The organism is Halomonas qinghailakensis (assembly GCF_025820815.1).
Taxonomy (GTDB): Bacteria; Pseudomonadota; Gammaproteobacteria; order Pseudomonadales; family Halomonadaceae; genus Vreelandella; species Vreelandella qaidamensis.
In genome coordinates this window covers 3,164,772-3,222,442 of record NZ_CP096973.1, presented here as the reverse complement: position 1 = coordinate 3,222,442, position 57,671 = coordinate 3,164,772, and the positions used below count along the sequence as shown (strand labels likewise).

51 protein-coding genes and 1 riboswitch (2 of these 52 cut by a window edge) are annotated in these 57,671 nt (G+C 53.2%); of the genes, 25 read left to right on the top strand and 26 right to left on the bottom strand.

Annotation, left to right across the window (positions count from 1 at the left end):
• Both htpG and M0220_RS14615 read right to left on the bottom strand, forming a co-directional pair.
• Positions 1-705 carry the 5' end (the start) of a molecular chaperone HtpG gene (gene htpG, locus M0220_RS14620; RefSeq protein WP_264018076.1) on the bottom strand. Its footprint begins 1,200 nt before the window's first position, so only the first 705 of its 1,905 coding nucleotides appear in the window; the start codon lies at positions 703-705; the stop codon falls past the left edge of the window.
• Between the two features lie 102 nt (positions 706-807).
• Complete coding sequence (locus tag M0220_RS14615; protein ID WP_030072237.1) at positions 808-1,155, bottom strand: YkvA family protein; 348 nt, start codon at positions 1,153-1,155, stop codon at positions 808-810.
• Between the two features lie 127 nt (positions 1,156-1,282).
• Between M0220_RS14615 and M0220_RS14610 the strand changes: the two genes are divergently transcribed.
• Positions 1,283-3,235, top strand: coding sequence for a transglycosylase SLT domain-containing protein (locus M0220_RS14610; RefSeq protein WP_030072235.1), 1,953 nt, complete (start codon positions 1,283-1,285; stop codon positions 3,233-3,235).
• A gap of 32 nt (positions 3,236-3,267) precedes the next feature.
• On the opposite strand, the gene M0220_RS14605 is transcribed toward M0220_RS14610, so the two are convergent.
• On the bottom strand, positions 3,268-3,924 hold the full coding sequence (locus tag M0220_RS14605; RefSeq protein ID WP_030072233.1) for a LysE family translocator: 657 nt from the start codon (positions 3,922-3,924) through the stop codon (positions 3,268-3,270).
• A gap of 136 nt (positions 3,925-4,060) precedes the next feature.
• Here M0220_RS14605 and M0220_RS14600 point away from each other — a divergent pair, with 136 nt between their 5' ends.
• Positions 4,061-4,264 (top strand): cold-shock protein, encoded by a 204-nt coding sequence (locus M0220_RS14600; protein WP_009721950.1) that lies wholly within the window; start codon positions 4,061-4,063, stop codon positions 4,262-4,264.
• A 142-nt stretch (positions 4,265-4,406) separates the two neighbouring features.
• On the top strand, positions 4,407-5,423 hold the full coding sequence (locus tag M0220_RS14595) for an IS30 family transposase (protein WP_264017463.1): 1,017 nt from the start codon (positions 4,407-4,409) through the stop codon (positions 5,421-5,423).
• 32 nt (positions 5,424-5,455) lie between these two features.
• Here M0220_RS14595 and M0220_RS14590 read toward each other — a convergent pair whose 3' ends face one another.
• From M0220_RS14590 to M0220_RS14575, 4 genes are all read right to left on the bottom strand, one after another.
• A complete protein-coding gene (locus tag M0220_RS14590) occupies positions 5,456-6,190 on the bottom strand; it encodes a hypothetical protein (RefSeq protein WP_264018075.1) in 735 nt (244 codons plus the stop codon).
• Between the two features lie 38 nt (positions 6,191-6,228).
• Complete coding sequence (gene yegS, locus M0220_RS14585) at positions 6,229-7,188, bottom strand: lipid kinase YegS (RefSeq protein ID WP_030072228.1); 960 nt, start codon at positions 7,186-7,188, stop codon at positions 6,229-6,231.
• Between the two features lie 39 nt (positions 7,189-7,227).
• Positions 7,228-9,858 (bottom strand): aminopeptidase N, encoded by a 2,631-nt coding sequence (gene pepN / locus M0220_RS14580; protein WP_264018074.1) that lies wholly within the window; start codon positions 9,856-9,858, stop codon positions 7,228-7,230.
• An 84-nt stretch (positions 9,859-9,942) separates the two neighbouring features.
• Positions 9,943-10,428, bottom strand: coding sequence for a YajQ family cyclic di-GMP-binding protein (locus tag M0220_RS14575; RefSeq protein ID WP_030072225.1), 486 nt, complete (start codon positions 10,426-10,428; stop codon positions 9,943-9,945).
• Between the two features lie 223 nt (positions 10,429-10,651).
• Here M0220_RS14575 and cobO point away from each other — a divergent pair, with 223 nt between their 5' ends.
• Positions 10,652-11,251: a cob(I)yrinic acid a,c-diamide adenosyltransferase gene (cobO, locus tag M0220_RS14570; RefSeq protein ID WP_030072223.1), complete on the top strand. Its 600-nt coding sequence runs from the start codon at positions 10,652-10,654 to the stop codon at positions 11,249-11,251.
• A gap of 141 nt (positions 11,252-11,392) precedes the next feature.
• On the opposite strand, the gene M0220_RS14565 is transcribed toward cobO, so the two are convergent.
• The 11 genes from M0220_RS14565 to M0220_RS14515 all read right to left on the bottom strand — a co-directional run bounded on the left by M0220_RS14565 (position 11,393) and on the right by M0220_RS14515 (position 24,564).
• Positions 11,393-12,688, bottom strand: a complete 1,296-nt coding sequence (locus tag M0220_RS14565; RefSeq protein ID WP_030072221.1) for an adenylosuccinate synthase — start codon at positions 12,686-12,688, stop codon at positions 11,393-11,395.
• Entirely contained in the window at positions 12,688-13,881 is a 1,194-nt protein-coding gene (locus M0220_RS14560) for an ATP phosphoribosyltransferase regulatory subunit (RefSeq protein WP_264018073.1), read from the bottom strand. Before M0220_RS14560 ends, M0220_RS14565 begins: the two co-directional genes overlap by 1 nt.
• Before the next feature lie 195 nt (positions 13,882-14,076).
• Positions 14,077-14,961: a protease modulator HflC gene (hflC, locus tag M0220_RS14555; RefSeq protein WP_030072217.1), complete on the bottom strand. Its 885-nt coding sequence runs from the start codon at positions 14,959-14,961 to the stop codon at positions 14,077-14,079.
• Complete coding sequence (gene hflK, locus M0220_RS14550; RefSeq protein ID WP_030072215.1) at positions 14,962-16,221, bottom strand: FtsH protease activity modulator HflK; 1,260 nt, start codon at positions 16,219-16,221, stop codon at positions 14,962-14,964.
• Positions 16,222-16,354: 133 nt separating this feature from the next.
• On the bottom strand, positions 16,355-17,665 hold the full coding sequence (hflX, locus tag M0220_RS14545) for a ribosome rescue GTPase HflX (RefSeq protein WP_030072213.1): 1,311 nt from the start codon (positions 17,663-17,665) through the stop codon (positions 16,355-16,357).
• Positions 17,666-17,701: 36 nt separating this feature from the next.
• Positions 17,702-17,950, bottom strand: coding sequence for an RNA chaperone Hfq (hfq, locus tag M0220_RS14540; RefSeq protein ID WP_030072211.1), 249 nt, complete (start codon positions 17,948-17,950; stop codon positions 17,702-17,704).
• A gap of 151 nt (positions 17,951-18,101) precedes the next feature.
• Complete coding sequence (miaA, locus tag M0220_RS14535; protein ID WP_264018072.1) at positions 18,102-19,040, bottom strand: tRNA (adenosine(37)-N6)-dimethylallyltransferase MiaA; 939 nt, start codon at positions 19,038-19,040, stop codon at positions 18,102-18,104.
• A gap of 57 nt (positions 19,041-19,097) precedes the next feature.
• A complete protein-coding gene (mutL, locus tag M0220_RS14530; protein WP_404813836.1) occupies positions 19,098-21,044 on the bottom strand; it encodes a DNA mismatch repair endonuclease MutL in 1,947 nt (648 codons plus the stop codon).
• Between the two features lie 21 nt (positions 21,045-21,065).
• Positions 21,066-22,514: an N-acetylmuramoyl-L-alanine amidase gene (locus M0220_RS14525; RefSeq protein ID WP_232222379.1), complete on the bottom strand. Its 1,449-nt coding sequence runs from the start codon at positions 22,512-22,514 to the stop codon at positions 21,066-21,068.
• 50 nt (positions 22,515-22,564) lie between these two features.
• Positions 22,565-23,062 carry a tRNA (adenosine(37)-N6)-threonylcarbamoyltransferase complex ATPase subunit type 1 TsaE gene (gene tsaE, locus M0220_RS14520; protein WP_264018071.1) on the bottom strand — a complete coding sequence of 166 codons (498 nt, stop codon included), beginning with the start codon at positions 23,060-23,062 and terminating at the stop codon, positions 22,565-22,567.
• Between the two features lie 11 nt (positions 23,063-23,073).
• Positions 23,074-24,564, bottom strand: a complete 1,491-nt coding sequence (locus M0220_RS14515; RefSeq protein WP_264018070.1) for an NAD(P)H-hydrate dehydratase — start codon at positions 24,562-24,564, stop codon at positions 23,074-23,076.
• 94 nt (positions 24,565-24,658) lie between these two features.
• Between M0220_RS14515 and queG the strand changes: the two genes are divergently transcribed.
• Entirely contained in the window at positions 24,659-25,771 is a 1,113-nt protein-coding gene (queG, locus tag M0220_RS14510) for a tRNA epoxyqueuosine(34) reductase QueG (RefSeq protein ID WP_264018069.1), read from the top strand.
• Positions 25,772-25,802: 31 nt separating this feature from the next.
• On the opposite strand, the gene orn is transcribed toward queG, so the two are convergent.
• Positions 25,803-26,396, bottom strand: a complete 594-nt coding sequence (gene orn, locus M0220_RS14505; protein ID WP_030072197.1) for an oligoribonuclease — start codon at positions 26,394-26,396, stop codon at positions 25,803-25,805.
• Between the two features lie 146 nt (positions 26,397-26,542).
• On the opposite strand from orn, the gene rsgA reads away from it, so the two are divergent.
• From rsgA to asd, 3 genes are all read left to right on the top strand, one after another.
• The gene (gene rsgA, locus M0220_RS14500; protein ID WP_030072195.1) at positions 26,543-27,562 is read left to right on the top strand and encodes a small ribosomal subunit biogenesis GTPase RsgA; all 1,020 of its coding nucleotides are present in this window, start codon (positions 26,543-26,545) and stop codon (positions 27,560-27,562) included.
• Positions 27,563-27,641: 79 nt separating this feature from the next.
• Positions 27,642-28,484, top strand: a complete 843-nt coding sequence (locus M0220_RS14495; protein WP_264018068.1) for a sulfurtransferase — start codon at positions 27,642-27,644, stop codon at positions 28,482-28,484.
• A gap of 10 nt (positions 28,485-28,494) precedes the next feature.
• Positions 28,495-29,328 carry an archaetidylserine decarboxylase gene (asd, locus tag M0220_RS14490; protein ID WP_030072191.1) on the top strand — a complete coding sequence of 278 codons (834 nt, stop codon included), beginning with the start codon at positions 28,495-28,497 and terminating at the stop codon, positions 29,326-29,328.
• 14 nt (positions 29,329-29,342) lie between these two features.
• On the opposite strand, the gene epmA is transcribed toward asd, so the two are convergent.
• A complete protein-coding gene (epmA, locus tag M0220_RS14485; RefSeq protein WP_264018067.1) occupies positions 29,343-30,323 on the bottom strand; it encodes an EF-P lysine aminoacylase EpmA in 981 nt (326 codons plus the stop codon).
• Positions 30,324-30,473: 150 nt separating this feature from the next.
• Positions 30,474-31,040, bottom strand: coding sequence for an elongation factor P (gene efp / locus M0220_RS14480; protein WP_030072187.1), 567 nt, complete (start codon positions 31,038-31,040; stop codon positions 30,474-30,476).
• A 104-nt stretch (positions 31,041-31,144) separates the two neighbouring features.
• On the opposite strand from efp, the gene epmB reads away from it, so the two are divergent.
• The 10 genes from epmB (at position 31,145) to atzF (ending at position 44,089) form a co-directional block, all read left to right on the top strand.
• Entirely contained in the window at positions 31,145-32,167 is a 1,023-nt protein-coding gene (epmB, locus tag M0220_RS14475; protein WP_264018066.1) for an EF-P beta-lysylation protein EpmB, read from the top strand.
• Positions 32,168-32,439: 272 nt separating this feature from the next.
• A riboswitch (guanidine-I (ykkC/yxkD leader) is annotated at positions 32,440-32,576 on the top strand.
• 58 nt (positions 32,577-32,634) lie between these two features.
• Complete coding sequence (locus M0220_RS14470; RefSeq protein ID WP_030072185.1) at positions 32,635-33,723, top strand: putative urea ABC transporter substrate-binding protein; 1,089 nt, start codon at positions 32,635-32,637, stop codon at positions 33,721-33,723.
• Positions 33,724-33,783: 60 nt separating this feature from the next.
• On the top strand, positions 33,784-34,611 hold the full coding sequence (locus M0220_RS14465; protein WP_264018065.1) for an ABC transporter permease: 828 nt from the start codon (positions 33,784-33,786) through the stop codon (positions 34,609-34,611).
• The gene (locus M0220_RS14460; RefSeq protein ID WP_264018064.1) at positions 34,608-35,402 is read left to right on the top strand and encodes an ABC transporter ATP-binding protein; all 795 of its coding nucleotides are present in this window, start codon (positions 34,608-34,610) and stop codon (positions 35,400-35,402) included. The genes M0220_RS14465 and M0220_RS14460 overlap by 4 nt, the downstream gene beginning before the upstream one ends.
• A complete protein-coding gene (locus M0220_RS14455) occupies positions 35,399-36,121 on the top strand; it encodes an urea amidolyase associated protein UAAP1 (RefSeq protein WP_264018063.1) in 723 nt (240 codons plus the stop codon). Before M0220_RS14460 ends, M0220_RS14455 begins: the two co-directional genes overlap by 4 nt.
• Before the next feature lie 13 nt (positions 36,122-36,134).
• Complete coding sequence (locus M0220_RS14450) at positions 36,135-36,773, top strand: urea amidolyase associated protein UAAP2 (RefSeq protein WP_030072177.1); 639 nt, start codon at positions 36,135-36,137, stop codon at positions 36,771-36,773.
• Between the two features lie 77 nt (positions 36,774-36,850).
• A complete protein-coding gene (gene uca / locus M0220_RS14445; protein WP_264018062.1) occupies positions 36,851-40,468 on the top strand; it encodes an urea carboxylase in 3,618 nt (1,205 codons plus the stop codon).
• On the top strand, positions 40,465-41,544 hold the full coding sequence (locus M0220_RS14440; RefSeq protein WP_264018061.1) for an isopenicillin N synthase family dioxygenase: 1,080 nt from the start codon (positions 40,465-40,467) through the stop codon (positions 41,542-41,544). Before uca ends, M0220_RS14440 begins: the two co-directional genes overlap by 4 nt.
• Positions 41,541-42,272, top strand: coding sequence for a hypothetical protein (locus tag M0220_RS14435; RefSeq protein WP_264018060.1), 732 nt, complete (start codon positions 41,541-41,543; stop codon positions 42,270-42,272). Before M0220_RS14440 ends, M0220_RS14435 begins: the two co-directional genes overlap by 4 nt.
• Complete coding sequence (gene atzF / locus M0220_RS14430) at positions 42,269-44,089, top strand: allophanate hydrolase (protein WP_264018059.1); 1,821 nt, start codon at positions 42,269-42,271, stop codon at positions 44,087-44,089. The genes M0220_RS14435 and atzF overlap by 4 nt, the downstream gene beginning before the upstream one ends.
• 46 nt (positions 44,090-44,135) lie before the next feature.
• Here the strand turns inward: atzF and M0220_RS14425 are convergent, their stop codons facing one another.
• The 3 genes from M0220_RS14425 to M0220_RS14415 are packed head-to-tail and all read right to left on the bottom strand — an operon-like array spanning position 44,136 to position 47,974.
• The gene (locus M0220_RS14425; protein WP_264018058.1) at positions 44,136-45,299 is read right to left on the bottom strand and encodes a hypothetical protein; all 1,164 of its coding nucleotides are present in this window, start codon (positions 45,297-45,299) and stop codon (positions 44,136-44,138) included.
• 34 nt (positions 45,300-45,333) lie between these two features.
• Positions 45,334-47,040, bottom strand: a complete 1,707-nt coding sequence (leuA, locus tag M0220_RS14420; protein ID WP_030072167.1) for a 2-isopropylmalate synthase — start codon at positions 47,038-47,040, stop codon at positions 45,334-45,336.
• A gap of 16 nt (positions 47,041-47,056) precedes the next feature.
• Entirely contained in the window at positions 47,057-47,974 is a 918-nt protein-coding gene (locus M0220_RS14415) for an ion transporter (protein ID WP_035536528.1), read from the bottom strand.
• Positions 47,975-48,132: 158 nt separating this feature from the next.
• On the opposite strand from M0220_RS14415, the gene M0220_RS14410 reads away from it, so the two are divergent.
• From M0220_RS14410 to M0220_RS14380, 7 genes are all read left to right on the top strand, one after another.
• Positions 48,133-50,964 carry a monovalent cation/H+ antiporter subunit A gene (locus tag M0220_RS14410; protein ID WP_030072163.1) on the top strand — a complete coding sequence of 944 codons (2,832 nt, stop codon included), beginning with the start codon at positions 48,133-48,135 and terminating at the stop codon, positions 50,962-50,964.
• Positions 50,964-51,296: a Na+/H+ antiporter subunit C gene (locus M0220_RS14405; protein ID WP_030072161.1), complete on the top strand. Its 333-nt coding sequence runs from the start codon at positions 50,964-50,966 to the stop codon at positions 51,294-51,296. Before M0220_RS14410 ends, M0220_RS14405 begins: the two co-directional genes overlap by 1 nt.
• On the top strand, positions 51,293-52,804 hold the full coding sequence (locus M0220_RS14400; RefSeq protein ID WP_264018057.1) for a monovalent cation/H+ antiporter subunit D: 1,512 nt from the start codon (positions 51,293-51,295) through the stop codon (positions 52,802-52,804). The genes M0220_RS14405 and M0220_RS14400 overlap by 4 nt, the downstream gene beginning before the upstream one ends.
• On the top strand, positions 52,801-53,298 hold the full coding sequence (locus tag M0220_RS14395) for a Na+/H+ antiporter subunit E (RefSeq protein WP_030072156.1): 498 nt from the start codon (positions 52,801-52,803) through the stop codon (positions 53,296-53,298). The genes M0220_RS14400 and M0220_RS14395 overlap by 4 nt, the downstream gene beginning before the upstream one ends.
• Positions 53,292-53,561 carry a K+/H+ antiporter subunit F gene (locus tag M0220_RS14390; RefSeq protein WP_030072154.1) on the top strand — a complete coding sequence of 90 codons (270 nt, stop codon included), beginning with the start codon at positions 53,292-53,294 and terminating at the stop codon, positions 53,559-53,561. The genes M0220_RS14395 and M0220_RS14390 overlap by 7 nt, the downstream gene beginning before the upstream one ends.
• A 28-nt stretch (positions 53,562-53,589) precedes the next feature.
• The gene (locus M0220_RS14385; protein ID WP_030072152.1) at positions 53,590-53,976 is read left to right on the top strand and encodes a Na+/H+ antiporter subunit G; all 387 of its coding nucleotides are present in this window, start codon (positions 53,590-53,592) and stop codon (positions 53,974-53,976) included.
• A 143-nt stretch (positions 53,977-54,119) separates the two neighbouring features.
• Entirely contained in the window at positions 54,120-54,953 is an 834-nt protein-coding gene (locus M0220_RS14380) for a DUF6694 family lipoprotein (RefSeq protein WP_030072150.1), read from the top strand.
• A 44-nt stretch (positions 54,954-54,997) separates the two neighbouring features.
• Here M0220_RS14380 and serB read toward each other — a convergent pair whose 3' ends face one another.
• Together serB and parC are read right to left on the bottom strand one after the other, a co-directional pair.
• Positions 54,998-56,203: a phosphoserine phosphatase SerB gene (serB, locus tag M0220_RS14375; RefSeq protein ID WP_264018056.1), complete on the bottom strand. Its 1,206-nt coding sequence runs from the start codon at positions 56,201-56,203 to the stop codon at positions 54,998-55,000.
• Between the two features lie 3 nt (positions 56,204-56,206).
• Positions 56,207-57,671: the 3' portion of a DNA topoisomerase IV subunit A gene (parC, locus tag M0220_RS14370; RefSeq protein WP_264018055.1), read on the bottom strand. 791 nt of this gene lie beyond the right edge of the window; 1,465 of the gene's 2,256 nt are visible here — the last part of the coding sequence; its start codon lies off the right edge, out of view; its stop codon occupies positions 56,207-56,209.

Sequence of the window (57,671 nt, the reverse complement as noted above, 5' to 3'; positions counted from 1 at the left end):
CCAGGTAGTGATTTCACTGCCTTCAATATCGTTGCCTTCGTCGTCTTTTGCCGTTTCGGTTTTAGGCATGCGTACGGGCACTTCGATATGATCGGAATATTTGCGCACGAGGCTTTGCAAGCGATAGTCGTCGGCAAACTCTTTGGCATCATCTTTAAGATGAAGCGTGATCTCAGTACCGTGACGCTCGCATTCAATATCAGCAACAGTGAATTCACCTTCACCTTTAGAACGCCACTCAACCCCTTCTGAGGCGTCAGTGCCCGCTTTGCGAGTGCGTACCGCCACTTCATCAGCAACGATAAATCCAGAGTAGAATCCCACCCCGAATTGGCCGATCAGCTTAGCGTCTTTTTGCTGTTCGCCAGAAAGCTGCTTAAGAAACTCAGCGGTACCTGAACGAGCAATAGTACCAAGATTTGCAATAACGTCATCGCGGTTCATACCAATGCCATTATCACGTAGCGTAATGGTATTAGCCTCACGATCGTGCTCAATTTCAATGCGCAGCTCACTATCACCTTCATAGAGCGCATCGTTATCAAGCGCTGCATAGCGCAACTTGTCACAGGCATCAGCTGAGTTAGAAATCAGCTCGCGTAAAAAAATCTCCCGATTAGAATACAAAGAGTGAATCATTAAATTCAGGAGTTGCTTAACTTCCGTTTGAAAGCCAAGAGTTTCTTCGTGGGTCGCCGTCGTCATGCGCTTAGCCCTCATTCATCACGTTGTGCTTGGCGCTCTTGCCTAACGCTAGGCAAGAGCGAAAAAGGTTGTGAACTCAATATGGGGTTAAGCAGTGAGATTTCAAGAAGGTGAATGAGAAGAAGCGGCTGGTGTTTCTTCTGCATATTTCCAAGCGCGGTAGTCAGACAAATGATCATCAACACGGTTTAGCAACCAGCCCACAATCAACACATCATCAACAACGCCAATCATTACTAGAAAATCGGGAATCAGATCAAAAGGCATGACAAGATAAGCAAGCGCTAGCACCATCAAACCAAATGCAGACCAAGGGATAGGGCGGAAGTCCCCTCGCAGCACGTCACGCGTCATAGGCAAAAAAAGTTTTAGAGCTCGGCCAATGCGTTTTACAGCCCAAACACGAGTTTTGAGCCGACGAAACAACCACCACGTAGACATTCGTGCCATCGTTATTGAATCCTCTAGGTATCGTAATTGTCAGAACATTGTTTACACATTTAGTTCATCATCTATCCAGCAGTACAGTCCTAGCAATATAGCAACTAGACACCATTAGCGAGCAAGAGGGAGTGCCATGCAAGCTTCGCCATTTCGATTAACGTTTCGCAGCCTATGCGCGGCGGTGCTTATCGGTTTACCCACTGCCTCCTGGGCAACCTCAGACGCAGCGATGCGCGAGGCACTTGAAGCTGCACGCCAACAGCAGTGGCAACAAATAGATAATCGCGCCATTGAGGGGCACATCCTCAGTGGCTACATTGACTACCACCGCCTGCGTAACCAGTTGCCTAACGCTGATCCTAGCCAAGTGCTTCAGTTTATCGAGCGCCATGCTGACTCACCGTTATCAGAATGGATGCGTGGCCAAGCGATAGCAAAGTATGGTTATGCGGGCCGTTTTGGCGACTTACTTGCCGTTGCTGACGGCGTTCCTGCGGGTACTGCTCGTCAGTGTTACTACTACACTGCCCTACTGGATAGAGCGCCTACAGAAGCTCGTGAAGCGGGGCTTGAGCTGTGGCGCGTGGGCAGCTCCCAGCCGGATGCCTGCGACCCTCTGTTTAATCGCCTTCGTGCAGAGGGCACCATTGATGCCACGGCAATTTGGGAGCGTAAAATGCTTGCTTGGCAGGCGGGCGAAGAGCGCTTAAGCAGCTATTTAGGCGGGTTACTGAGCGGTCAGTGGCAAACAGCCTTGAATACCGCTGAAACTGTCAAAAACTCATCAAGCGCACTTGCCTCAGCGCCTACCTGCCTTGGCCCTGAATGCGCTGCCACGGGAGCATTTTATAAAGCCGCCATGCAGCGCTACACGCGAGAAAATACACCTGCCGCCTACTCCGCCTGGCAAGCTATTGGGCCACGCCTCAACCTAACCCATAGTGATCGCCAAGCGATCGAAGAAGAACTTGCGTTTTATGCACTCGTGCGTAGCGTTCCAGGCACCCTTTCCTGGGTTGACAGCGTTTTGCCCTCGCTAAACAGCGAACGCGTATTGGAGTTGCGCGTTCGCGACGCGCTGGCCAAAAAACAGTGGACAGATGTCGTCCACTGGATTACCGAAATGCCTGACAGTCAGCAAGAAAGTAGCCGTTGGCAATATTGGCTAGCAAGGGCCAATGAGCAACTAGGCAATCGTGAAGCAGCATTAGCGCGTTACCAGCAAGCAGCCACAGACCGTAGTTTTTATGGTTTTGCGGCTGCTGAAAAGCTCAATCAACCCTACCAGCTCAACTTAGAACGCAACCATTTTGACGAAGCAACCAGAGCACAAACGGCGCGCCTGCCGGCGGTTCAGCGCACCGAAGCGCTCCTACGTATTGGGGAAGATGGGCTAGCCAATAGCGAGTGGCTCTACGCTGCACAAAATGCCACGCCTCATCAGGCCCGAGCACTCGCTGATTACGCCGCTCATCAGCAGTGGCATGCACGCCTCGTGCAAACCACGATTGCGGCGGAAATGTGGGATGCACTGGACTGGCGTTTTCCAGCAGCGTATCGCGACAGCTTCCTGCATTGGGGCCGCATCACCGGCGTTGACCCTTATTTATTGATGGCCATCACTCGTCGTGAAAGTGCTTACAACCCAGTCGCACTCTCGCCTGCGGGTGCACGAGGATTAATGCAGTTAATGCCAGGGACTGCTAGCCAAGTTAGTCGTCAGCTTGGGATTAATGACCCAGGTCCTTACGGCGTTTTAGAACCAGAACTTAATATTCGCTTAGGAAGTACCTACCTGCGTGACAAGTTGGAACGTTATCGAGGTAACCGATTAGCTGCCACCGCTGCTTATAACGCAGGGCCAGGCCGAGTAGATCAATGGCTGGGCAACAACAGCATGGAGTCATTTGACCTATTTGTAGAAAGCATTCCGTTCCGGGAAACCCGAGATTACGTACAGGCAGTGTTGAGCTATCGGGTTATTTTCGAAAGTTTGGCAAATGGTGGCAACAGCGAAGGTGTCTCGCTGCTTAGTGAGAGTGAGCAAGCCGTTCGCTATGACCGGGCACTGCTGGTAAGCCGATAGACTCGCCTATCTTCCACTGATACAGCGCCCAGTTATACCGGGCGCTGCTCTAACGCCAAACGAACGCCAAACACCACCAGCACCACGCCTGTTGCGGCATTGAGCGTTTGTGCAAAACGTGCACTAGCCAACCATTTACTTGCTCCCCCCACCATTAGTACCACGCTAATTTGCCAGATATTGGCAATCACGAAATGAATCCCTGCTAACCATAACGATTTCAGCAGCGCAGGGTCAGTCGGTGAAATAAATTGGGGTAAAAATGCCATATAAAACACAACGGTTTTGGGGTTCAGTATATTGGAAAGCAATCCTTCTTTGATGGGCTGCCAAAACGAAACGGGTGAGCAGCTTGTCATTACGCCCCGAACAGGTAAGGGGGTACCGCGGCGCGCCGCCAGCAGGCTGGAGATGCCTAGCCAAATCAGGTAAGCCGCCCCCACTAGTTTAAGCATATGAAATGCCCAGGCCGATTGCAGCAGTATCAACGAGATACCCAACGCAGAAATAGTCGCGTGGACGAATAACCCACAGCAAATAGCAAGACTGGTTGCAATACCATCTCGAACACCTCCACGAGCAGTATTGCGAATAACTAATAACGTATCGACCCCTGGACTAATGGATAGCAGCGTTATTGCCACCAGAAAAGGGACAAACTGTGCATCAATAAAGCTGATTTCCATCATAAGAATAAGCCCACCAAACGTTTAAAAAATCTTAAGCCCACAGCTAGACGTCTCAATTATTTACTTCTAAAGTGATTTTGGCAGGCATTTACTACGAATGCTCGCTCAATCATTAAGCATGTTAAGGATATGGACGATGGCGACTGGTACTGTCAAGTGGTTTAACGAGACTAAAGGTTACGGCTTCATCTCTCCTGATGACGGCGGTGACGATCTGTTTGCCCACTTCTCCGAAATTCAAGCTGAAGGCTTCAAGACCCTGCAAGACGGTCAAAAAGTCAGCTTTGAAGTAACTCAGGGTAAAAAAGGCCTTCAGGCTTCTAACATTCGTCCGGTCTAATACCAGAGGAATACAACAAGGCCCGCTCAAAAGCGGGCCTTATTTGTCTTTACTGATGATGTCTGTCTTTACTGGTGATATAAGCACACTTGGCCGCAGAAACTGAGTGCAACACCTGAGCATTTCGCTAAGGTGTTGTCCCATGTCTTACCTCGAACTCAGTATTGAAGAACGTGCCAGCATCCAAGTGGGTCAAGCCCAAGGGATGAGCCTTCGGCATATTGCCCAGCTCCTGGGGCGAGCTCCTTCAACCATCTCTCGTGAAATACGCCGTAACCAAATGGCCCAGAACGGTTACTGCGCCCGGTACGCCCAGCGTCAGCGAGAAAAGCGTCGAGAGGTCTGTCGTCCTGCGCGTAAGCTTTTGCCAGGCACCGAACGGTTTGATCTCATCGTGCATATGTTGCGGCGACGCTTGTCTCCCGAACAAATTAGCGGCAAGCTCAAGACGATGAAACTACCTGATTTGCGCGATGCCTACGTCTGCCGAGAGACCATCTACACGGCCATTTATGCCTTGCCTGTTGGCCACCTTCGCAAGGAACTGATTCACTGCTTGCGACAAGGTAAAACCACACGCAAGCCTCGTCGTGGCGAAGTGGATCGACGTGGACAGATCCCTGACATGATCAGCATTCACTTACGTCCGCCCGAGGTCAGTAAGCGTGAAATGCCTGGCCACTGGGAAGGCGATCTGATCAAAGGTAAGAATAACGCGTCCGCGGTAGGCACCTTGGTAGAGCTTAGCAGTGGCTATCTGATCCTCGCAAAAATGGACGACGCCACCGCCACATCCGCCGTAGCAGGTTTTAGTGCCGCCCTGAACCGAATGCCGACCACCGCTCGAAAAAGCATGACCTATGATCAGGGGCGTGAAATGGCACAGCATGCAAAAATCACTCAAGAAACGGGCGTTGCGATTTATTTTTGCGACCCCCACAGCCCCTGGCAACGTGGGGCCAATGAGAATATCAATGGTCTTATCCGTCAATATTTACCGAAAGGAACGGACCTTTCAGCACATAGCCAGGAAGAGCTGGACGCCATTGCCTTTGAGCTGAATATGCGACCTCGAAAACGCTTTGGATTTAAATGTCCGATAGAAGTGATGAGCGAGCTGATGGTCAAGTACCATGAAAGCCCATCAACCATCCAATGAGTGTGTTGCACTCAGAGTCTGCATCCGCCACATTATTCCTGAACGCGCTCAGCTGCTTGCTCCTCACCCGCACTGTTCATACTCTCACTTACCGGCCGTTCACGCTCTAGGGCCTCAAACTGCTCTTCTAAACGCTTTTGCGCTTCTTCAAAACGACGCTCAGTGTCTTCGATCAGCGCATCTACGTCGGTGGCTTCTAAATTATCATCTAACTCAGACGTACCAGGTAAGCTGGACTCCGTTTCCCAACTTGGGGTGGGAGCGTCGCCATCCATTGGTTCCAAGGCCGGTGTTTGCTGCTCTACTTCTTTAAACTGCTCATCTAAGCGACGCTGAGCTTCTTCAAAGCGACGTTCGGTTTCAGCAATAACATCATCGACATCTGAACGTGTGGTTTCACCAGGCATGGCACTGGCTTCATCGAGTGCATCTTCTGGATCAGCTGCAAGCGTATCTTCACCTGCTTCCATATCATCATTATTGGGCGAAACTGAGGTTTCCGATGCATTATTTTCGTCATCTCTCAGTGCCTCCGCTTCTTCTAACTCCTCTGCCGCTTGGCGCGCTTCAATATCATCTTCGGTATCCTCAGTACTAGCCGCGCCATCCGCCGCTTCGCTGCCGTCTTCAGATGATGCCTGTTGAGCATCAACGTCGCTACTAGAGGTGTTCTCTTCATTTACAGCGGTATCTTCCTGGGTGTCGCCGCAGGCGCTTAGCAGAAGCGCGAGACTGGCCAGTAGCGGCATCCAAAAGCGATTTCCCATTGGATTTTCTCCTTAATAGCGATTCATATAATACATAATTAGTGGCGATCATTAGCCGTCAGTAGCAAACACCCTTCTGGCAACAGCACCTTTAGGGCAAGCGGCACTACTTCGACGCAAAAGCGTTCATAACGACGCGCCTCTCCATCTAAGGTTAACGGCCAAGGCTCATCATCTGGCTGGGTCGTTACAGATAGCTGGTTGGCGGTAAAGTAGCGCACAAAGCGCCCTTCAGATGGGAATTGCTGCAGCTCATTTAACAAGGTTGGCAGTTCGGCCGCCGATGAAAAATCCTTGACTAGCAGCACATCGAAACGACCATCGTCGAGCTTGGCTCTTGGCGCTAATACTTGCCCACCACCCGACTGACGCCCATTACCTAGTGCAAGAAGTAAAAGGGAGGCTTCTTGCTGCTGATCACCCCAAGACAACGTGCCGCGATAGCTTCGGTGCCGCCAAGCTTTTAGCGCTCCCATCAAGGAATAGGCACCTCCACCCAACATGCGCTTCAGCGTTTTGGGAGTCGATGACGTTATTTCAGCGCCAAAACCACCGGTCAACATATTGATATAATAGCTGATGGCTTCTTCAGTAGCTGATTGAGCGGTTATTCTGACCACATCTATCGGCGAGGATGACAAACGCCCGGCGGCTTCGAGCGCTGGCCCTGGCTCTAACGGCAAGCCAAGAGAAGTAGCAAAATCATTGGCACTGCCTAACGGCACAATGCCTAGTGCAGGACGGCGATCATGGGCGATCCGCATTAGCCCGTTCACCACTTCATTAACGGTTCCATCGCCGCCACAGGCAATCACCCGCGTAGCGCCCAGCTCGACCGACTGGGCAGCAAAGTCAGCGGCGTCGCCCCCTTCCCAAGTCGAACGTACGGTAATCGGCATCCCTGCCTTACGCTGCTGCTCAACAGCGTCACGCAGCGCCGGGTTACCGGCAGACTTACCGTTAATAATCAGTAAATAGTGCTGCTGTATCTCTGTCACCGGCGCCTTCCCTCTCCATGGTTTATTCACTGGTATATCTTATGCCAGCGCTTTCTCAACAACTTCAAACACATTAGACGATAGCGGCTCTTGCTTAATACGTACAAGTTCATCACGCATTAACTGTTGCCGCTCTTCGTCAAAACGCTGCCACCGTGTCAATGGTGTTACTAGACGTGCAGCTATTTCAGGATTTAAACGATTTAGCTCGATAACCACATCAGCTAACAGTGCGTATCCCTTACCGTCTAAGCGATGGAAATTAACCCGATTTTGGGCAAATGCGCCTATCAGCGCGCGCACTTTATTAGGATTCTTGATTGAAAATGCGGGATGCTGCATTAAATACTGAACACGATCGAGAACATCAGACTGCGGGCGTGAAACCTGTATGGTAAACCACTGATCCATAACCAGCGGATCGTGTGCCCATTTTTCGCCAAATGCTTTCAATGCAGGAGACGCTATGTCATCACGGTCGCTATGCACCAACAATGTCAGCGCATGGCGAACATCGGTCATGTTATGTTCCGCAGCAAACTGCGTTTCACAAAACGCAATGCCCTCTTCGTCCTCAATCGCCATTAAATAGGTTAAGGCGATATTTTTGAGGCTACGCTGGGCAATCTGCTCAGGCGTTGGCGCATAAGGCTCATCGCTTTGATTCGCTTTATACACGGCGACAAATTCATCACGAAGCGCAACCGCCAAGGACTGCCGCACAAATTCGCGAGCGGCATGGATCGCATCCACATCAACGATGGGTTGCTGCTCGGCGATGTAAGCTTCAGAGGGTAGCGTTAGCATTTCAGCAAGCACCGCTTTATCGCTCATAGCACCGGTAAGCAGCGTTCTAAATGCTTCAACAACGCGAGTATCCATGACCTTTTCAACACCATTACGATGCGCAGCGATCAGATCATCTAGCGCCAGCATGGCAAGCCGCTGCCCCGCATCCCAACGGTTAAAGCCATCGCTATCATGAGTCAGTAAAAACGCAAGATCTTCACGTGAATAGGGGAAATGCAGTTTTACAGGTGCCGAAAAATCGCGTAGCAGTGAAGGAACCGGTGCTTCAGCAACGTCAGTAAAGACAAACGTTTGCTCATCGTCAGTGAGATGAATCACAGCATCTTTGCCCAGCTTTTCACCTGACAACGTTAATGTCAGGTCCTGACCTGACTTGGTACCCACTAGCCCCATACGCACAGGAATATGTAGTGGCAGTTTTTCTGGCTGCCCAGGGGTGGCGGGGGTACGCTGGCGCAGAGTGAGATGATACTCCGCATGAGCGTAATCGTACTCGCCGTGCGCATCGATTTCAGGGGTGCCTGCCTGGGAGTACCAACGCATAAATTGGTTAAGATCCGCGCCAGATACTTCGGCCATACAGCCCACAAAGTCTTCTATGGTGACTGCCTGCCCATCAAAACGCTCAAAATAAAGATCTGAGCCGCGACGGAAGTCTTCCCAACCCAGTAAATTACGCAGCATACGCACAACCTCTGCCCCTTTTTCATAAATCGTCAGGGTGTAGAAGTTGGTAATTTCAATAAAGTGGTCTGGTCGGATAGGATGTGCCGTTGGCCCTGCATCTTCGGCAAACTGGGCCGTGCGGAAAAACGAGACATCTTGAATGCGTTTAACGGGAGCTGAATTAGTATCGGCGGAAAAACACTGGTCACGAAAGACCGTAAAACCCTCTTTTAAAGAGAGCTGGAACCAATCGCGACAAGTCACTCGATTGCCCGACCAGTTATGGAAGTATTCATGGGCAACAATCCCCTCCACATTTTGGAAGGTGGCGTCGGTGGCGGTATTGGGATGGGTTAGTACTGCGGCGGAATTAAATATATTAAGTCCTTTATTTTCCATTGCCCCCATATTGAAGTCATTCACCGCCACAATCATAAACAGGTCAAGATCGTATTCACGCCCATAAACCTGTTCGTCCCATGCCATGGCACGCTTGAGAGAGGCCATAGCATGCTCGGTTTTGTCTAGGTTTTCTTGCTCAACCCACAGCTGTAGCGTCACATTGCGGCCGCTCACAGTTTCAAAAGAGTCTTCCACCTTATGCAGATTACCGGCGACCAACGCGAACAGATAGCAAGGTTTCGGGTGCGGGTCTTCCCATATCGCAAAGTGGCGGCCATTTTCTAATACACCTTGGTTAATAGGGTTACCATTAGCGAGCAGCACTGGCTCACTGGTGGCATTGCCAATCACCGTTACTTTAAAGGTGGCCATCACATCAGGACGATCGGGGTAGTAAGTAATTCTCCGAAAGCCTTCTGCTTCGCATTGGGTGCAATACATGCCGTTAGATTGGTATAGCCCTTCCAGTGCCGTGTTGCTGCTGGGAGCAATTTCCACCTCACTCTCCAGCATGAAAGCCTCTGGCACATCTGCTATGTGCAGCACCTCATCTGTTAGCTGATACGCAGCATCAGGCAAAGAGTTACCATCAATAGCGACTGATATTAGCGTCAGTTGTTCACCGTTAAGTACTAGCGGCGCCTGTGAATCAGCGCTGGGATGACGCTCTATATGCAGGCGTGCTTTCACGCGGGTTGCTGCAGGGTCAAGATCAAACGTCAGCTCGGTATGGGTAACTTGGTAGGCGGGCGGCTGGTAGTCGCTTAAATAAACCGGCTGCGGATCAGACATAGTGCGTGACTCCTGTAAGCTTATAAATTATTTGATGGGGCAGCGTCTAATGCTGCTCCATCGCCTTACTATCTAACGTGGTAATTAATCACGGAAGTTATCGAACTGTAGCGGTAATTCAGGCCCCTCTTCGCCACGTAAAAGCGCCATCACGCTCTGTAAATCGTCGCGTTTTTTACCCGTAACGCGTACTTTTTCACCCTGAATTTGAGCCTGTACCTTTAGCTTACTGGCTTTGATACGCTTAACCACATCTTTGGCTTCAGCTTGGTCGAGCCCCTGCTTAAGGATGATTTCCTGACGAGCCTTCACTCCAGATAACACTGGGTCTTGAATATCCATACAGCGGGCATCAATACCACGGGCGATTAGGCGGTTGCGCAATACGTCGATCATTTGCTGAAGCTGAAAATCCACCTGCGCTTCAAGCTGAACCTTTTCACCCTCGAGGGTAAAGCTGGCATCGACGCCTTTAAAATCAAAACGTGTTTGCACTTCACGGTTTGCCTGATCGACAGCGTTGGACGCTTCGTGCTGATCAAACTCTGACACAATATCAAATGAGGGCATGGCAATTTTCCTGGTAAGACATGACCCACTATTCTAGAGCAGCTAGACCCCAACCGGCCAATTCTCTTAAATAATGTGACTCATCAACTCCAATATCGACAACCAAAAGCTTAACAATACCTCTCAATAACTATACAAACCTTATCTTTGGCAATGTTAAATTGACGCTGGATGAATTACCCTAACCACCACTGAATTAATCACTTGCCAATGGGTACATACCATGAGCGATCGCGATGCACGTCACAAAGCGTCGATGGAAAAACTGAAAGCCCGAGTTGACGAGAAAGTTGCCAACGCCACTGAACAACGTGGACTGTTATTGATAAACACGGGTAATGGCAAAGGCAAGACCACCGCCGCGTGGGGCACTGTCACCCGCTCGCTTGGCTATGGGTATAAGGTTGGTGTCGTGCAGTTTATTAAGGGGCTGTGGGAGTGCGGGGAACGCAACCGACTTGAAGATGATGCCAACCTAAGCGTTGCCATTATGGCAACAGGCTTTACCTGGGACACTCAAAACCGCGAGGCAGATACCCAAGCTTGCCAAAAAGTGTGGCAAGAGGCTGAAAAAATGCTCGCTGATCCAGACACGTATTTAGTGGTACTAGATGAAATTACCTACATGTTGAAATTCGGCTACTTAGATATTGATACAGTTAAACAAGCATTGATCAACCGCCCACAGGAACAAACAGTAATTATTACCGGACGCAATGCACATCGAGATTTAGTAGCAATGGCCGACACAGTGACAGAAATGCAAGAAGTACGTCACGCTTTCAACAATGGCTTACAGGCTCGTCGTGGTATCGATTTTTAGTTTTAATATGCTTGCTTTAAAGAACTTGCTTTAAAGAACTTGCTTTAAAGAAAAAGGGGCGATCTAATCGCCCCTTTTTTCAATCACTTAATAGCTTCAGCCACTAACCATCACACTAATTAGTCGTGGAATACTACTGGTTTAGCCATCAAACGGGTTACGCAAAACAATTGTCTCCACGCGGTCAGGACCGGTTGAGATAATGTCGATGCTGGTGCCCACCTGCTCTTCTAAGAAGCTAATATAAGAACGAGCGTTTGCTGGCAGGTCTTCAACCCGCTTAGCGCCCAAGGTGGACTCTTTCCAGCCTGGCAGATCATGGTAAAGCGGCTCGACGGCTTCATAGCCTTCTGAATCAACTGGATTATCCAAAACATCGCCATCTTTGCTGCGATAGCCTACACACACGCGGATATTTTCCAGTCCATCCAACACATCAAGCTTGGTTAAGCAGATACCAGAGACTGAATTGATCTGTACAGCATGGCGTAACGCTACGGCGTCAAACCAGCCACAACGGCGCGGGCGACCAGTGGTTGCTCCAAACTCATGCCCACGCTCGGCTAAATGACGGCCATGGTCGTCAAAAAGCTCTGTTGGGAAGGGGCCGGAACCAACACGAGTGGTGTAAGCTTTGGTGATACCTAGTACGTAGTCTAGGTAAAGCGGGCCCACGCCTGAGCCGGTAGCCGTACCACCTGCCGTGGTATTGGAACTGGTAACGTAGGGGTAGGTACCATGATCAATATCCAACAGCGAACCTTGAGCACCCTCAAACAGAATATTCTCACCGGCTTTACGAAGATCGTGCACCATACTAACGGTGTCTGTGACCATAGGCCGTAGCTCTTCGGCCATCTGCATAGCAGTGTCCAACACTTCCTGGAAGTCTACCGCTGGCTCACCGTGATAGTTCACCAATACAAAGTTGTGGTAGTCCAACACCTCACCAAGCTTCGAGGCAAAACGCTCACGGTGAAGCATATCGCCTAAGCGCAGACCACGACGGGCTACTTTATCTTCGTAAGCAGGTCCGATCCCACGACCAGTCGTGCCAATTTTAGCAATGCCGCGAGCCTTTTCACGTGCTTGATCTAAACGCACATGGTAGGGCAGGATTAACGGGCAAGCAGGCGACAAACGCAGGCGCTCGCGTACCGGCACGCCCTTCTCTTCAAGCTCGCGAATCTCTTTGATCAGCGCTTCAGGCGATAACACAACGCCATTACCGATCACACAGGTTTTACCTGGGCGCAGCACACCGGACGGAATCAGGTGAAGAACCGTTTTCTCACCGTCAATCACCAGCGTGTGGCCAGCATTATGGCCGCCTTGAAAGCGCACCACCGCTGAGGCTGACTCGGTGAGCAGGTCAACAATCTTGCCTTTGCCTTCATCACCCCATTGGGTACCCAGGACTACGACATTCTTACCCATTATGCACTCGTCTCTTGTGTCAGGGCCGTTGTCTGCCAACGACCGTCAATAAACTCAAGACGGCGGTCACAATTGTGCTCCGCCGGCCCAGTACGCTGCCCAGGCAGCGCTTGAATCACGCGTTCACCCTGCTCACGCAGCGTGGCAATGGCAGCGTTAAGCGACTCTTCTTCTTGGGCAGGCGCCCAAATAGCACCCTGACGGGGTGAAGCTGAGGCCAGCGATGCCAGTTGTTTTAAATCCATGGAGAAACCAGTCGCCGGACGCGCACGGCCAAAAGCACGACCAGTGTCATCATAGCGTCCGCCTTTAGCTAGTGCATGACCATAGCCGGGCACATAGGCGGCAAACATCATGCCAGTGTGATATTGATAACCGCGCAGCTCTGCCAAATCAAAATAGAGCGAAACATTAAAACGCGCCAACACGCCTTTATAAAGCGCTTCCAACTGATCAAGTGCCGCCATTACCGGCGCTGGGGCATCAGCAAAACGGTCTCGAGCTTGCCTTAACACGCTCGCATCACCATGCAGTTCACCAAGCGCTATTAGCATATCTGCTAAGGCTGGGTCGCTGACGCTCCGGCGAACCAGCTCAGCTAATTGGCCGGGCGACTTAAGCGCTAACGCTTCAAACAGCGCACGCTCTTGCTCATCGCTGAGCGCAGCCGCCTCAACAAGGCTACGATAAATGCCAATATGGCCCAGCGCCAAATGAATTTCATCAGCGCCGGCGGCTTTTAAGCTGGCCAGAGCCAAATGAATAATTTCACCGTCAGCCTCTAAACCTGCGTGACCAAACAGTTCGACACCCACCTGCACAGGACTTCGACCGCCCTGGTGCTGGTCGGCTTTAGCACGAAGAACGTTTGTGCAGTAGCACAACCGAACGGGCCCTTGGCGCTTTAGCGAGTGAGCGTCCATACGCGCTACCTGTGGGGTCACATCGGCAGATGCACCCATCATTCGGCCCGTGAGCTGGTCAGTTAATTTAAAGGTCTGAAGATCTAGATCGGTACCGGTACCCGTAAGCAAGGAGTCCAAAAACTCCACCGGCGGTGGCATTACTTGGTCGTAGCCCCAGCAATGGTAGAGATCAAGCAGCGCGCGGCGCAGCTCTTCCATGCGGCTTGCCTGAGGCGGCAGCACCTCATCCATGCCGTCGGGCAATAGCCAGCGGTCAGCGATGGTCATGTGAACAATCCTGCGAGACAATGAAGGCCCAAACGCAGCTACCTTATGACGCGTTTTAGGCGTTCATAGACAAGCGCTAGCGAAATAAGGGCCACAAAAAAACCGGGCGACGCCCGGTTAATTAAGTCTATCACGTTTGTGCGCCAGATAAACCCCGCTGAGATTGCATAACCTAGCGGGGCTAAACGCACATAATTACTCAGCGTTGCCAGGGGCTGCACTGCGTAGATAGCGGAAGAAATCACTATCTGGTTCCAGCACCAACAGGTTGTTATCGCCTGCGAAGCTTTCACGGTATGCGTTCAAGCTGCGCCAGAAGGCGAAGAATTCCTGATCCTGTCCATAGGCCTGGGAGAAAATCGCTGCCGCTTCTGCATCACCTTCACCACGCAATGTTTCAGAACGCTCATTAGCCTGGGCAAGCAGTACTTGACGGCGACGATCAGCATTAGCACGAATACGCTCAGCCTCTTCCTGCCCCTGAGCGCGCCACTCCCGAGCTTCACGTTCACGCTCAGAACGCATCCGCTCGAATACCGCTGCCGATACATCTTCTGGTAAGTCGATACGCTTGATACGAATGTCACGAATTGCAACACCCAGCTCATCGCGCATCAGCTCATCAAGCTCTGCAGTTGGTCCTGTCATCAGGTCATCGCGGCGCTCAGCGATAATTTCCTGAAGATTCAAGCGACCAAACTCGTTACGTAAGCTTTCATCTACACGCGGTTGAATTAGGCGAATCGCCATTAATTCGTCACCCGCAGTGGCCTCGTAGTAACGCGTGGGGTTAATCACCTGCCACTTAACGTAGGAGTCCACAATAACCGCTTTCTGCTCAAGCGTTAGATAGCGGCTAGTATCAGTGTCAAGCGTCAGCAAACGCGTATCAAATTTACGAATCGTTTGAGCGATTGGGATTTTAACATGCAGCCCTGGCTGAATGTTCTCCTCAATGACTTCACCAAAGCGTAGCTTTACGGCGCGCTGAGTCTCATCGACTACATACAAGCTATTACTAGCCAGCCAAGCCACAGCGGCCAAGCCACCTACGATTAGCAGGGATCGATTATTAATCATTTAGCGGCCCTCCCTGCGGATAGGATTACTGGATGACGAGGATGAAGAACTACCTTGGTTTCCCCGCAATGAGTCCAACACCCGCGGATCGATTGATTCACCGCTACTGCCCGTATTGGAAGAAGCGTTATCGCTACCCGAGCTTTCGCCACGCATTTGGTCCAGTGGCAAATACATCAAAGGAGCATTTTCACTTACATCCAGCAATACTTTGGGCGTTTTTCCAAAGACATCTTCAATCGCATCTAGGTACATACGCTCACGCATGATGTCAGGCGCATTGCGATACTCGGTTAGCAATGCGGTAAAGCGGTTAGCTTGACCTTGCGCTTCAGCGACAACCGACTCCCGATAACCTTGGCCCTGCTCAACGACACGCTGCGCTTGACCTTGTGCCGCAGGAATAATGGCATTGGCGTAAGCCATCCCTTCGTTGATCGTACGCTGACGATCTTCACGTGCACGAATAACATCATCGAACGCATCAATAACGGGCGCAGGCGCTGACGTGGACTCAATGTTAATTGTCTGCAAACGAATACCAGCACCGTAAGCATCCAGATAAGATTGAAGTCGGCTTGCCACAGAACTACCCAGAATCTCACGCCCAGAGGTCAAGATATCGATCATATCCGTACCGCCGACAACGTGACGCAAAGCAGAGTCCAATGCATTTTCGATGGAAAGCGCTGGATCACGCACGTTTAATACGAAGTCACGAGGATTAGCCACCTGGTACTGCGCAGAAATTTCCACTTCAACGATGTTTTCATCTCGCGTCAGCATTGACTGCGTTTGAGAAACTGACCGCACGCGGGTCACGTTTACCATACGCACATCATCGATGAGTGGTGGGTTCCACTGTAGACCAGGATCTACGATGCCCTGATACTCGCCGAAGCGTAGCACAACACCACGCTCGGACTGATCGACTAAGTAGAAACCAGAAGCGGCCCAAATAGCCAAGGCAACAATGACCAGTAGACCAGGAAGCGCAAGAGAATTACGAGGCTTACCGCCACCGCTCTTACCACTCCCGTTACCGCCACTGCCTTTCTTGCCGCTACCACCTAGCATTCCGTTTAGCTTGTCTTGGAATTTTTTTAGTGCCTCGTCAAGATCGGGAGGACCTTGATTGTTGCCACCATTATTACCTCCACCATTATTGCCGCCGCGGTCACCGCCGTTATTACTGCCACGTCGGCCACCACCACTCCAGGGGTCGTGCTGGTTGCCACCACCAGGCTCATTCCAGGCCATACGTCTTCTCCACTAAGGTGTTCACCTGCACTTAGCCTTACGGTTAGCAAGGCCGGTGCTTTTCATATTATTGCTATATAAATCTTGTACCATACTTCTACCCAAGTTCACATACGCCTAGCAGCCTGGTTAGCTACCATTCATTTATTTCACGTAATGCGACGGGTAAATAAGTGTTGGCACGCTCACCAAGTTGGGCCATGAGCTGATTAAAATCACGTCTGGGCAAGCGCACATCTAAGACAGACTGCCCTTGCTCATCAAAATACTCTCTACGCACTGCGTTCAGCTCATGCAAACCGGCACGAAGCTTACCTTGTTCTGGCGTCAGTGTTAGCGAGAAGCTAATAACGTCATTGGCTAGCCGCTCGGTTAGCGCCTCATGCAGCAAATCAAGCCCCTGCCCCTGCTGAGCAGAAAGCCATACTACTTCAGGGACACCATGACCATCGCGCTCAATACGTGGCGCACTATCTAGCCGGTCGATTTTATTCATGACTTTGAGAACTGGCACACTATCAGCGCCTATCTCTTTAAGCACACGATCAACTTGCTCAACGTTGGCGTCGCGATCAGGATCCGCGGCATCAATTACATGCACAAGCAATGATGCTTCTGCAGCCTCTTGAAGTGTTGCTCGAAAGGCTTCGACGAGCTTATGCGGTAAGTGACGAATAAAGCCTACCGTATCAGCCATCACCACCGGCCCGACGTCTTCGACTTCGAGACGACGAAGGGTGGGGTCAAGTGTGGCAAACAACTGGTCAGCAGCATATACCTTGGCATCAGTAAGCGCGTTAAACAGCGTCGATTTACCGGCATTGGTGTAACCAACTAATGAAACGCTGTGGATTTCAGCGCGTGAACGGGCGCGACGATTCTGGTCACGCTGGCTGCGTACTTTGTCCAGCCGCTTGTGAATTGACTTGATGCGTCCGCGTAACAAGCGGCGGTCGGTTTCTAGCTGTGTTTCGCCAGGACCACGCAAGCCAATTCCGCCTTTTTGACGTTCTAAGTGTGTCCACCCTCGCACTAAGCGAGTAGACATATATTCAAGCTGAGCAAGCTCTACCTGCAGCTTACCCTCATGGGTTCGTGCCCGCTGTGCAAAAATATCAAGTATTAGACCTGTGCGATCAAGTACTCGACACTTAAGCTCATGCTCAAGATTACGCTCTTGGGAAGGGCTTAAACTATGGTTGAAGATCACCAGTTCTGCTTGGTGAGCTGCGAGCAATGCTCGCAGCTCTTCCAACTTGCCTGACCCAATAAACGTACGGGAATCAGGGCGTTGTCGGCTAGCAGTGAGTAGCGTCGCAGGCTCTGCACCAGCAGAGCGCACGAGCTCCAAAAACTCACCCGGGTCTTCACGTGCTTGTTCAGCATGAAAATCAACGTGAACAAGTACTGCCGTTTCACCGGCATCTGGGCGTTCAAAAAACAATCAATACCTCGTGGACTCTCAAGCTATCCAGCGGTGTTAGATGTCCGCATCAGGCGCGGCTGGATCTTGTACCGGTAAGCGCACATTGCGCGAAGGCACTACCGTGGAAATAGCGTGTTTATAAACCATCTGACTGACGGTATTGCGCAACAAAATGACAAACTGGTCAAATGATTCAATCTGGCCCTGCAATTTAATGCCGTTCACCAGGAAAATAGAGACCGGAATGCGCTCCTTGCGCAAAATGTTCAGGTACGGGTCTTGAAGGGACTGCCCTTTGGACATGTTGCTCTCCCTAAAACTGTCGTTGGGGTTGGTTATAAATGGCGCGCCCTACTGGTGCTACGCCGCAATCTTGTTGCCCGAAAGGCTTGGCGTTGTCAAAAGAGCCAGCCGGCCACTCGAAAACACTTGCTTACGAAATCACTATCTTACGCTAAGCACCGCTTTCACGCACGAATTTCAGCACCTTATCCAACACGTTGGGCTGCTGCGAGTCTACCCATGTTAGTGATGGCCAACTTCGTAACCAAGTAAGCTGACGCTTAGCGAGTTGACGCGTTGCTATCACACCTCGTTCGACTAACTCGCTTTCGTCGTAAACGCCGTCTAAGTATTCCCATACTTGACGATAGCCAACACTCTTCATTGCTGGCAAGCCAAGATGAACATCAGGGCGTTGTTTGAGGGCGGCAACCTCATCTATCAAGCCTTCAGCTAACATTGTTTTGAAACGCACAGCAATACGACTGTGTAACCAGTGGCGATCGCTAGGCGCTAACGCTATCGACATCACCCGCCAGGGAAAGGTTTCTGGCTGCTGTTCTGCCCACAGCTCACTCATCGGTCGGCCACTTGCATAATAAACTTCAAGCGCGCGCATAAGGCGTTGCGGGTCGTTTGGATGAATCCGCTGCGCAGACACACTATCCACGTCAGCCAGCATACGATGCAGCGCCGCTAGCCCTTCATTTTGTCTGATAGCGTCCAACTGTTGGCGTATATCGGCATCGGCGGAGGGCAAGTTGGCTACGCCTTCCACCAGCCGTTTGAAATAGAGCATCGTCCCACCGACCAATAATGGCACGCTGCCGGCCGCGCTGATTTGCCGCATCTCCTGCAACGCATCTTCACGGAAATCGGCGGCAGAATAAGGTTCACTTGGATCGCGAATATCAATCAAACGATGCGGTGCACGCGCTAACTCAGCCGCACTCGGCTTAGCACTACCAATATTCATCCCGCGATACACCATCGCAGAGTCTACGCTAATCAGCTCATGCCCCAATCGCTCATGTAGCGCTATCGCCGTATCAGTTTTGCCGGCTGCCGTTGGCCCCATTAAAAAAATCGCCCAGGGGCGTGTGTCAACCATTTGCTTTCAGCACTCCTTTGTTTGTATTTTCCGGCCGCGTCTTCACTGACCACACCACTATTGCCCACGTAAGAATAGGCGGTCGAGTGCTTTCATGCTCATTTGTGTCCACGTTGGGCGGCCATGGTTGCACTGGTCGCTTCGCTCAGTGCGCTCCATATCGCGTAACAGCGCATTCATTTCATCGATAGTTAAACGCCTGTTAGCGCGCACGCTACCATGACACGCCATGGTTGATAGCAATTCATGTATACGTGCCTCGACTTGATGAGTTCGCCCATAGCGCGAGAGTTCTTCTAGCATTTGACGTATCAGGGCTTCTGGATCTGCCTGAGCCAATAGGGCTGGTAATTGACGAACTAGCAAGGTTTCCGGGCCCGCCACATCTAGCTCAACGCCAAGCTGGGCAATGGCGTCGCGCTCGCTTTCAGCCGTTGCCACTTCGGTGCGGCTGGCAGCCAGGGAAACAGGCACCAGCAACGGCTGTGTATCAATTCCGTTAGCTGCGGCCAGTTGGCTCTTCATGCGCTCATAAACAATTCGCTCGTGAGCAGCATGCATGTCTACGAGCACCAACCCCTGGGCGTTTTGCGCCAAAATATAAACACCGTGCAACTGCCCTAGCGCAAAGCCCAATGGAGGTGCCGCAGTAGCATCATGCTCTGGCATTGCCAACGGCGCCTCACGCACCTCCGTGGCCTTTGGTGAGGAAATAACGCCAGGTCCCCTTGGCTGCGGCGTTAATAGTGTCTCCTCATGATCAGGATGTAACGCTTGATAGCCTTGCATAAAACGGCGCACTCGCTCGCCCCCCGGATGCCGATCAGGGGAGTCTGATAGCGCCATGCCTTGCTGCTGCCAACGGGGGGGTGGCGCTTGACCTTGGCCTTTCGCCTCAGACACGCTCACTTCATCGGCTGGTTCAGCAGTTGGCTCTGTAGGCTGACCCTGGCCCACTTCTTGCTCACCGTCATTTGGTTTAGAAGACGCCAGACAGTGGTGCAAACTAGAGTAAAGAAAATCGTGCACCATACGGCCATCGCGAAAGCGCACTTCATGCTTGGTTGGGTGCACGTTGACGTCGACGACATCAGGATCAAGTTCCAGGTAAAGCACAAACACTGGATGACGCCCGTTATACAACACATCACGATAAGCCTGACGCACCGCATGGGCGACTAAACGATCGCGCACCACACGGCCATTCACAAAAAAGTATTGCTGATCCGCCTGGGAGCGAGAGTGTGTGGGCAAGCCGACCCAACCACTAATACGTAACCCACCCGCTTCTCGCTCAATATAACGGGCATGCTCAATAAAGTTTTTACCTAGTAGAGAAGCAATACGCCGCTCGCGTGCGGCTGGTGTCACACCCGGCGGTAGCTGGTGAATCACCTTCTGGTTATGACGTAGCACCCAGGCGACATCGTAACGAGATAACGCCTGGCGACGAAAAGCCTCTTCAACATGGGCAAATTCTGTTTTTTCGGTACGTAAAAATTTGCGCCGTGCGGGCGTGTTAAAAAACAGATCCCGTACTGAAACGCTGGTACCCCGTGGGTGAGGTGCAGGCGTCACTCGCGCCTCCATACCACGCCCCTCAGCAGTCACTCGCCACCCTTGGCGGGGGTCATCTTCCGCATTAGAGATTAGCTCCAGCCGCGAGACCGAGCTGATCGAAGCCAACGCTTCGCCTCGAAACCCCAGTGAACTCACGCCCTCTAGATCTTCAAGACTATTGATTTTGCTGGTCGCGTGGCGAGCAAGCGCTAGGGGTAAGTCTTGTTCGCCAATGCCAATACCATCATCACGTACTTTAATAAGCCGTGCGCCACCTTGCTCTATCTCCACTTCAATGCGCTGACTGCCAGCATCAATAGCATTCTCAATCAGCTCTTTCGTTACTGAAGAAGGGCGCTCAACCACTTCCCCCGCGGCGATTTGGTTTGCCAACCGGGGATCAAGCACATGAATACGCGTTGGCGAAGAGATCAATTCAGACAACCGTCACCTCGGGACTTATGATTATGAACGCGGAATGCGTAACACCTGACCGACACGAATAACGTCACCGTTAATATCATTGGCCTGTTTGAGCTGGTTCACTGGCACACCGTGACGTACCGCAATCGCTGACAGCGTATCTCCTGATTGAATACGGTATTCATTTCCGCTTGGGCGACGCTGATTGTCACGCTGCCACGCCAGTAGGCTTGCAGGCGGAGGGTTTCGCTCAAAGTGATCACGCAAACCATTAAAAATGGCCGTTGATAACCCACGCTGATGCACCGGATCACGTAAGCGACGCTCTTCATCGGGATTAGAAATAAAGCCAACTTCAATAAGTAGCGACGGAATATCAGGCGATTTCAGCACCATAAACCCAGCCTGTTCAACACGAGATTTATGGAGACGATTGATACGCCCTAATTGATCAAGCACCTGCCCACCGATCGATAACGAATCGTTTAACGTCGCCGTCATTGTGAGGTCCAGCAGCACACCGCGCAGCACTTGATCTTTATCGCGCAGGGAGAGATTACCGTCGACACCACCGATCAGATCCGAACGGTTTTCACTATCAGCAAGCCATTGAGCCGTTTCAGACGTTGCTCCTCGCTGGGAAAGCGCATAAACAGAGCTTCCTTGAGGCCGCGGACTGGTAAAGGCATCGGCGTGAATCGACACAAAAAAGTCAGCCTTCTGTTCACGGGCTAGCTGCGTACGCTGGCGAAGCCCAAGATAGTAATCGCCGTCGCGAATGAGCACTGCCTTGAAGCCATGGGTACCATTCACTTCTGCTGCTAAACGTCGCGAAATTTCTAATACAACGTCTTTTTCTCGTGTTCCTGCCGGGCCAATAGCTCCAGGATCTTCACCGCCGTGCCCTGCATCAATCGCGATAATGATATCCCGCCGCGGATGTGGCTGGGCAGGCTGAACCTCAACGGCCGACTCCTGGGGAGCTTGCGATGGTCTCGTTACTTGCTCCTGGGGCTGGGGCTCGGACTGCGCCTGAGACTGAGCTTGTGCCTGTGTATTTGCTCGTTGGGCGAGTATTTCTTGATCACGAATCATCGCCTCTATAGGGTCAATCGGATTTTCAACCGCACTCTCACCAGGATATTCAAGGTCAACCACTAAACGATGCCCATATTGGTCATTAGGAGGTAACGTAAAGTGACGTGGAGATATCTGACGATTAAGCTCTAATACGACTCTCAAGCCGCCGCCATCACGTACACCGGTGCGCACTTCGTCGATAGCGCTACCGTTCAAGGGAAGTGTTGACACATCGGTATCTAAGTAGCTGTCATCAAGATCAATCACTAATCGTGACGGGTTCTCAAGAGAGAACACATTGGCGTTCGCCGCTGCCGTAAGGTCAAACACCAAACGCGCATGATCTGGGGCTGACCATAGCCGCATACTTTCTACCGTTGCCGCCTGCAGCACTGAAGCACCCGCCGCCATAATAACAACGCCAACCGACACGCTGCGTGCCAAGTAGCTTAGTACGCTTTTTATCGCCATTGAATTCCACCACTGTCGAGCTGCTCGTTGCACCGCTTATCAACCAACTCGCTTATTACCCGTTCACCCAAGCTGGTTTCTGCGGTTAGCGTTACTAAGCGCCCAGGATCATCCACCTCCAGCGTTACTCGAACATCAGGCGCAGGAAGCCACCCTTGACCTCGGCTCGGCCACTCAATCAAACACAGCGCTTCATCGGCAAGCACGTCTCGCCCACCAATAAACTCAAGCTCTTCTGGGTCTGCTAAACGATACAGATCTAAATGATAAATGCGTTGCGCACCTAACTCATAGGGCTCTACCAACGTATAGGTAGGGCTTTTAACCGCTCCCTGGTAACCATAAGCGCGCAATATACCGCGTGTCAGTGTTGTTTTACCTGCGCCTAAGTCGCCTTCCAAATAAACACGCCCGTGGCCTTTCAGCGCTTCCCCCAATGCCTCACCAAAAGCAACGTGGGCCACTTCATCATTCAATTGCACTTGCATGTAGGCCGCCTTCACGGGTTAATTAAGACTCGTGCATAGGATGCCAGATCGCTTGCCAGCAGGCCACGTTCACCCGCTGTTTTAACCGCTTCATCACCTGCTTGTGCATGCACCATCACTCCAAGCCATGTGCCGCGCTCTACACTATCGCTCTGAGCAACCAGAGTGCCCAGCATGCCGCTCAGCACGTCCCCCATGCCACCGCTAGCCATACCAGGGTTGCCGTATGGACACACCACAAGTCCACTGGGGCCAGCCACCAAGCTGCCCGCACCTTTTAAGATCACAACGCCGCCCCGGGCCCGCTGAAGTGCACGGACAGCCGCAGGACGATCCGCTTGAATATCCGCAACAGAGCAGCCTAGCAACCGAGCTGCCTCACCGGGGTGCGGTGTTAACACCCAATTATCACGGCGAACATCGGGCCAGCGGCTGGCCAACAGATTTAACGCATCCGCATCAACGATCAACGGTACATCTGACTGCAAGGCCTGTTGTAATATCGCCTGCCCCCAAGCATCTTGCCCAAGGCCAGGTCCTACTACCACCACATCCGCAGCGGGTAACAGGCTCGCGTCAGCTCCGCCACGAATACCATGAGCCATCACCTCTGGGCAACGGACTAAACTTGCGACCACATGCTCGGGTGCGGTTGCCAAACTTACCTTACCGGCCCCTAAGCGCGCAGCAGCTTGCGAAGCCAGCAAGGCAGCGCCACCAAACCCTGGTGCCCCCCCCATTACCAGCACATGCCCTAAGTCACCTTTATGGCTAATACGCGAGCGGGGTGCAAAAGCCTCAGCAAGCAGCTCATCATTTAAACGCCAGGCGGTTGGTGGAATATCAAAAAAGGCCTGGGCTTTAACACCTAGCGGACGAAAATCAATTTCGCCCGTATAGGCAGGCGCATCACCCGTGTGCAGGCCAATTTTGTCGCCTATAAACGTCACTGTGCAGGCTGCCGAAACAGCTAACCCCATCACTGCCCCTGTATCTGCCGAGATTCCAGAGGGAATATCCAGCGCTAACACGGGCTGATGCGACGCATTGATCGCTTCAATCACTTGCCTTATTTCTCCGGCAACGTCACCTGATAGCCCAGTACCCAGTAGTGCATCGACAATCACCTCGCCCACCAGTGTGGTGCTTGGCTGCCACTCATCAAAGCCAACGCCCGCCGCTGACGCGAGTTCAGCAGCACGTGCAACATCACCAGTTAACGTGTCTAAAGGCCTAAGCGAAATGCGCTGCACTTTAAGTCCGGCCTGCATCGCAAGTGCCGCAAGCACGTGGCCATCACCACCATTATTGCCGCTACCACAAAGCACCGTCACACTTCGCGCCTGCGGCCAACGAGAACGAAAGCTGTGCCAGGCACTGGAGGCTGCTCGCTGCATTAAGGCAAAACTTTCAATGCCACCGGCAATCGTACGCCGATCAAGTTCACGCACTTGAGCCGCGGTATAAAGGGGGCGTAGCGAGGAAGTACTTAACGTGGGCACGATCTCTCCTTAATCTAGTTACGGTAGGCGATAGTGTGTTGATAACCACTTATGCGTTAGCATAGCGCGCTTAACGCGCTAACGTTGATTTACCATGCAAAGTTCTACCACCTTTTCACTGTCTAATGATGACCTAACGCGCCTTGCGGAGCTAATCAAAACCTGGGGCCGTGAGCTTGGTTTTCAGCAAGTAGGCATCACAGACACCCAGCTAGCTGATCATGAAGCACACCTGAACAATTGGCTTGCGAAGGGCTATCACGGTGAAATGGGCTTTATGGCGAAGCATGGTACTAAACGTACCCGTCCAGAAGAGCTTGAGCCCGGCACCCAGCGGGTAATCAGCGTGCGTTTAGACTACCTGCCCGCTGACGTAGAAAGCGCAAAAGTGCTTGGCAGGCCTAATCTTGCCTATGTCTCACGCTACGCCCTAGGTCGCGATTATCATAAATTAATGCGCAAACGATTGGCGCAGCTGGCTAAACAGATCGAGCAAGAAGTCGGCGCGTTTGGTTATCGTGCGTTTGTCGACTCTGCGCCTGTTATGGAGCGTGCTTTAGCACAAAAAGCGGGCCTGGGTTGGTTTGGAAAAAACGCGATGCTACTTAACCCCAAGGCGGGTTCGCTATTTTTCCTCGGCGAGCTGTATACCGACTTGCCGCTTCCTATCGATGCACCATTTACTCAGGAACACTGTGGCAGCTGTAGCGCTTGCCGCAGCGCTTGTCCAACGGGTGCCATTGTGGACGACAAAGTCGTTGACTCCCGCAAGTGTATCTCCTATCTCACCATAGAGTTACATGGAGCTATACCGATTGAGTTTCGCCGCGCTATGGGCAATCGTATTTATGGCTGCGATGACTGTCAGCTAGTGTGCCCCTTTACTCGTTTTACCCGCACCACCCAAGAGCGTGATTTTGCACCACGCCATGACCTTGACCGCGCTGACCTTATAAGCCTGTTTGCCTGGGGCGAAGATGAGTTTTTGGATAAAACCGCGGGTAGCCCGATTCGCCGGATTGGCTACGAACGCTGGCTGCGGAATCTCGCCGTTGGCCTGGGCAATGCTCCTTGGAGCCCGGCCGTCGAAGCCGCTTTATGGGCACGCAGGGCTTACCCCAGTGCCCTGGTGCGTGAACATGTTGCCTGGGCGCTTGAGGAGCAGCGCCTCAAGCGCGGTGCGAGGATTGCCACTGATGACGCTTAGCCATCTTTCTCAACCCCTTTTCTAAACCACCTTACTCCTCTTCGTCGGTTACCGTCTCGAGGCGTAAGAATGTGCTGCGATAGTGAGCCAATTCAGCAATCGACTCCTTAATGTCATCCATCGCCAGATGGACATTCTGCTTTTTAAACCCTGCCAAGGCGCCTGGATTCCAGCGCTTTGCCAATTCCTTAACAGTCGACACGTCCAAATTGCGGTAATGGAAGAACGCCCAAAGCGCTGGCATTTCACGCTCTAAAAAACGCCGATCCTGGTGAATACTATTGCCGCACATGGGCGACGAGCCTGACACCACGTAGTGGCGAAGAAAGTCGAGCGTTTGCTGCTCGGCTTCGGCACTGCTCACAGTGCTTGCCTTGACACGCGCTACCAGCCCACTCTCCCCGTGGGTCTTTTGATTCCAGTCATCCATTTGAGCCAGCTGGCTATCTGGCTGTTTCACTGCGATCACAGGGCCTTCCGCTACGACGTTTAAATCAGCATCGGTAATCAGGGTGGCCACCTCGATGATGCGCTCTTTGTTGGGGTCCAGGCCGGTCATCTCCAGGTCTATCCACACCAGCAAATCATCTCGCGGGGAAACGTTGGCAGTAGTTTGTTCGCTCATTACGTTCATTCCTTGGCCAGTATCGCCACTTAAGAGGGCGATTAGAGTAAAAGTATCGCTTATATTGTCATCACCAGCACCCGATACGGGACAGTAGACTGCCCAGGTGGGTACAATGCCACTATTGTACCGAGCATCAGGTGGTCATGAGCAAACGTAAATTAAGTCGCCAGCAACAGTGGCGAGTCGATAAAGTCCAGGCGGAACGTGCTCAACGTGCTGAAAAGCGCGATGTGAAAGACGCTGAAAAACTTGCCGCAGGCGAATATGGGGCCGAGCAACCCGGCCGAGTAATGGCCCACTTCGGGCGCACGTTAGAGGTGCGCGATGCCAATGGCACGCCCGTACGTTGCCATCTTCGCGCCAATTTAGAAGGCTTGGTCACTGGCGACCGGGTGATCTGGCGAGCAGGCCAGGACGGTTCTGGCGTGGTTGTGGCTCGCGAAGAGCGCGACAGCGTGCTTAAGCGCCCAGACCCGCGGGGCCAGTTAAAGCCGGTTGCGGCCAACATCGATCAATTGCTGATCGTATTTGCTGTTGAACCTGCCCCCCACCCCAACCTGATTGACCGCTATCTGGTTGCCGCCGAAGCCACCGGCATTGTCCCCGTGCTGGTACTGAACAAAACTGATCTGCTGCCAGCTGATGGCGGCAAGCTAGGGCAACTGCTTGAGCGCTACCGCTCCCTAGGCTATACCGTGGTTCGTACCACCACGGCCACTGAGACGGGGCTAGATGAGCTGCGCCAGCAGCTTGAAGGGCGAACATCGGTGTTTGTCGGCCAGAGCGGCGTTGGCAAATCATCGTTGATTGACCTGCTACTCCCTGATGAAACCTTGCGCATTGGCGCGCTGTCAGAAGACTCGCGTAAAGGCACCCACACCACCACTACCGCTCGGCTTTATACAATGAGCAGTGATGAGGTGACCAACGGCGAACTAATTGACTCCCCCGGCATTCGTGAATTTGGCCTGATCCACCTTGATGAGCAGGAGGTCACCGAAGGGTTTATCGAATTTCACCCCTTTATCGGACACTGTCGCTTCCGTGATTGCCGTCACCGTAATGAGCCGGGCTGCGCTTTACTTGAAGCTGTCGAGGCAGGCAAGATTCACCCAGAACGTTTTGCCAGCTATCGGCGCATTCTGGATAGCTTAAATGCTTAACTATTACTAACCTCATGCTTTGTATGTGAATTATTTTAGTTAATTGCCCCAGTTAATTATTAAGGATAGGGAGCTATCAATGAGCACCGCTAGCCACTCATCGGAAACCAATCTCCTGCCGCTGATTGTTGAGCCAGAGCAGCTTCAAGAGCACCTGGATGATCCACAACTGCTGATTATTGATGTTCCAGCGAATGGCGATAGTTATCGACAAGGCCATGTACCGGGCGCCATCTACCTTGATTTCCGCTACCTGATGCGCGGCGAAGGGCCAGTGCCTAACGATGTGCCCACCGTTGAGTTCCTTTCACGGCTGTTTAGCGCACTAGGTCTTACTCGCGACACTCACGTCGTCGCCTATGATGATGAAGGCGGTGGCTGGGCGGCACGGCTGCTATGGACATTGGAGTTGATCGGCCATACCCGCTACTCCTATTTGAATGGTGGTATTCATGCGTGGAGAGATGCTGGCCTGGAAGAGAGCTCCGAGGCCGTCGCGCCGACGCCCAGCGACTACCACGCTGAGATTCTAAACCCACAGGTCCTAATCACCTGTGACGAAATCAAGCAAAAGCTTGATGATAAGCAGTTCGCCGTATGGGACGCTCGCTCCAAAGGCGAGTTCGATGGTGAAAGGGGCAATAACAAGCACCTTGGCCATATACCAGGCGCAGTCAATATGGACTGGCTTGACGTCATGGATCGCCACCGCGCTTTACGTATTCGCGACTACGCCGAGCTCGTCACCGAGCTAGGTGCGCTCGGCCTGACACCCGAGATGGAAATTGCCACCCACTGCCAAAGTCATCATCGCAGCAGCTTTACATGGCTTGTTGGTAAAGCGTTAGGCTTTAATATGCGCGGTTACGCTGGCTCTTGGGGCGAGTGGGGCAACCGCGACGACACACCGATTGAGAAGTGAACCTACGACAGTGACTCTATCCCAAAAAGCATTTTCTTTACTTCAGTACCCTCTGCCTCACCACGCGCTGTCGCGCTTGACGGGCAAGGTCGCCCAGTGCGATACCCCATGGGTGAAAGACAGAGTAATTAAGGCTTTCATTAAGCGCTTTAACGTGGATATGAGCCAGGCGTTGGAACCCGACCCCACTGCCTACGCCACCTTTAACGACTTTTTCACCCGGGCCTTAAAAGCCGACGCACGCCCGCTGGGTGAAGGCTTGTTAAGTCCTGCTGATGGCACGCTGTCGCAGTTCGGTCGTTTACAGGCAGGCCAGTTAGTGCAGGCGAAAGGTCACACCTTTTCTGCCCAAACCCTACTGGGAGGCGACAGCACGCTAGCGGAAGAGTTTATGGGCGGCAGTTTTGCGACCGTTTATCTTTCCCCGCGTGATTATCACCGTGTACATATGCCACTCACGGGTACCTTGCGGGAAATGATCTACGTGCCAGGGCGGCTCTTCTCAGTCAATCAAGCCACCGCTAACTACGTGCCAGGGCTGTTTGCTCGTAACGAGCGTTTAGTGTGCATTTTCGATACCGAGCACGGCCCGATGGCGATGGTATTGGTCGGCGCAATGATTGTAGCGGCTATCGAGACAGTCTGGTCAGGCCAGGTAACACCGCTTTCCGGCCACCCACAGCGCATGCGTTTCGGGCAGCCAATCACGCTTGAAAAAGGTGCCGAAATGGGTCGTTTCAAGCTCGGTTCCACGGTAGTGATGTGCTTTGCCAAGCCGGTAGCTTTTGAAGATAATCCGCTCGGCTCCAGCGTACAGATGGGCCAAACATTGGGAACGCCTTAAAAGCTAAGCAGCCGCTAGCAATTAGGTGTTGAAAAGGTAAGCACGTCTTCCAGGCGTGCTTTGCCTAACGCCAGTTGAATCAGACGATCCACTCCCAGCGCCACGCCTGCACTTGCAGGCATTCCGTGTTCAAGTGCCGCCAGCAAACATTCATCACAGTCCACTTCAGGCAGCCCCAAACGGCGGCGCTCGGCGTTATCTTCGCTGAACCGCAGCCGCTGTTCCTCAGCATCGATCAACTCATCATAGCCATTTGCCAGCTCAAGACCATTGAGATAAAGCTCAAAACGAGAGGCCATCCACTCGCCGTCCGCATCCTGATGGCGGCGCGCCAAAGCGGCTTGGCTGGCAGGGTAGTCGACTACAACGCTTAACTCGTTTTGACCAAGCGTCGGCTCAATTACCATGCTCATTAACAGGTCAAGACAAGTATCACGACCCTCCTCTGCTAGCGCATGCGCTGGCATTTGGCCACGCTCTGCGGCTAAAGCACGCAAGTTATCTAGAGACGTCGTGAATGGATCAACTGACAAGTAGGTGTGAAACAGCTCTCGGTAACGATGATATACCACCGGGCCTGCAAAGCTCGGCAGTATCGTGGCAACCAGGGTAGTGGTTTCGTCAATCAGCTCGGCCAAAGAAAACCCTGGCCGATACCACTCAAGCATGGTGAACTCGATATTATGGCGGCTGCCAATTTCACCGTCGCGGAAACTCTTAGCAAGTTGAAAAATCGGCCCACTGCCCGCTGCTAACAAACGTTTCATATGGAACTCAGGCGACGTTTGCAGCCATAGCCTGCGCTGGCCTTTATCGGTGCGCGCTAGTGTAGCAAGCGATACAAGGTGCACATCGGTACTACCGCCCTGCCCCAACACTGGTGTTTCTACCTCCAGCACACCGCGCTCAACAAAAAAAGCACGCACGGCGGCCATTAAGCGTGCCCGCTCACGCAGCGTTTCAATACTTGCCGTTGGCTGCCAGTTAGCCGTCATTGACTCTCTCCTAACGTTATAAAGCCACGCGTGTCATCGCGTGGCTTTATAAAACAGTTGCGTTGGCGGCTAACTTACCACCGGACATTCAAACAGCGCTTATGCTCTAGAAACGCTTATGCTCTAGAAACGCTTATGCTCTAGAAACACTTACGCTCTAGAAACATAGTCACCAGAGCGCGTATCAATTTTCAGTACTTCGCCCTGATTGATAAACAGCGGTACGCGCACCACAGCACCCGATGACAGCGTTGCAGGCTTGGAACCACCCTGGGCAGTATCACCTTTCAAACCTGGGTCAGTCTCAACCACTTCCAGTTCAATGAAGTTGGGCGGCGTCACGGAAATCGCCTTATCGTTCCACAGGGTAATAATATAAGGCACCTGCTCCTTAAGCCATTTTGCAGTATCACCCAAGGCTTTCTTTTCAACAGCGTACTGCTCGAAGGAACCATCGGTCTTCATGAAATACCACATGTCACCATCGGTGTAGAGATATTCCATCTCTAAATCCATGACATCAGCCCCTTCCAGCGAGTCACCAGACTTAAACGTCCGCTCACCGACACGACCGGTCATCAGGTTACGCAGCTTAACGCGGTTAAACGCTTGGCCCTTACCTGGTTTAACCAGCTCGTTCTCAACGATTGAGCAGGGGTCGCCATCGAGCATTACTTTCAGACCGCCTTTGAATTCATTGGTAGAATAGTTCGCCATAATGCCTCTCAATGTTTTATTTCAGTAGCGTAATGCGCGAAGCCACGCTTCGCTAGATCGTTCTTTGAATAAGTGCGCGCATGATAACCCGAAGGAGGACTTTTTTGCAGGAGAACATCATTATTGCTGGTCAGCACACCTCAGGCCAGCCGACTGCCTCATGGCAACAGCAGCTTTCCCGAGCAATCCGCGACCCTGCTGTCCTTTGCCAACGCCTAGGCTTGAGCGATCAGTGGTTAGCCGGTGCAGATGCAGGCCATCAGCTGTTTGAGATCTGTGTGCCTGAAGCATATCTGGCGCGTATCCCCCCCAACGCACCGGATGACCCGCTGCTGCGCCAAGTACTTCCCCTTGGCGATGAAACGCTAACCCAACCCGGTTACGTTACCGACCCCCTTGAAGAAGCCGATCATCAACCCGTGAAAGGGCTGATTCATAAGTATGCAAACCGCGTACTGCTAATCGCCAGTCCCGCCTGTGCGATTAACTGCCGCTACTGTTTTCGTCGTCACTTTCCCTATAGCGAAAGCTCGCCTTCCAGAAGCCAGTGGCATGCCGCGCTTGACTATCTGCAAGCCGACAACACTATTCAGGAAGCCATTCTCTCTGGTGGCGATCCACTGGCTGCCAGCGACCGACAGTTAGCGTGGCTTGTCGAGCAGCTCGACACTATTGTGCATCTTAAGCGGCTGCGCATACACACGCGGCTACCCGTCGTCATACCGGACCGTGTTGATAACGCGTTATTGGATTGGCTCTCAAACACCCGCTTACAAAAAGTAGTCGTACTGCATATCAACCACCCTAACGAAATAGACCAAGCGGTCGTTGATGCCTGTGCACGCTTAAAGCAGGTAGGCGTCACACTGCTAAACCAAAGCGTGTTGCTACGAGGCATCAACGATAACGTTAGCACCCTGGCAGCACTCTCTGAGCGCCTTTTTGACGCGGGGGTGCTGCCTTACTACCTGCATGTGGTCGACCCCGTGCAAGGTGCCGCCCACTTTGATGTCCCCGATTCAGAAGCTAAAACGCTCGTTAGCCAGTTGCTTGAACACTTGCCCGGCTTCTTGATGCCCCGCTTGGTGCGCGAAGTGCCCGGCAGAGCCAGCAAGACACCGCTGTGATACCCACGTTCGCGCCCAATAGCCCCCCAGCAAGGGCGCTTACGACAAAACACACGCGTGCTAAATCAGTGCAATCATCGCCTCGCGCGCACCATTACTAAGCAGTTAACGCGGCAGCACTACTGCCAGGGCGAGCATCAATTCCAGCCAACTTCATGAAATCAAAAGCATTAAACCTAATCGGCCGCAATTTTGCTTTCTATATATAAGTAACAAAGTAGATAGGTAATAAACGGGGTATCGGCTGCGTAGGCTGCCACACAATTGAGTTTCCAATAGATCGCTAGGGTTCCGACGCCATCAATGTTATGCCCCTGATGACGTGACTGGTCCAAGAGCAATCGACCTTGCACTTACTGATTGAAAGCGGTAAAGCAAGGTTACACGGCGGGACAAAAGCCCGGGAGGATAAGGTGCAGCCATGCGCCGACGCCCCCGAGTTTTTCTTCTAGCCGCTGGAGGCTTCTATGACCCGTCTCTCTCGTATTTCTCTAAAAAACTTACCGTTCGCTTCGCTACCTGCCGCGCTTCTGGCTGCTAGCCTTACCTCTCCGATGACGGTCACGCCCGCCCAGGCTCAAGAGCGCGATGAATTCAGCGTTTGCTGGTCTATTTATGCCGGCTGGATGCCCTGGGCCTATGCCGACGTTGAAGGCGTAGTGGATAGGTGGGCCGACGAATACGGCATAAGTATCGATGTGGTGCAAGTCAACGACTATGTCGAGTCGATCAATCAATTTACCTCGGGTAACGTTGACGGCTGTGCGATGACGAATATGGACGCACTGACGATCCCCTCTGCCAGCGGCGTCGACTCTACAGCACTCATTATTAACGACTACTCAAACGGTAACGATGGCATTGTGCTAAAAGGCAGCGATGACCTCGCCGACATTGAAGGTCGCCGGGTTAACCTTGTCCAGTTTAGCGTTTCCCATTACTTCCTTGCTCGCGCCCTTGAAAGTGTCGGCCTTACCGAACGCGACATTGAAACGGTCAACACGTCAGATGCTGACATTGTGGGGCTGTTTTCCAGCAGCACCACGGAGGCAGTGGCCGCCTGGAACCCGCAGTTAAGCGCTATTGCTGACATGCCTGACAGCCACGTGGTGTATACCTCAGCGGAAATTCCTGGGGAAATTCTCGACATGATGGTCGTCAACACCCAAACCCTGGCGGATAACCCGTCGCTTGGCCATGCACTGGTCGGCGCTTGGTATGAAGTCATGGGTTTGATTGAAGCTGATGATGAACATGCGCTCACCATCATGGCGGATGCGGCAGGCACTAACGTCGAAGGCTACCGGCAACAGCTTGCGGCCACATACCTGTATACCGATCCTGCACAAGCCATCGAACTCATGGAAAGCCCCGAGTTGCTCGATACGATGGAGCGAGTAGCCGAGTTTAGCTTTACTCATGGCCTGCTCGGCGATATGGCACCCAATGCTGGCGTAGTCGGCATTACCACCCCCGCCGGCACCTTTGGCGATGAGAGCAATGTAAAGCTGCGCTTTGACCCAAGCTTTACCCAAGCATATCTCGACGCTCAGTAATACGCGTCATGGGAGTGGCGAGCGCCACTCCCCCTGCTCTCATTTTGTGTGGACACCGCCATGAAGCGATTAATTAACCTAACGCCCTCACGGGGTAGCCGCTGGCTTTTAGGCTTACTGCCTTTTTTGCTACTGGCGATGCTCTATATGAGCCTATCCAACGCAAGACTGGCGGAAAACCCCAACGACCGCCTACTGCCCACGCCTTCAACGATGGCGAGCTCCTTTTACCACTTAGCCACTGCTGAGAACGTTCGCACCGGCCAGATTGTGCTGTGGACAGACACCTTTGCCAGCCTGGAACGCATTGTGATTGGTGTTGGTATCAGTGCGTTGATTGGCTTAATCGTGGGCATCTTGAACGGCGGTCTACCCATCGTGAGAGCCAAACTTTCGCCCTTGGTCACCGTCGCCTCACTGATTCCGCCGATGGCCATCCTGCCCATTCTGTTTATTGCCTTTGGTACCGGCGAGGCCGCTAAAATTGCGCTGATCGTGATTGGGGTAACGCCCTTTCTTATTCGTGACCTTCAGGGCCACGCTTTACGACTGCCCGATGAACAGTTAATTAAAGCGCAAACCCTGGGTGCCAGTTCCTGGCAGGTGCTGTTAAGAGTGTTACTGCCTCAGCTGACGCCGCGCCTGCTCAACGCGACCCGCTTGGCGCTGGGCACCGCCTGGCTTTTTTTGATCGCCGCCGAAGCGATTGCTGCACAAGAAGGCCTTGGCTACCGCATTTTTCTGGTCCGTCGTTACCTCTCCATGGACGTCATTCTGCCCTACGTAGCGTGGATAACGCTGCTGGCCTTTCTGCTTGACCAACTGCTGGCCTGGGTGTCGCGCCTAGCCTTTCCCTGGTACCACGCAGGTGAAGGAGATAAATCATGAGCCTGCTCGCTGCCAAACGGCTAGAGAAGCACTACGGTAACCATGTGGTGCTCGAAAATCTTAATTTTAGCGTCGAGCCTGGAGAGTTCGTCACCCTGGTCGGTGCCTCTGGCTGCGGGAAAACCACCTTTCTTAAAATGCTGCTGGGCACAGAAGCAACGTCGCGGGGCAGCTTAATGCTGGATGATAAGCCCATTCCCAACGAGCCAGGCCCCGACCGAGGCGTTGTTTTTCAGAAATATTCTGTCTTTCCCCATCTCACCGTGCTTGGCAACGTCATGATTGCCGATGAGCTACACAGCGCCAAGTTATTGGGGAAAAGCTTTGGTACCGCCAAACGCCGCGCTATTGAAAAGGCACGCGCCCGCATCGACGAAGTTGGCCTGAGCCACGCGTTAAACAAATACCCCCACGAGCTTTCCGGCGGTATGCAGCAGCGCTTAGCCATCGCTCAAGCGCTGATGATGCGGCCACGCATTTTATTACTCGATGAACCTTTTGGCGCGCTTGACCCAGGTATTCGCCAGGACATGCACGGGCTCATCAACCGCTTGTGGCAAGAGCAGCAGCTCACGATTTTTATGATCACTCACGACCTTAAAGAAGCCTTTGAACTAGGCACCCGGCTGTGGGTATTCGACAAAACCCGCCACGACCCCCAAGCCCCAGAAGCGTTTGGTGCCACGATTACCTATGACTTGCCTATCTCCCGAGACCGCCCTTCAACCGCTCTCAAAGAAGCGCTTCAACAAGGCGGCCTGCAAACCCACACCCAGGAGACGCTGCTATGAAGAGCGACGCTCATTACACCACTGTTTTACCCGGTGGGCATCACTGGTCGCTGCGCCTGCGCCGGGGTACCACGCTCACCCTAACCGCTCAACAGGCCGACAGTAACGTGGGGCTTTTATGCTACAACCCGGAAAACCTGTTGGAACGGCTAAATTTGCCCGACACCTTGAAGTGTCAGCACACTTTTAAGCTTACCCAAGGGCACTGCCTTTACTCGGATATGGGGCGTATTTTTGCCTCTATTACGCAAGACAGCCTGGGTTGGCATGACAGCGTCGGCGGTAACCTGATGCCCCATCATCTGTTAAAGAAGGGCTGGCAACCGGTGAGCTATCAGCAGGCGCACAACGACTGGACCCGCACCGGCTTTGACGCCTTTTTAGTAGAACTCGCCAAGTACGGGCTGGGCCGTCGGGATATGGCCGCCAACCTTAATCTCTTTTCCCGGGTAGAGAGCGACGATGAGGGAAAACTGCGCTATATCAGCGGCCACTGCCAGCCAGGTAGTCGGGTCACGCTGCGCATGGAGATGGACACGCTGGTACTGCTTCACACCTGCCCCCACCCACTTGACCCCAGCGCCAACTACCCCCGTCGCGGTGTAGACATCGCACTCGGCACCGCCGAACCGCCCACAGAAGATGACCCTTGCTACGTGTCACGCCCCGAAAACGCACGCGGCTTTGCCAATAACCGCCTTTACCACCTCGGCCTATAAGGGGAAACGCCCAATGATTATTGAAAGCACTCTGCGCCCCGAAAACGCCTTAACCCGCACCACGGTCAACGCAGGCGACCATTACATTGGTACCGTGAAGCGCGGCCAAACCCTGCGCATTCTCGACCTAGAAGGCAACCAGGCCGCCGACACGCTATTTTTTAGCGCTGAAGATACCAGCGAGCGCTATAGCGCCATGGACACCGTGCGCGAACAGGGCGCGGTCTACCTCACCGCCGGCACCACACTCATGTCGAGCGAAGGGCGAGGCATGCTAACCATTACCGCCGACACCTGCGGTCGCCACGACACCTTAGGCGGCGCCTGCGCCAGCGAAAGCAATACCGTGCGCTACGATCTGGAAAAACGCCACATGCACTCCTGCCGAGACAACTGGATGCAGGCCATTGCCAACTTTCCAGAATACGGCCTGACCAAGCGGGACATCACTCACAACATCAACTTTTTTATGAACGTGCCCGTTACCGCTGACGGCAAACTGACCTTTGAAGATGGTATCTCCGCCCCAGGCAAATACGTTGAGATGGTCGCTGAGATGGATGTCATTGTGCTGGTCTCCAACTGCCCCCAGCTCAACAACCCCTGCAACGGCTACAACCCCACGCCCATTGAGCTGTTGGTTTGGCAGTAAGCGACTCGCCCTAGGGACGACCCTAGATGGCCAAACAACCTGCGGGACGACCCGCCCTTGTTTGCAGGCAACCTCACATGTTTAGCAAAGTACTTATTGCCAATCGCGGTGCTATTGCCGCACGCATTTTACGCACGCTAAAAGCACTGAATGTTGGCAGCGTGGTGGTTTATGCCGATGCCGACCGCGACGCCCCCTACGTCCACCAGGCCGATGAAGCCTATTCGCTTGGCGCGGGCCCGGCTTGCGATACCTATCTCAACATCGGCAAGCTGATCGCCATTGCCAAGCAAAGCGGTGCCCAAGCGGTGCATCCCGGCTATGGTTTTCTGTCTGAAAACACGCGTTTTATTACCGCCTGCGACGCCGCTGGGCTAATCTTTTTAGGCCCTACCGCGGAGCAGATTGAGCAGTTCGGTTTAAAGCACCAAGCCCGCGCCATTGCCAAGCAGGCTGGAGTACCGTTGGTACCCGGCTCAGCGCTGCTCTCAAGCATTGACGACGCCCTTAGCAACGCCGAGCAAATTGGCTATCCTGTGATGCTCAAATCCACCGCAGGCGGTGGTGGTATTGGTATGCAGATATGCCAAACCCCCGCCGAACTTGAGCGCGCCTTTGATTCGGTAAAAGGCCTGAGCGAGCGTAACTTTGGCGATGGTGGCGTGTTTCTCGAAGCCTATATTGCTAGTGCCCGCCATCTGGAAGTACAGCTCTTCGGTGATGGCAACGGCAGCGTAGTGGCAATTGGCGAGCGGGACTGCTCTACCCAGCGCCGCCACCAAAAGGTACTGGAAGAGTGCCCTGCGCCTAACTTGCCAGAAACAGTGCGCAGCGCACTACACGCTACCGCCGTCACGTTGGGTAAGGCAGTTAATTATCGCAGTGCCGGCACCGTTGAGTTTATCTACGACACCCAGCGCCAGGCCTTCTATTTTCTAGAAGTAAACACCCGGCTCCAAGTGGAGCACGGCGTGACAGAGATGGTGTATGGCATTGATATTGTTGAATGGATGGTGCGCCTAGGGGCAGATCAACTTCATCCGCTTGCCACGCTGACCCAGCAGCTCACGCCTCACGGTCACGCGGTACAGGCGCGCTTGTACGCCGAAGACCCTGCCCATGATTTTCGCCCCAGCGCCGGGCTGCTCACCGAGGTGAACTTTCCGCACGCAGAGGGCTTGCGTATCGACCACGCCTTGGAAGCTGGGCTGGAAATCTCAGCGCTCTTTGACCCCATGCTGGCCAAAGTTATTGTTCATGGCTCAAGTCGCCAGGCGGCTATCGACCAGTTAGCCGGTACGCTGGACAACGCCAGCGTTTACGGCATTACCACCAACCGAACTTGGCTTGCCCATGTACTGCGCGCCGAGCGTTTTCAGCGTGCTGACCTGGACACCCACTGGCTGACAACCCTTGACTGGGCACCGCCAGCCATTGAAGTTATCGCCCCCGGCACGTTAACCACTCTTCAGGATTTCCCCGGTCGACAGGGTCATTGGGATGTCGGCGTTCCGCCCTCTGGCCCCTTCGACGACTGGTCGTTTCGGCTTGGCAACCGCCTGCTGGATAACCCAGTCGAAGCCGCCGGGCTTGAAATCACCCTGACCGGCCCGACGCTGCGCTTTCATCGTGCCAGCCAAATTGTGCTAACGGGTGCCCAAATGCCCGCCACGCTGGATGGTCAAACGGTCGCCTTCTGGCAAGTGCTAGATATCGCCGCCGGTTCTACCCTGACACTAGGCAAAGCCACTACGGGCACCCGCACTTACCTGCTGGTACGTGGCGGCATTCAGTGCCCCCACTACCTGGGCTCGCGCAGCACCTTCACCCTGGGCCAGTTTGGCGGCCACGGCGGGCGCGCTTTGCGCAGCGGCGACATGCTCGACCTGCCACCGCTTGATCCCACATCGGCGGTTAAGCTGGAAGAGGCGCTAATTCCCACCTTCGGCGATCAAGACGGCGGTAAGACATGGCAGGTAGCCGTACTTTACGGCCCCCACGGCGCGCCGGACTTTTTCACCGATAACGATGTTGAGCGCTTTTTTGATCACCACTGGGAGGTTCACTATAACTCCAGCCGCACAGGCGTACGGCTGATCGGCCCCCGTCCCGAGTGGGCCAGAGCCGACGGTGGCGAGGCGGGCTTACACCCCTCTAATATTCATGACAACGCTTACGCCTTTGGCGCCATCGACTTTACCGGCGATATGCCGGTCATTCTTGGCCCTGACGGCCCCTCCCTAGGCGGCTTTGTTTGCCCAGCGACGGTAATCCGCGCCGAACGCTGGAAGTTAGGCCAGCTCAGCGCGGGTGACAAAGTACGCTTTGTGCCAGTAAGCCTTGCCACGGCGCGCGCACTCGAAGATCGCCAGCTCGCCGAGCTTGAAGCACTTGCTGCTCAGCCAAACCAACCGTGCATTGATGAAGAGCGCGACAGCCCCGTTTTGCGCGACGTGCCCGCCGAACAGGCCGGTGAACGGATTGTTTACCGCCGTGCTGGGGATGACTTCCTGCTTATCGAGTTTGGCGCGATGGAACTGGATATCGCGCTGCGCTTTCGTGTCCATGCCTGGATGCTGTGGCTGCAGGAGCACTCACTACCCGGCCTACGGGAATTAACCCCTGGTATCCGTTCGCTGCAAGTGCATTACGAGCCGCGTGAGCTGAGCCTTGATGAGTTGCTCGCCCACCTGCTCACCGCAGAGCAGGCCCTCGTCGACGTGGAGTCACTGGAAGTTGCCTCTCGGGTGGTGCATTTACCCCTCTCCTGGGATGACCCCTCCTGCCAGGAAGCCATCGATAAATACCAGCGCAGCGTGCGCCCGGACGCCCCCTGGTGCCCCAGCAACCTGGACTTTATTCGCCGCATTAACGCTCTTGAAAGTGAACAGGCCGTGCGCGATATCGTTTTCAATGCCCGCTACCTAGTGATGGGCTTGGGCGACGTGTATCTGGGAGCCCCCGTCGCCACACCGCTGGATCCTCGCCAGCGTCTTGTGACTACCAAATACAACCCCGCCCGCACCTGGACAGCAGAAAACTCTGTTGGCATTGGCGGCGCGTATTTATGTGTTTATGGCATGGAAGGCCCTGGTGGCTACCAGTTTGTCGGCCGCACGCTGCAGATGTGGAACCGCTACCGCACAACAGCACACTTTGAAAATCCTTGGCTTCTGCGCTTTTTTGACCAGCTGCGTTTTTATGAGGTCAGCCACGACGAGCTTGAACAAATCCGCCGCGACTTTCCCCACGGGCGTTTTGAGCTACCAGTTGAAACGACTCACTTCCGTTTAGCGGATTACCAAGCCGATATCGACAAAAACGCCGCTGACATTGAGGCTTTTCGCAGCAAACGCGAAGCCGCTTTCCAGGCAGAGATGGCCGATTGGCGCGCCAATGGGCAGTTCACCTTTGAAGACCAAACACCGCAAAGTGCCGAGGTAACCGCGTTAAATGATAACGAGCTAGGCATAGAAAGCCCTGTCACCGGTAGCCTGTGGAAACTGCTTATCCAAGAGGGTGAGCAGGTCAGTGCTGGCCAAGCAGTGGCCCTGGTAGAATCTATGAAGATGGAAGTGGAGATCACCTCTCACTGTGCAGGCCGAGTGGTTAGGCTACCGCTAAGCGAAGGCGCTTCAGTTGCGCCTGGGCAGCCGCTGGTAGTGATCACTGATAGCGAGGAGGCAAGCTCATGAGCCCGCTTCCCGCCGATCCGCGCCTAGCCGACTTCCAAACCATTCCCGTGATCGATATTGACCCTTTACTGCATGGCAATGCCGCCGCGCGTCGAGCCGTTGCCAACGCCCTTGGCCGCGCTGCGCGCGAGGTTGGCTTCTTTCAAATGGTTGGGCACGGTATTGATGATTCGCTGCGTCATGGGCTGATCACACAAGCCAAGCGCTTCTTTGCCCAGTCAACAGACGCCAAGATGCAGCGCTATATAGGCCATTATCATCACCATCGTGGCTATGTACCACCCGGTGAAGAGTCTCCTGACCCCACAAAACCCGACATGAAAGAAGCGTTTGACCTCGCCTTTGAGTTACCCGAAAACGATCCCGACGTTGTGGCTGGCACCCCACTCCTTGGCCCTAACCCCTGGCCAGCGCTTGACGGTTTCCGAGCGCCAGTGGCCGCCTATTACGATGCCGTCTACCAGGTGGGCCGCGCACTAATGGGCGGCTTTGCCCTGGCATTAGGGCTGGAAGAGCAGCAGCTGCTGCGCCATGTCACCAAACCGCCCAGCCAGCTGCGCCTGATTCACTACCCTTACAACCCTGATGCACAAGACACCCAAGGCATTGGCGCGCATACCGACTACGAGTGCTTCACTCTGTTGCTACCCACGGCGCCAGGGCTGGAAGTGATGAACGGTGCTGGGGAGTGGATCGACGTGCCGTTTCGCGAGGATGCCTTAGTGGTGAATATTGGCGATATGCTGGAAATATGGAGCAATGGAGAGTTTGTGGCAACGTCCCACCGGGTGCGCAAGGTAAAAGAAGAACGCTACTCGTTTCCGCTGTTTTTCGCCTGCGATTACCATACTGAGGTCGCGCCGCTACCTGCATTAGTCAAGCGCCATGGCCAGGCTAACTATGCGTCGCTAAAAGCAGGCGACCACCTTTACGCGCAAACCATCCAAACTTTCCGCTACCTGCGTGAGCGTCTAGCAAAAGGCGACATCACACTCCCAGAGGGCGCTCGTGAAGTCGGTAGCCTAGGCCAGCACGGCAAGCACAAAGAGCAGCAAAACGAGGTGCCAAAGCGATGAGCGCTCTACTACCAGCAGTTGCCAATCGCTATCGAGGCGTTTGGCAGCGAACGCTATATGCCGAGCCAGCCACGTCACCCTACCAACAGGCCGATACTATCTCACGGGTTTTCTGGCTGCAGGGCCAGTACTGGCATGCCGACCTGCGCTTACCGGCAACGCTACCTGATTTTTCGGGCATCACGTGCTTAACCTCATGCGACCACGCCCAGCTTGAATGGCTAGCAAGCCTTAGCGCTTTTGCAGGCATTACCCAGATTGAAGGCGAACTGTGTACGTGGCATCGCTATCAGGATCTTTGCCCTGGCTTAGAGCGGGATGTGGGCCTACTGCGCTGGATTGACGATGACACGCTGGAAGAGCGCCATCCTACCGGGCGCTATGTGGAGCACTGGCAACGGCTTACTAGCGACATCCCCAATGAGACAGTGCGCACCGACGAACGGGGGCAACTTTGCTGGCTGCAGCTTGGCGACTACGCCATGGCGATTACCCCACGCCCCGCAAACATACGTGCAGATACCTTGTTTACGCCTTTAAACCGCTTAGCTGATGAGACTCTGCGCTGGCGCGCTAGCCTGTGTTTTGACTTCTTACAGCGCACCCAGGCGGGTTGGCAAGTTGTGCTTTCTACGCAGCCTTGGCGAGAAGGTTGGAAATATGACAACGGTATCAACCTACCCCACCCTTCGCGCGTCATACAAGCCTCATTAAGGAACCCACAATGACACTTCCGATTTCACTCGATATTGCTAGCCTACACACCGCCTATCGCAGCGGTGAATTAACGCCGTCTGACCTAATCGATCAATTACTGGCAGCGGCTGACGCCTATGGCCACGATGCGGCTTGGATTACCCGTTTAACCCGTGAACAGTTAGCACCTTACCTGCAGCGCCTAGAAGGCGAATCACCTGAGTCATTGCCGCTATACGGCATCCCTTTTGCGATTAAAGACAACATTGATCTTGCGGATATACCGACAACAGCAGGCAGCCCAGCATTTGCCTATACGCCATCAGAAAGTGCGTTTGTGGTACAGCAGTTAATCGCTGCAGGCGCTATCCCCTTGGGCAAAACTAACTTAGATCAGTTTGCGACTGGCTTAGTGGGCGAGCGGGCGCTGGAGGTTTATGGCACGCCCGCTAATGCCTTTGATCCCACCTTAGTGCCGGGTGGTTCCAGCAGCGGCTCGGCAGTGGTGACGGCGGCGGGCATGGTCAGCTTTGCACTGGGCACCGACACGGCCGGTTCTGGACGGGTGCCCGCCTGCTTCCACAACCTTTATGGTGTTAAACCCAGCCTCGGGCTGCTTAGCACCCGCGGCGTCGTGCCCGCCTGCGCCACTCTGGATACGATCAGCCTATTTACGCTTACCGCCGACGATGCGGCCAACGTGCTCGGCATTACCGCCGCTTATGATGATCAGTGCGCCTGGTCAAAACGCGTTGACTTTGCCATTCACGGTAAGCGTTATGGCAAAGCACCGGCAGCGTTCCGCTTTGGCGTGCCGCTAGAAGCGCAGTGGCAAACCGATGCTGCGTATACCCAGGGTATGCACCTAGCAATTGCAGAGTTGGAAGCTATTGGCGGTGAAAAAGTCGAGCTAGACTGTTCACCCTTATTGGCAGCAGCGCGCTTACTTTACGAAGGACCTTGGGTCGCTGAGCGCTATCATGTGATTCGTGAGCTGATGCAGAGCCACCCCGATGCCGTGCATCCCGTCACCTTCCAAATCACCCAGGGGGGAGCAACACCGCTGGCGGTGGATGCGTTTGATGCGCGCTATCAACTTGCTGAGTACAAACGCCAAGCCGACGCGTTAATCCGCCACGTGGATGTCATGCTTTCCCCCACGACCGTCACGCACCCTAGCAAAGCAGAGGTAGCGGCAGACCCTATTGGCGTAAACTCGCGCCTGGGCACCTGGACCAACTTTATGAACTTGCTCGACTACAGCGCGCTTGCCGTGCCCGTCGGCTTTAGCGAGCGCGGCCTACCCATTGGCGTCACCCTGTTTGGTCAAGCATTGGCTGATTTGGAGTTACTCTCCCTCGCTCGCGCCCTTGAACAGCGCCTTATGCTGCCGTTAGGCGCCACCGACCACCCGCACCCGCCATTAGCGGAGCTCTCCATCGCCGCCCAAGATGGCAGCATGGAACTGGTGGTATGCGGTGCACACCTAAAGGGCTTAGCGCTTAACCACCAGTTGACCCAGCGGGGCGGCACCTTGGTCAGCGTCACCCACAGCGCACCGCGCTATAAACTGTTTGCACTGGCGGGCGGGCCCCCTAAACGCCCTGCAATGCTACGTGATGACAATGGCCAAGCCATTGAAGTGGAGGTTTGGCGCCTGCCTATCGAAACCCTCGGTAGCTTCTTGGCAGGTATTTCCGCCCCGCTCGGCTTAGGTCAAGTAGAACTTGCCGACGGCAGCTGGAAATGCGGCTTTATCTGCACCGCAGGCGCGCTCAATGAAGGCGGAGAAGCAGAGGAGATCACTCAGTTTGGCGGCTGGCGGGGGTGGTTGGCGAGCCAAGCATAACGCTGACTAGCAGGTTCATGCAGGCACATGGTGCCAACGGGCCTGCTTAACCCCGAGCCTTCGTATGCCCCTTGCGCTTGGCAAGTGAACGGTTAGCCGCCTTAATACACAGCCGCGCCAGTGGTACCACTAGCCATAGCAGCGGTGTAAGTAACCAGCGGTAACAAAAGCGCGCGATGATCAACACCGGCAATAGCACGATCAACCAAATCACAAACTGGCCAAGCCATACCGGCCAGCCTAGCCATGTCGCTAGGTTGGCACCTAGCGCACTGACCAAACTTGGGTGGCGAACGACCACATAGGCAGTCGTAGCCACCGCCGCCACTTTCGCCATTCGCGGCAGCGTAGCGAAGCGTCCGCCCGCAGCCACCATTCCGTGACGCACACCAGTGCGAGCACCCTGTGCATCAAGGCTACCCAACCGAGCACTACGAGCCGCTTTGCCCGCACGTAGCACCTTCACTGTGCTAGCCATCACCAAGAGATCAACTCCGGCCCAAGCAACAGCGCTTGCGCCAATGTCGTCACCGCGCCGCCATTGGCTTTCAAGGTCACGTAGGCCACCGGTGAAAAAATCCCCAACCCCTGCGATTAGGCGTTCGCCCTGTAACCACTCAACATCGCCTTGCTCACTGACCACAAACTGGTTCAGCAGTGCATGGCCGTTAGACGCTAATAGCGCAACTCCCATCTGACCTCGTCGATAGGGTGTCAATTGTGCTATCGCTTTCTCTATGTCCGTTTCATTGGCCTGGCCTTCGTTCACACTCGCTGATCCTGAATCGTCATCGTCCCACCAACGACTGACCTGCTGATAACGCTCACCTAGCCAATGCTGAGCGCGAAGCGTAGCAATATCGTGATCACGGAAGTAAACCACAGGCAAGATTGCATCCGCGCCAAAGCGTACTAGCACCTCCTGAAACTGAGGAGAGTCTCCGTAGTCGACTAAGGCGCTGCGCGCACTATCGCCGTATCGTAAAATTGCCAGCGAGGCACTCATCCAAAGCGCTTGGTCAGCAGCGTAGCTGAGAAAAAGCGCATTGATGTCAGGCGACTCCTGCTCCAGCGTAGACGCAAGTGCTGGCAGCGCCTGCTGTGCTTCCAGACGCACCAGTCGGGAATCAAACGGTTCATGAGAAGCCGCAGCCGACAGCAGCCCTGCGATGACTATTGCGGTAAACGCTATGAGCTGCCAAGGCCGCATTTTCAGCTACTCCAGCGAGCTGGTTATTGTTGGATTAACCCAACGTATCCGCTGTTACGTTCGCCGCTACAGGCTGAGTAGAGTAGTGGCGATTAATTGCACTAAGCACCCCTTTCATCGACGCACTGGTGATGCTCTCGTCGGTACCCACGCCAAACACCGCTTTGCCATCAATGCGCACTTCGACATAGGCAATTGCTTCAGCATCCGCGCCTTGGCCACGGGAATGCTCGTGGTAGTCAATAATTTCCACATCATGGCCGCTGACGACCAACGCTTTCACGAAGGCAGCTAGGGGGCCGTTGCCTTCACCGGACACCGTTTCTCGATTACCACTGTTTTCTAACACGGCTTCTAGCGCTACTTTAGGGCTATCCGGCTCAGAAGAGAGGCGATGACTAATCAGCGCCAGCGGAGAATGCTGTTCAAGATACTCATCGGCAAACGCTTGATAGATCATTTGCGAGGTAATTTCACGCCCAGTGCGGTCGGCCACTTCCTGTACCACTTGGCTAAACTCGATAGAGAGCCTGCGCGGTAGCTCAATGCCGTGCTCTTGTTCCAGCAGATAGGAAATACCGCCTTTGCCTGACTGGCTGTTAACGCGAATCACCGCTTCATAACTGCGCCCCACATCCAGCGGGTCGATCGGCAGATATGGCACATCCCAAAGCGCTTCAGGATGGGCGCGACGGTCTGCCATACCTTTTTTGATGGCATCCTGGTGCGAGCCAGAGAACGCGGTAAATACTAGATCGCCCACGTAAGGGTGGCGTGGATGAACGGGTAGCTGGTTACAGTACTCCACCTCGCGCATGACCGGCGTGATGTTAGAAAAGTCGAGGTTCGGGTGAACACCTTGGGTGTACATGTTCATGGCCAGCGTGACGATATCCACGTTGCCAGTGCGCTCGCCGTTACCAAACAGCGTGCCTTCGACCCGATCAGCCCCGGCCATCAACGTTAGCTCTGCTGCCGCAACGCCTGTTCCCCTATCATTATGGGGATGAACACTGACAATTAACGTGTCGCGTTTTTTAACATGGCGGCAGAACCACTCAATTTGGTCGGCGTAGTTATTCGGTGTGGCGACTTCGACGGTGGCCGGTAAATTAACGATCATCCGGTTATCAACGCTAGGCCCAAACGTGTCCATCACCGCTTCGACAATCTCTACCGCAAAGTCCATTTCGGTAGTGGTAAACAGCTCCGGCGAGTACTGGAAGGTCCAATTAGTGTTTGGGTTGGCGGCCATCAAATCGCGGATTTGTGCTGTGGCATCCACCGCGATCTGAACACACTCCGTTTTATCCACATTAAACACGACGCGACGAAACATCGGATCGGTGGCGTTATAGACGTGGACAATAGCGTTTTTAGCGCCTTCAAGCGCTTCAAAAGTGCGCTCAATCAAGTGTGGGCGCGCCTGAGTCAGCACCTGAATGGTCACATCGTCAGGGATTTTATCCTGCTCTATTAACGCACGGACAAAGTCAAAGTCGGTTTGCGACGCTGATGGAAAACCAACCTCAATCTCTTTAAACCCCGTCTTCAGCAACAGATCAAACAAGCGCTGTTTACGCTCTTGATCCATCGGGTCAATTAACGACTGGTTGCCATCACGCAGGTCAACGCTGCACCAAATGGGTGGCGTTTCAATACGCTGGCTTGGCCACTGGCGATCGGGCAGGTCAACGGCCACAAAAGGACGGTATTTTTTAGAGGGGTCAGATAGCATCATGGCAGCGCTCCTTTCGTTACTCTGTTCTAGGTAAGCCGGTTCTAGGTAAGCCGGTTTTAGGCAACCCTGTTTCAGATAGGTCGGCTTGGTCGTTTAGCGTCGTTGGGGCGCCTTTTTGAACCATCGCAGCTTCCATACGATCAAGTTGAGCTTTTAACGTATGCACGTCGCTTCGAAGTGCTTGCAGTTGGGCAGAGTCACCTTCACCGCTATCTAAATCCAGCTGGGCACTCTCTTTTTGCATGACGTCCAACACAATACCAATCATCATATTGAGAAAAATAAATGCATTAAGAAAAATGAAGGTTAAGAAATAGATCCACGCATAGGGATAAACTTCCATGGTGGGGTAAAGCACAGCGGTGGCCCAGCTCTCAAATGTCGCTACTTGAAACAGTGTCAACATGGCGAGGGCAATATTACCCCAAAGGCTTTCATCAACATTGTGGAACAGGAAGCTACCAATAGCGCCGTAGATGTAAAAGATAATAAACATCAACAGTACAACATAGCCCATCCTGGGGATGGACTTCACCAAAGCCACCAGCAGCATTTGCAGCTCAGGAATCATCGACACCAAGCGCAAGACGCGGAAAATCCTCAGTAAACGTGCCAGCAGCACCATCTCCGAGTCGTCCATCGGTATCAGGCTAGCGGTCACGATCAGGAAATCAAACACATTCCAGCCTTTCTTAAAAAAGCTGACTAAGTTGCGCTCGGCTGCCATTCTGATCAAAATCTCAATCAGAAAGAACACCGTAACGGCAATATCTAGATAAAGCAGCCACTGCTCTATTCGAGAGGTTTCCTCATAGGTTTTCGCACCGATCACTAGTGCAGAAACCACAATGATTGATATTACTACCCCTTCAAAAAGCTTGTTGCTACGCAATTTTTCGAAGCGGGCTTGCCAGGTATTGAATGGTTCACTCATGGAACAAGGAGTCTCTGAACGGTTAACGGCAACACTTTATACTAAAACCACACACTTACTATACAAGTGATATCCTGTTGTTTCACTTGATGTATCTCCGTCACTCAGGTGCCTATTGCGACCTTGGTGTTTTATGATTTTTTGCGCTGGATAAGCCCATGACACTGCTGTGGATAGCTTTACTGCCTTTGCTAGGCGTAGTGGTACCGGCATTAAGTGCCAAACGCGGCCGCACTTTGTGCTCGCTAGCGACAAGCATACTGCCTGCGGTTGCCCTACTGCTTACATTGCTGCAAATCCCCACCCTGTTAGAAGGTGAAATGCTGCGTTTTAACGCGGCATGGATGCCCGAATTAGGCCTAGAGCTGGCATTTCGTTTAGATGGCCTGTCGCTGCTCTTTAACCTGCTGATTCTTGGCATTGGCCTTCTAATTCTATTGTATGCACATTTTTACCTAGCCAAAGATGAACCGTTTGGACGCTTTTATGCGTTTCTCATGCTGTTTATGGCATCGATGGTCGGTATTTCGATGTCAGACAACCTTATTTTACTCTGGTTGTTCTGGGAACTAACCAGTCTTTCCTCTTTTTTATTGATTGGCTTTTGGTCTTACCGGAGCGATGCCCGTAAAGGTGCCCGCATGGCACTTACCGTTACCGGTGCCGGTGGTTTGGCACTGTTAGCGGGGTTATTGCTATTGGGCGATATGGCAGGCAGCTACCGGATGGATGACGTACTTAGCAGCGGTACTGCAATCGTCGCTGACCCACGCTATCCGATAATGCTTGGTCTGGTTCTACTCGGTGCATTTACCAAATCAGCCCAATTCCCCTTCCAATTTTGGCTACCTCATGCCATGGCAGCCCCAACACCCGTCTCTGCTTACCTACACTCTGCCACCATGGTAAAGGCGGGTATTTTCCTAATGGCGCGTTTGCATCCCGCCATTGCGGGCAGCGAACTTTGGAGCGTGGTAGTACCGCTAGTAGGGACTATTACACTGCTTTATGGGGCCTGGTTTGCGTTATTTAAGACCGACCTAAAAGGGATTTTAGCGTTTTCAACCGTGAGTCACTTGGGTTTAATTACCGTACTGCTCGGTATCGGCAGCCCAATGGCAGTGCTAGCAGCTCTGTTTCATATTTTGAATCATGCCACTTTCAAAGCTGCTCTGTTTATGAGTGCAGGAATTATCGATCACGAAACGGGCACTCGAGAACTCAAGCAATTAGGTGGCTTGAAAAAAGCCATGCCGGTTACCGCGCTGCTGACTACCCTGGCCGCCGCTGCCATGGCTGGCGTTCCCCTCTTTAACGGTTTTCTTTCTAAAGAGATGTTCTTTACCGAAACGCTAGCTACCCCGGTACTGGGAGGTCTTAGCTGGTTACTTCCTGCGCTAGCAGCGTTAGGTGGCATTCTTTCGGTAGCCTATTCTGTGCGTTTGGTGCATGCGGTATTTTATAAACCCGCCAAAGAATCAACGCCTAAAGCACCACACGAGCCACCACACTTAATGCGCCTACCCGTGGAAATTCTGGTGGTTCTGTGCGTTTTAGTCGGACTATTTCCCGCCTTTTTTGCTACCGGTATTTTACAGTTAGCGTCCCAGGCTGTGCTGGGAGAACCACTTGATTTCCATTTAGCTATTTGGCATGGCGTCAACCTACCTTTAATCATGAGTGGGCTGGCCTTTATTGTGGGCATTGCGCTGTATTGGCGCCACGCCGATCTACGCCGTTTCATGCAGCCATTTGCTAGTGTCGATGCCCGCCGCGTATTTGAGCGTTTTATCGTCACCCTTAGCTACCGTGCCGAGCAACTGATCACCAAGTTTGAAGGCAACTCGCTTCAGCGCTATATGGGTTGGTTACTTTTCGCGGCGTTACTGATGGGCGTAATCGGTTTGGCAAGTACTGGCAATTTAACTGGTGCTAAAGGCAATCAGCCAATTGATGGCATCGTCTTGCTGGGTGCGGGTATGCTAATTTTTGGGGGTATAGCAACCGCTGCTACGCATCGCTATCGGTTAATCTCATTACTAATGTTATCTGTTGTAGGCCTATTCGTTGCTCTCACCTTTGCACGCTTTTCGGCCCCAGACCTAGCACTGACGCAGCTATCGGTAGAAGTTGTCACCATGATTCTGCTGATGCTAGCGCTATTTTTCTTGCCCCAAAAAACACCGCGTGAGTCGAGCCCCAAGCGCAATGTACGAGATATGCTGCTGGCAGGGGCGCTGGGCTTGGTGGTGGCTAGCCTTAACTATGCGGTGATGACACGTGAAACGCTGTCGATTTCTGAGTTCTTCGTTGAAAACAGCAAACCTGGCGGCGGCGGGTACAACGTCGTCAACGTGATATTAGTCGACTTCCGTGGCTTCGATACGCTCGGTGAAATCACGGTGCTAGCCATTGCAGGCTTAGCAATCTTTAAACTGCTAAACCGGCTACGCCTATTCATCCCTCACAGCGATGGCGAAGGTCGCGTTTGGTCGCCTGATCGCTATCCGGCTATTTTAACGTCAATCTCAATGACCTTACTGCCGCTGGCGTTGCTGGTTTCTGCGTTTATCTTTTTACGCGGCCATAATCAACCTGGTGGTGGTTTTATTGCCGGTTTGATTACCGCTGTCGCGCTGATTTTGCTGTATATGGCGCGCGGTGTGGAGTGGGCGCAAGAGCGGCTTAACTTCCCCTTCCAACCGGTAGCCGTCGTGGGGGTAGCCATTGCAACGCTCACCGGGCTGGGCAGCTGGCTGTTGGGCTACCCGTTCTTAACGTCATCATTCGGTTATTTCACGCTGCCACTGATTGGCACCTTCGAGCTGGCCACCGCTTTGCTATTTGATCTTGGTGTTTATCTCGCCGTTGTAGGTGCAACACTGATGATCCTGGCCAACCTGGGTAAAGTTACTACTCCCCATCGGCCTGTCACAGACCCCAAAACAACGGACGACTCCACAACGTCCAACGATAAGGAGTCCTATTAATGGAAATGCTCTATGCCATTACAACGGGCATATTAACCGCCTGCGGACTCTATCTAACCTTGCGGGGACGTACCTTCCCCGTTGTCGTCGGTCTAACGCTGCTCTCTTATGCGGTCAATCTGTTTTTGTTTTCGATGGGAGGCTTAACCACTGATGGGGCTGCCCTGGTAAATGAAAATGCGAACGTTGCTGACCCATTACCCCAAGCACTGGTATTGACAGCGATTGTGATTGGCTTTGCGATGACCGCCTTTGTGGTCATCCTAGCCATGCGCGCACGCAGCGAAGTAGGTAATGACCATGTTGATGGCAAAAAGGAAGACCGCGAATGATTCAGCATCTAATTGTTTTGCCTGTGGTGCTACCGTTAGTTGCGGGCATCTTATTGCTTTACCAACGCCAAGGGTTAGTACGCTATAAGCGCGCCGTCAGCGTTGTTGCCTCGGTACTCTTATTATTTGTCTCAATTGCCTTAGTCAATCAAGCGGCGAGTGGTGAGATCACTTACTACGCGCTGGGTGATTGGCAGCCACCGTTTGGAGTGGTGCTGGTGCTTGATCGCTTGTCAGCATTGATGGTGCTAGTAACCGCTATTCTAGCGGTCGGTGCGGTCATTTTTGCCTGCGGCGGTGATGATGAAAAAGGCAGTAACTTTCATGGCCTATTTCAATGGCAACTGCTCGGTATTAACGGCGCCTTTCTAACTGGCGACTTGTTTAACCTCTTCGTCTTTTTCGAAGTATTGCTTCTTGCCTCTTATGCATTACTGCTGCATGGCGGAGGTAAAGCACGTATACAAGCTAGCGTGCACTATGTCGTGCTTAATTTAGCGGGATCGTCCCTATTTCTAATTGCGGTGGGTGTTCTTTACGGTGCAACAGGCACGCTAAATATGGCCGACATGGCGCATAAGCTGACCAGCCTGCCCGCTGAGCGCGAAGGTTTAGTCACCGCTGGGGCGTTAATGCTGTTAGTGGTTTTTGGTTTAAAAGCCGCTATTTTACCTCTCTATTTCTGGCTGCCCCGCGCTTATGCCGCCGCGCCAGCCCCTGTGGCTGCGCTATTTGCTATCATGACGAAAGTGGGCATCTACGCTATTTTACGTGTCTATTCACTGATATTTAGCGATCAAGCGGGAAGTTTAGTCGCATTAGAGCAGCCCTGGATATGGTGGTTAGCCTTAGCAACCTTAGCGGCAGCTGGCGTTGGCGTTATGGCCGCCCGTGATCTTCGTCTGCTAATAGCGTACTTGGTGCTTATTTCAGTAGGCACGTTACTGGCCGGAATTGGCATGCGCACTCCAGCGGCGACATCTGCACTGCTTTATTATCTTATTCATACGACGTTAATTACTGGCGGGCTCTTTTTGCTGGCAGACATGATTGGCCTGCAGCGAGGCAAACCCGGCACACGTATCGTGAAAGGCCGCCCGTTAGTACAAGGAAATGCACTTGCGATTACCTTTTTTATCGGTGCCATTGCGGTGGCAGGCTTACCGCCATTATCTGGTGCCTTAGGAAAAGCATTGATGCTTAACGCCGCAGAAGGCGGAGAACGTTTGTGGCTTTGGCCACTGCTACTATTGACCAGTCTTGCCTCGCTGATTGCGCTTTCTCGTGCGGGTTCTACGCTATTTTGGCGCAGCCATCGAGGTAGCCCAAGCGGCAGCACCCTCTCCCGCTATCAGTGGGTTGGCATGCTGTGGTTACTCAGTGCGGCACCGCTAATGGTTGTCTTTGCAGGTCCAGTGAGTAGCTACACTCAAGCCACAGGAGAGCAGCTAGCCAACCCACAGCTATTAATTAATACGCTTCTGCCTGATGCTGGAGACGCCCAATGATTGCCCCTCGCACTTGGCTTCCTACGCCAGTATTGTCACTGCTGCTGCTATTGGTATGGCTATTACTCGTGCGTAGCTTTGCGTTTGGCCAGATTGTGTTAGGCGGCGCGCTGGCCATCCTTATTCCGTTGTTAACCCATCGTTTTTGGGATGCACGCCCGCGTATTGGCAAGCCTCTTAAACTACTGCGTTTTGCGCTTCGCGTACTGGGCGATATCGTTATTGCCAACTTTGAAGTTGCGTATTTGATCGCTAATCCGTGGCGTAAACTTAAGCCTCACTTTATTGAATACCCACTGATGCTTGAAGAGCGCTTCACAATTACGCTGCTCGCCAGCACCATTAGCCTGACGCCGGGCACTGTATCAGCCAATTTGCGCATGGACGGAAAGTCACTGCTTATTCATGCGCTAAATGTGGACGATGAGGACGCGCTAATCGAACAAATACGCGCGCGTTATGAGCGTCCGCTGAAGGAGATATACGAATGCTGAGCATTGCACTCGCGATTACCTTGACGCTGGTAGTGATGGCATTATTGATGAATCTTTATCGCTTAACTATTGGCCCAGACCTACCAGACCGTGTGCTGGCGCTTGACACGATGTATGTCAATTCGATTGCGCTCATTGTGCTACTAGGACTGTGGCTCAACAGCAAGACGTACTTTGAATCTGCGCTGTTAATTGCCATGCTCGGTTTCATCAGCACAGTGGCCGTATGCAAATACATTTTGCGCGGAGATATTATCGAATGAGCCGTGTAATCGTTAAGGAGATGCGCCAATGTCATTCTTAGTTGAAGCGCTAATTTCACTGCTGCTAGTGGCAGGCGGCATTTTCGTCTTTATTGGCTCACTGGGCCTTGCCCACCTAAGAGATTTTTACATGCGCTTGCATGGCCCTACCAAGGCCACCACGCTGGGCATAGGCTGCATGCTTGTTGCTTCAATGGGCTACTTTTGGAGCGTCGATGGCAAACCGGATGTTCAAGAACTACTGATTACGCTGTTTTTATTCATCACTGCGCCAGTTAGTGCCCACTTGCTTGCCAAAACGGGCCTACATATGCAGCTCAAGCACGCTGATAAAACCCAAGGAAAACCAGTAGAACTGCGTTCAGAAGAAGTCGGTGAAAAGCCGGTACCCCACCCTGATAAAGGGCATGGCTGAAAGAGTGAAGCAACATCGTTTAATCGTTAAGCGCTGGCCAAAACGCCAGCGCTTTTTATATGTCACAGGCGCGAGACAGTAGTGAGGAGCGCCACTTTCCGGTAAGCTCCTTGCGTTTTGTTAGCCTGTTTTGAGGTAATTCTATGTGGAGCCTGCTTAGATTGTCGGCACTGTCATTAACCACGTTGATGATAGCGGGTTGCTCAGACCCCAAAATAGACACCAGCTCAATGCCAGCCGCCGTTGTTTCCGTTGAGAAAGTGCGTGATTCTCTCCCTACCTACAAGCGCGATGAGTTTGATCAAGCCTTGACGATCATAGCCATGTCATCGTTCAGCGGCATCGATTTACTCAATGCACGTCGTATGAATGCCGCAGAAGTGGCCGAATCAGCAAATGCCTATATGCACGGCCTGACAGGGGATGAGATTATTGAGCGCGCCGACAGAATGCTGCGCGAACGTCGCGCCCGCGAACGAGAGCAGGCACTGCAAACGCTTGATCGTCTAGAAAATAAGCAGGCGAATGCAACATATGACCAGCAACAACGCGCACAGGTACGTCTTGAAAATGCTGATTACTACATTAGTACTAGCCCCTACGGTGCCTTTGAACCTGTCATTGACCTTCAGGTAACCAATAATTCTGATCAGGTGATTTCAGAACTATTGTTACATGGTGTCCTAACCAGTCCGGACCGCGAAACACCCTGGGTCGATGAAACGTTTTATTATGTGATTGCTGATGGTTTAGCGCCCGGCGAGACTGACCAATGGAGCCTTGCTCCCAACCGTTTCGGTCCCTGGGGAAATAACCAGATTCCTCGCGACACAAAACTTACCTTAACACTACAAGGGGTAAATGACGTGCAAGGTAATCCGCTGTGGAATTCACCACCGCTCAGCGAAAACGAAACTGCTAAGCTAGAAGCGCTACGCGCTGAATATGGTGGTGTGAACACGCATACAGACAACTAGCCAAAGGCGGTGCTAATGACCGCCTGTTCGCTCGACAGCGCGCGTCAGTCGATTAGATCTGCTTCGCGATAGCCAATTAAATACAGCACCGCATCAATCCCCAACGTTGAAATTGCTTGGCGGGCCTGGGCACGAACCACCGGCTTAGCACGAAACGCGATACCTAGCCCTGCTTTCGCCAGCATCTTCAGATCGTTAGCGCCATCGCCGACGGCAATGGTCTGCTCTAAAGTAAAACCTTCCCGTAGCGCAATTTGCTCCAAAAGATCGGCTTTACGCTGGGCATCAACAATCGGCTCTTTGACTTCGCCAGTCACCTTGCCATTTTCGATCACCAGCTCATTGGCATGGATTTCATCAAAGCCAAGCTTATCCTGAAGATGACGGGCGAAGTAGGTAAACCCTCCTGAGAGGATCACGGTGCGGTAACCAAACCGCTTTAAGTTCGCCATTAGCCGTTCAACGCCATCCATTAGCGGCAGCTCAGCGGCGATCTCCTTCAAGACGGCTTCGTCTAAACCGGCTAACTTACTCATACGCTCGCGGAAGCTCTCTTGAAAATCCAGCTCGCCACGCATTGCTCGTTCGGTTACGTCGGCGACTTCATCGCCTACGCCATGACGACGTGCCAGCTCGTCAATTACCTCGGTTTTAATCAAGGTCGAGTCCATATCAAAACACACTAAGCGACGATGCCGACGCCAGATGGTGTCTTCTTGAATAGCAATATCGACTCCATGCTGAGCGCCCAGTGCTAGGGCCTTTTCGCGCAAGGCCTCTAGCTCCGCATCGCTACCCCTAAGCCAACACTCAACACAAGCACCATTAGCTGGCGCATCTCCTTCAAGCGCTTCACGGCCTGAAAGGCGATGGATCAGCTCAACGGTTAGACCAAACTCAGCCGTTAGCGCGCCTACTTCAGCTAATATACCAGCAGGCAATTTAGGAGCTAGTAGGCTTAAAATCAGCCTTGGTTGGCTGGCTTGTTCGCTCCAGCGCTGGTAATCCTCACCACTCACCGCAATTGCCTGTACGTCTAACCCTAATGTATCCCCCGCTTCGCTTAGAGCGGCTTCCAAAGCACTGTCGTGATTAAGCCCCACCAACATTTCCAACGAGAGCATGCCAAACGTCACGCTTTGATTTATATCCAACAGACGAGCGCCCCCTGCCGCCAGTGCCTTACCCAGGCCAGCCAGCTGTCCTGGGCGCGCAACACCGGTCGCACGAATCAGATAACGCGTTGCCATGACTTACTCCCCTGCTTCTAAACGGTCGACTTTTTGGAAACCACGCGGCAATTTGCTGCCTCGTCTACCGCGCTCACCACGATAATACGCGAGATCGTCGGCTTTCAGGGTTAGCTTACGCTTACCAGCATGAATAATAAGCTCACTCTTATCTGCCACAATGGCAATATCGCGCACAAACTCTTCCCGTCGGGCCGCGCGCGGGCCGGGGATATCGAGCATTTTGTTGCCTTTACCTTTAGCCATTTCAGGCAGCTGGTCTAGCGGGAACAGCAGCAACCTACCTTCGTTGGACACCGATGCTACCCACAGGGCTTCGCCTTCCGGCACCTCAATAGGGGTCATCACGCTGCAGCCTTTCGGTACGCTGAGTACCGCTTTACCGGCTTTGTTTTTACCAGTCAGAGCGCCAAGCTGGGCTACAAACCCATAGCCACCGTCGCTGGCCAGTACAAACCGTTTGGTGGGCGGTGCCAGCATTAACCCCGCCATTCGTGCACCTGCCGCCACATTGACCCGCCCAGTGACGGGCTCACCTTGGCCTCGGGCGCTGGGCAAATTATGCGCCGCTAAGGTGTAGGCGCGGCCGGTGTCATCCAATAGCACTAAGGGTTGATTGGTTTTACCGCGCGCCGCTAGCTGGAAGCTATCGCCTGCTTTATAAGAAAGCCCTTCAGGGTCAATATCGTGGCCTTTTGCTGCACGAATCCAGCCTTTGTCAGAGAGCACCACGGTAATCGGATCGGCGCCTAGCAGCTCAACTTCAGAGAGGGCCTTGGATTCTTCACGCTCGACCAGCGGCGAACGACGCGCATCACCATGCTCTTTACCCGCCGCGCGGATCTCTTTTTCAATCAGTGTGGTCAGCTTGGCTTCACTGCCTAGCAACCCTTGTAGCGACTTACGCTCTTTCTCAAGCTCATCCTGCTCACCACGGATTTTCATCTCTTCCAGCTTGGCAAGATGACGCAGCCGCAGCTCTAGAATTGCTTCAGCTTGTCGTTCAGAAAGACCAAAAGCAGCAATCAGCGCCGACTTTGGCTCATCCTCTTCACGAATAATACGGATCACTTCGTCGAGGTTGAGATAAGCCGTTAGCAGCCCTTCTAAAATGTGCAGTCGGTCTTCGACCTTGCCTAAGCGGTGCTCTAAACGACGACGTACCGTGGCACGTCGAAAACGCAGCCATTCACTCAGCATATCGGCTAGTGGCATCACACGGGGGCGGCCATCTAGGCCGATCACGTTCATGTTTACCCGCACGTTCTTTTCCAGATCCGTGGTAGCAAACAGGTGCGCCATTAGCGATTCAACATCCACGCGATTTGAACGCGGCTCAATCACTAAGCGAGTCGGCTCTTCGTGGGTGGACTCATCGCGCAAGTCAGCAACCATCGGCAGCTTTTTGGCCTGCATTTGCGCGGCGATTTGCTCTAACACTTTGGCACCGCTGACCTGATAAGGCACG

Bases quoted from the DNA above. Each gene is read 5' to 3' on its own strand.
- M0220_RS14465 (WP_264018065.1), top strand. From the start codon at position 33,784: ATGAAGCGATTAATTAACCTAACGCCCTCACGGGGTAGCCGCTGGCTT.
- M0220_RS14440 (WP_264018061.1), top strand. From the start codon at position 40,465: ATGAGCCCGCTTCCCGCCGATCCGCGCCTAGCCGACTTCCAAACCATT.
- M0220_RS14390 (WP_030072154.1), top strand. From the start codon at position 53,292: ATGCTGAGCATTGCACTCGCGATTACCTTGACGCTGGTAGTGATGGCA.
- efp (WP_030072187.1), bottom strand. From the start codon at position 31,040: ATGGCGAACTATTCTACCAATGAATTCAAAGGCGGTCTGAAAGTAATG.
- M0220_RS14470 (WP_030072185.1), top strand. From the start codon at position 32,635: ATGACCCGTCTCTCTCGTATTTCTCTAAAAAACTTACCGTTCGCTTCG.
- uca (WP_264018062.1), top strand. From the start codon at position 36,851: ATGTTTAGCAAAGTACTTATTGCCAATCGCGGTGCTATTGCCGCACGC.
- M0220_RS14560 (WP_264018073.1), bottom strand. From the start codon at position 13,881: ATGACCATCGCTGACCGCTGGCTATTGCCCGACGGCATGGATGAGGTG.
- M0220_RS14605 (WP_030072233.1), bottom strand. From the start codon at position 3,924: ATGATGGAAATCAGCTTTATTGATGCACAGTTTGTCCCTTTTCTGGTG.
- M0220_RS14395 (WP_030072156.1), top strand. From the start codon at position 52,801: ATGATTGCCCCTCGCACTTGGCTTCCTACGCCAGTATTGTCACTGCTG.
- M0220_RS14450 (WP_030072177.1), top strand. From the start codon at position 36,135: ATGATTATTGAAAGCACTCTGCGCCCCGAAAACGCCTTAACCCGCACC.
- M0220_RS14575 (WP_030072225.1), bottom strand. From the start codon at position 10,428: ATGCCCTCATTTGATATTGTGTCAGAGTTTGATCAGCACGAAGCGTCC.
- orn (WP_030072197.1), bottom strand. From the start codon at position 26,396: ATGAGCGAACAAACTACTGCCAACGTTTCCCCGCGAGATGATTTGCTG.
- M0220_RS14600 (WP_009721950.1), top strand. From the start codon at position 4,061: ATGGCGACTGGTACTGTCAAGTGGTTTAACGAGACTAAAGGTTACGGC.
- queG (WP_264018069.1), top strand. From the start codon at position 24,659: ATGCAAAGTTCTACCACCTTTTCACTGTCTAATGATGACCTAACGCGC.
- M0220_RS14590 (WP_264018075.1), bottom strand. From the start codon at position 6,190: ATGGGAAATCGCTTTTGGATGCCGCTACTGGCCAGTCTCGCGCTTCTG.
- cobO (WP_030072223.1), top strand. From the start codon at position 10,652: ATGAGCGATCGCGATGCACGTCACAAAGCGTCGATGGAAAAACTGAAA.
- hflC (WP_030072217.1), bottom strand. From the start codon at position 14,961: ATGATTAATAATCGATCCCTGCTAATCGTAGGTGGCTTGGCCGCTGTG.
- M0220_RS14400 (WP_264018057.1), top strand. From the start codon at position 51,293: ATGATTCAGCATCTAATTGTTTTGCCTGTGGTGCTACCGTTAGTTGCG.
- M0220_RS14435 (WP_264018060.1), top strand. From the start codon at position 41,541: ATGAGCGCTCTACTACCAGCAGTTGCCAATCGCTATCGAGGCGTTTGG.
- epmA (WP_264018067.1), bottom strand. From the start codon at position 30,323: ATGACGGCTAACTGGCAGCCAACGGCAAGTATTGAAACGCTGCGTGAG.
- rsgA (WP_030072195.1), top strand. From the start codon at position 26,543: ATGAGCAAACGTAAATTAAGTCGCCAGCAACAGTGGCGAGTCGATAAA.
- M0220_RS14380 (WP_030072150.1), top strand. From the start codon at position 54,120: ATGTGGAGCCTGCTTAGATTGTCGGCACTGTCATTAACCACGTTGATG.
- M0220_RS14410 (WP_030072163.1), top strand. From the start codon at position 48,133: ATGACACTGCTGTGGATAGCTTTACTGCCTTTGCTAGGCGTAGTGGTA.
- atzF (WP_264018059.1), top strand. From the start codon at position 42,269: ATGACACTTCCGATTTCACTCGATATTGCTAGCCTACACACCGCCTAT.
- tsaE (WP_264018071.1), bottom strand. From the start codon at position 23,062: ATGCAAGTGCAATTGAATGATGAAGTGGCCCACGTTGCTTTTGGTGAG.
- M0220_RS14595 (WP_264017463.1), top strand. From the start codon at position 4,407: ATGTCTTACCTCGAACTCAGTATTGAAGAACGTGCCAGCATCCAAGTG.
- serB (WP_264018056.1), bottom strand. From the start codon at position 56,203: ATGGCAACGCGTTATCTGATTCGTGCGACCGGTGTTGCGCGCCCAGGA.
- pepN (WP_264018074.1), bottom strand. From the start codon at position 9,858: ATGTCTGATCCGCAGCCGGTTTATTTAAGCGACTACCAGCCGCCCGCC.
- M0220_RS14405 (WP_030072161.1), top strand. From the start codon at position 50,964: ATGGAAATGCTCTATGCCATTACAACGGGCATATTAACCGCCTGCGGA.
- hflK (WP_030072215.1), bottom strand. From the start codon at position 16,221: ATGGCCTGGAATGAGCCTGGTGGTGGCAACCAGCACGACCCCTGGAGT.
- M0220_RS14610 (WP_030072235.1), top strand. From the start codon at position 1,283: ATGCAAGCTTCGCCATTTCGATTAACGTTTCGCAGCCTATGCGCGGCG.
- M0220_RS14425 (WP_264018058.1), bottom strand. From the start codon at position 45,299: ATGCGGCCTTGGCAGCTCATAGCGTTTACCGCAATAGTCATCGCAGGG.
- M0220_RS14455 (WP_264018063.1), top strand. From the start codon at position 35,399: ATGAAGAGCGACGCTCATTACACCACTGTTTTACCCGGTGGGCATCAC.
- M0220_RS14565 (WP_030072221.1), bottom strand. From the start codon at position 12,688: ATGGGTAAGAATGTCGTAGTCCTGGGTACCCAATGGGGTGATGAAGGC.
- M0220_RS14385 (WP_030072152.1), top strand. From the start codon at position 53,590: ATGTCATTCTTAGTTGAAGCGCTAATTTCACTGCTGCTAGTGGCAGGC.
- M0220_RS14525 (WP_232222379.1), bottom strand. From the start codon at position 22,514: ATGGCGGCGGGTGCTTCAGTGCTGCAGGCGGCAACGGTAGAAAGTATG.
- M0220_RS14460 (WP_264018064.1), top strand. From the start codon at position 34,608: ATGAGCCTGCTCGCTGCCAAACGGCTAGAGAAGCACTACGGTAACCAT.
- M0220_RS14495 (WP_264018068.1), top strand. From the start codon at position 27,642: ATGAGCACCGCTAGCCACTCATCGGAAACCAATCTCCTGCCGCTGATT.
- M0220_RS14615 (WP_030072237.1), bottom strand. From the start codon at position 1,155: ATGGCACGAATGTCTACGTGGTGGTTGTTTCGTCGGCTCAAAACTCGT.
- miaA (WP_264018072.1), bottom strand. From the start codon at position 19,040: ATGGTTGACACACGCCCCTGGGCGATTTTTTTAATGGGGCCAACGGCA.
- leuA (WP_030072167.1), bottom strand. From the start codon at position 47,040: ATGATGCTATCTGACCCCTCTAAAAAATACCGTCCTTTTGTGGCCGTT.
- hfq (WP_030072211.1), bottom strand. From the start codon at position 17,950: ATGTCCAAAGGGCAGTCCCTTCAAGACCCGTACCTGAACATTTTGCGC.
- M0220_RS14415 (WP_035536528.1), bottom strand. From the start codon at position 47,974: ATGAGTGAACCATTCAATACCTGGCAAGCCCGCTTCGAAAAATTGCGT.